This is a genomic window from Roseicyclus amphidinii (assembly GCF_030163755.1).
Lineage (GTDB): Bacteria > Pseudomonadota > Alphaproteobacteria > Rhodobacterales > Rhodobacteraceae > Roseicyclus > Roseicyclus amphidinii.
Genome location: NZ_JASJOE010000023.1, coordinates 1 through 54,012, shown reverse-complemented (window position 1 = coordinate 54,012; position 54,012 = coordinate 1). Strand labels below are relative to the sequence as shown.

General features: G+C 68.5%; 57 protein-coding genes, 1 tRNA gene and 1 pseudogene. 22 read left to right on the top strand and 37 right to left on the bottom strand.

Annotated elements, in window-relative coordinates; translation table 11 throughout:
- The 5 genes from QQK83_RS09790 to QQK83_RS09770 all read left to right on the top strand — a co-directional run.
- A partial coding sequence (locus QQK83_RS09790; protein ID WP_284263744.1) for an XdhC family protein occupies positions 1-516 on the top strand: 516 nt, incomplete at its 5' end.
- Positions 513-1,523, top strand: coding sequence for a molybdopterin-binding protein (locus tag QQK83_RS09785; RefSeq protein WP_284263742.1), 1,011 nt, complete (start codon positions 513-515; stop codon positions 1,521-1,523). The genes QQK83_RS09790 and QQK83_RS09785, both read left to right, overlap by 4 nt.
- A 92-nt stretch (positions 1,524-1,615) precedes the next feature.
- Entirely contained in the window at positions 1,616-2,101 is a 486-nt protein-coding gene (locus tag QQK83_RS09780) for a (2Fe-2S)-binding protein (protein ID WP_284263741.1), read from the top strand.
- A 134-nt stretch (positions 2,102-2,235) separates the two neighbouring features.
- Positions 2,236-4,599 (top strand): xanthine dehydrogenase family protein molybdopterin-binding subunit, encoded by a 2,364-nt coding sequence (locus QQK83_RS09775; RefSeq protein WP_284263740.1) that lies wholly within the window; start codon positions 2,236-2,238, stop codon positions 4,597-4,599.
- A 15-nt stretch (positions 4,600-4,614) separates the two neighbouring features.
- Positions 4,615-5,406 (top strand): FAD binding domain-containing protein, encoded by a 792-nt coding sequence (locus QQK83_RS09770; RefSeq protein WP_284263739.1) that lies wholly within the window; start codon positions 4,615-4,617, stop codon positions 5,404-5,406.
- 66 nt (positions 5,407-5,472) lie between these two features.
- Here the strand turns inward: QQK83_RS09770 and QQK83_RS09765 are convergent, their stop codons facing one another.
- The 3 genes from QQK83_RS09765 to infC form a co-directional block, all read right to left on the bottom strand.
- Positions 5,473-6,420, bottom strand: coding sequence for a GlxA family transcriptional regulator (locus QQK83_RS09765; RefSeq protein ID WP_284263738.1), 948 nt, complete (start codon positions 6,418-6,420; stop codon positions 5,473-5,475).
- 103 nt (positions 6,421-6,523) lie between these two features.
- Positions 6,524-6,832, bottom strand: a complete 309-nt coding sequence (locus QQK83_RS09760; RefSeq protein ID WP_284263737.1) for a porin family protein — start codon at positions 6,830-6,832, stop codon at positions 6,524-6,526.
- Positions 6,833-6,930: 98 nt separating this feature from the next.
- Positions 6,931-7,536 (bottom strand): translation initiation factor IF-3, encoded by a 606-nt coding sequence (infC, locus tag QQK83_RS09755; RefSeq protein WP_284263736.1) that lies wholly within the window; start codon positions 7,534-7,536, stop codon positions 6,931-6,933.
- 112 nt (positions 7,537-7,648) lie between these two features.
- Here infC and QQK83_RS09750 point away from each other — a divergent pair, with 112 nt between their 5' ends.
- Positions 7,649-8,455 carry a translation initiation factor 3 gene (locus QQK83_RS09750; protein ID WP_284263735.1) on the top strand — a complete coding sequence of 269 codons (807 nt, stop codon included), beginning with the start codon at positions 7,649-7,651 and terminating at the stop codon, positions 8,453-8,455.
- Between the two features lie 80 nt (positions 8,456-8,535).
- Here the strand turns inward: QQK83_RS09750 and QQK83_RS09745 are convergent, their stop codons facing one another.
- From QQK83_RS09745 to cysG, 6 genes are all read right to left on the bottom strand, one after another.
- Positions 8,536-9,393: a ferredoxin--NADP reductase gene (locus QQK83_RS09745; RefSeq protein ID WP_284263734.1), complete on the bottom strand. Its 858-nt coding sequence runs from the start codon at positions 9,391-9,393 to the stop codon at positions 8,536-8,538.
- 70 nt (positions 9,394-9,463) lie between these two features.
- Positions 9,464-9,886 carry a DUF934 domain-containing protein gene (locus QQK83_RS09740; RefSeq protein WP_284263733.1) on the bottom strand — a complete coding sequence of 141 codons (423 nt, stop codon included), beginning with the start codon at positions 9,884-9,886 and terminating at the stop codon, positions 9,464-9,466.
- An 84-nt stretch (positions 9,887-9,970) separates the two neighbouring features.
- Positions 9,971-10,723 carry a phosphoadenylyl-sulfate reductase gene (locus QQK83_RS09735; protein WP_284263732.1) on the bottom strand — a complete coding sequence of 251 codons (753 nt, stop codon included), beginning with the start codon at positions 10,721-10,723 and terminating at the stop codon, positions 9,971-9,973.
- Positions 10,713-12,383 (bottom strand): nitrite/sulfite reductase, encoded by a 1,671-nt coding sequence (locus QQK83_RS09730; protein ID WP_284263731.1) that lies wholly within the window; start codon positions 12,381-12,383, stop codon positions 10,713-10,715. The genes QQK83_RS09735 and QQK83_RS09730 overlap by 11 nt, the downstream gene beginning before the upstream one ends.
- Positions 12,383-12,682: a DUF2849 domain-containing protein gene (locus QQK83_RS09725; protein ID WP_284263730.1), complete on the bottom strand. Its 300-nt coding sequence runs from the start codon at positions 12,680-12,682 to the stop codon at positions 12,383-12,385. The genes QQK83_RS09730 and QQK83_RS09725 overlap by 1 nt, the downstream gene beginning before the upstream one ends.
- Before the next feature lies 1 nt (position 12,683).
- Positions 12,684-14,078, bottom strand: coding sequence for a siroheme synthase CysG (gene cysG / locus QQK83_RS09720; RefSeq protein WP_284263729.1), 1,395 nt, complete (start codon positions 14,076-14,078; stop codon positions 12,684-12,686).
- A 145-nt stretch (positions 14,079-14,223) separates the two neighbouring features.
- On the opposite strand from cysG, the gene QQK83_RS09715 reads away from it, so the two are divergent.
- Positions 14,224-14,697 (top strand): Lrp/AsnC family transcriptional regulator, encoded by a 474-nt coding sequence (locus QQK83_RS09715; RefSeq protein WP_284263727.1) that lies wholly within the window; start codon positions 14,224-14,226, stop codon positions 14,695-14,697.
- Positions 14,698-14,710: 13 nt separating this feature from the next.
- Here the strand turns inward: QQK83_RS09715 and dddP are convergent, their stop codons facing one another.
- Entirely contained in the window at positions 14,711-16,039 is a 1,329-nt protein-coding gene (dddP, locus tag QQK83_RS09710; RefSeq protein ID WP_284263726.1) for a dimethylsulfonioproprionate lyase DddP, read from the bottom strand.
- A 91-nt stretch (positions 16,040-16,130) separates the two neighbouring features.
- Between dddP and QQK83_RS09705 the strand changes: the two genes are divergently transcribed.
- Entirely contained in the window at positions 16,131-16,916 is a 786-nt protein-coding gene (locus QQK83_RS09705) for a heme-dependent oxidative N-demethylase family protein (protein WP_284263725.1), read from the top strand.
- Positions 16,913-18,109, top strand: coding sequence for a class I SAM-dependent methyltransferase (locus QQK83_RS09700; protein ID WP_284263724.1), 1,197 nt, complete (start codon positions 16,913-16,915; stop codon positions 18,107-18,109). The genes QQK83_RS09705 and QQK83_RS09700 overlap by 4 nt, the downstream gene beginning before the upstream one ends.
- A 9-nt stretch (positions 18,110-18,118) precedes the next feature.
- On the opposite strand, the gene QQK83_RS09695 is transcribed toward QQK83_RS09700, so the two are convergent.
- The 8 genes from QQK83_RS09695 to QQK83_RS09660 form a co-directional block, all read right to left on the bottom strand.
- Entirely contained in the window at positions 18,119-19,189 is a 1,071-nt protein-coding gene (locus tag QQK83_RS09695) for a 2'-deoxycytidine 5'-triphosphate deaminase (protein ID WP_284263722.1), read from the bottom strand.
- 90 nt (positions 19,190-19,279) lie between these two features.
- Positions 19,280-19,356: transfer RNA gene (locus QQK83_RS09690), tRNA-Pro, on the bottom strand.
- A 42-nt stretch (positions 19,357-19,398) separates the two neighbouring features.
- Positions 19,399-20,256 carry a MerR family transcriptional regulator gene (locus QQK83_RS09685; protein WP_284263720.1) on the bottom strand — a complete coding sequence of 286 codons (858 nt, stop codon included), beginning with the start codon at positions 20,254-20,256 and terminating at the stop codon, positions 19,399-19,401.
- A gap of 74 nt (positions 20,257-20,330) precedes the next feature.
- Positions 20,331-20,633 carry an integration host factor subunit alpha gene (gene ihfA / locus QQK83_RS09680; protein WP_284263719.1) on the bottom strand — a complete coding sequence of 101 codons (303 nt, stop codon included), beginning with the start codon at positions 20,631-20,633 and terminating at the stop codon, positions 20,331-20,333.
- Between the two features lie 107 nt (positions 20,634-20,740).
- On the bottom strand, positions 20,741-21,712 hold the full coding sequence (locus QQK83_RS09675) for a beta-ketoacyl-ACP synthase III (protein WP_284263717.1): 972 nt from the start codon (positions 21,710-21,712) through the stop codon (positions 20,741-20,743).
- Positions 21,709-22,806: a phosphate acyltransferase PlsX gene (gene plsX, locus QQK83_RS09670; protein WP_284263715.1), complete on the bottom strand. Its 1,098-nt coding sequence runs from the start codon at positions 22,804-22,806 to the stop codon at positions 21,709-21,711. Before plsX ends, QQK83_RS09675 begins: the two co-directional genes overlap by 4 nt.
- Before the next feature lie 38 nt (positions 22,807-22,844).
- Positions 22,845-23,051, bottom strand: a complete 207-nt coding sequence (rpmF, locus tag QQK83_RS09665; RefSeq protein WP_284263713.1) for a 50S ribosomal protein L32 — start codon at positions 23,049-23,051, stop codon at positions 22,845-22,847.
- A gap of 247 nt (positions 23,052-23,298) precedes the next feature.
- Positions 23,299-23,868, bottom strand: a complete 570-nt coding sequence (locus QQK83_RS09660; protein ID WP_284263711.1) for a YceD family protein — start codon at positions 23,866-23,868, stop codon at positions 23,299-23,301.
- A gap of 159 nt (positions 23,869-24,027) precedes the next feature.
- Here QQK83_RS09660 and QQK83_RS09655 point away from each other — a divergent pair, with 159 nt between their 5' ends.
- Both QQK83_RS09655 and QQK83_RS09650 read left to right on the top strand, forming a co-directional pair.
- Positions 24,028-24,450, top strand: a complete 423-nt coding sequence (locus tag QQK83_RS09655) for an outer membrane protein assembly factor BamE (RefSeq protein ID WP_284263709.1) — start codon at positions 24,028-24,030, stop codon at positions 24,448-24,450.
- A 130-nt stretch (positions 24,451-24,580) separates the two neighbouring features.
- A complete protein-coding gene (locus tag QQK83_RS09650) occupies positions 24,581-25,318 on the top strand; it encodes a GNAT family N-acetyltransferase (RefSeq protein ID WP_284263707.1) in 738 nt (245 codons plus the stop codon).
- A 29-nt stretch (positions 25,319-25,347) separates the two neighbouring features.
- On the opposite strand, the gene QQK83_RS09645 is transcribed toward QQK83_RS09650, so the two are convergent.
- Positions 25,348-26,316, bottom strand: a complete 969-nt coding sequence (locus QQK83_RS09645) for a GNAT family N-acetyltransferase (protein WP_284263704.1) — start codon at positions 26,314-26,316, stop codon at positions 25,348-25,350.
- A gap of 25 nt (positions 26,317-26,341) precedes the next feature.
- The gene (tyrS, locus tag QQK83_RS09640; protein ID WP_284263749.1) at positions 26,342-27,595 is read right to left on the bottom strand and encodes a tyrosine--tRNA ligase; all 1,254 of its coding nucleotides are present in this window, start codon (positions 27,593-27,595) and stop codon (positions 26,342-26,344) included.
- Between the two features lie 49 nt (positions 27,596-27,644).
- Here tyrS and QQK83_RS09635 point away from each other — a divergent pair, with 49 nt between their 5' ends.
- Positions 27,645-28,766 carry an anhydro-N-acetylmuramic acid kinase gene (locus QQK83_RS09635; protein ID WP_284263702.1) on the top strand — a complete coding sequence of 374 codons (1,122 nt, stop codon included), beginning with the start codon at positions 27,645-27,647 and terminating at the stop codon, positions 28,764-28,766.
- A gap of 135 nt (positions 28,767-28,901) precedes the next feature.
- Here the strand turns inward: QQK83_RS09635 and rarD are convergent, their stop codons facing one another.
- From rarD to QQK83_RS09590, 9 genes are all read right to left on the bottom strand, one after another.
- Complete coding sequence (gene rarD, locus QQK83_RS09630) at positions 28,902-29,828, bottom strand: EamA family transporter RarD (RefSeq protein WP_284263700.1); 927 nt, start codon at positions 29,826-29,828, stop codon at positions 28,902-28,904.
- A 75-nt stretch (positions 29,829-29,903) separates the two neighbouring features.
- On the bottom strand, positions 29,904-30,323 hold the full coding sequence (locus tag QQK83_RS09625; RefSeq protein ID WP_284263748.1) for a cupin domain-containing protein: 420 nt from the start codon (positions 30,321-30,323) through the stop codon (positions 29,904-29,906).
- Positions 30,324-30,366: 43 nt separating this feature from the next.
- Positions 30,367-31,056, bottom strand: a complete 690-nt coding sequence (locus tag QQK83_RS09620) for a haloacid dehalogenase type II (protein WP_284263697.1) — start codon at positions 31,054-31,056, stop codon at positions 30,367-30,369.
- Position 31,057: 1 nt separating this feature from the next.
- Complete coding sequence (locus QQK83_RS09615; protein WP_284263695.1) at positions 31,058-31,621, bottom strand: hypothetical protein; 564 nt, start codon at positions 31,619-31,621, stop codon at positions 31,058-31,060.
- Between the two features lie 2 nt (positions 31,622-31,623).
- On the bottom strand, positions 31,624-32,901 hold the full coding sequence (gene eno, locus QQK83_RS09610) for a phosphopyruvate hydratase (protein ID WP_284263693.1): 1,278 nt from the start codon (positions 32,899-32,901) through the stop codon (positions 31,624-31,626).
- 161 nt (positions 32,902-33,062) lie between these two features.
- On the bottom strand, positions 33,063-33,923 hold the full coding sequence (locus QQK83_RS09605; protein ID WP_284263691.1) for a DMT family transporter: 861 nt from the start codon (positions 33,921-33,923) through the stop codon (positions 33,063-33,065).
- 258 nt (positions 33,924-34,181) lie between these two features.
- On the bottom strand, positions 34,182-34,952 hold the full coding sequence (locus QQK83_RS09600; protein ID WP_284263690.1) for a FadR/GntR family transcriptional regulator: 771 nt from the start codon (positions 34,950-34,952) through the stop codon (positions 34,182-34,184).
- Between the two features lie 74 nt (positions 34,953-35,026).
- Positions 35,027-35,680 (bottom strand): YiaD family glycine zipper/OmpA-like lipoprotein, encoded by a 654-nt coding sequence (locus tag QQK83_RS09595; protein WP_284263688.1) that lies wholly within the window; start codon positions 35,678-35,680, stop codon positions 35,027-35,029.
- Between the two features lie 141 nt (positions 35,681-35,821).
- Positions 35,822-36,673 carry a bifunctional helix-turn-helix domain-containing protein/methylated-DNA--[protein]-cysteine S-methyltransferase gene (locus tag QQK83_RS09590; protein ID WP_284263686.1) on the bottom strand — a complete coding sequence of 284 codons (852 nt, stop codon included), beginning with the start codon at positions 36,671-36,673 and terminating at the stop codon, positions 35,822-35,824.
- Between the two features lie 95 nt (positions 36,674-36,768).
- On the opposite strand from QQK83_RS09590, the gene nth reads away from it, so the two are divergent.
- From nth to QQK83_RS09570, 4 genes are all read left to right on the top strand, one after another.
- Positions 36,769-37,413 carry an endonuclease III gene (gene nth, locus QQK83_RS09585; protein WP_284263684.1) on the top strand — a complete coding sequence of 215 codons (645 nt, stop codon included), beginning with the start codon at positions 36,769-36,771 and terminating at the stop codon, positions 37,411-37,413.
- Positions 37,410-38,402, top strand: a complete 993-nt coding sequence (locus QQK83_RS09580; protein WP_284263681.1) for an adenosine kinase — start codon at positions 37,410-37,412, stop codon at positions 38,400-38,402. The genes nth and QQK83_RS09580 overlap by 4 nt, the downstream gene beginning before the upstream one ends.
- A gap of 196 nt (positions 38,403-38,598) precedes the next feature.
- Positions 38,599-39,360 (top strand): Crp/Fnr family transcriptional regulator, encoded by a 762-nt coding sequence (locus tag QQK83_RS09575; RefSeq protein WP_284263679.1) that lies wholly within the window; start codon positions 38,599-38,601, stop codon positions 39,358-39,360.
- Between the two features lie 48 nt (positions 39,361-39,408).
- Positions 39,409-40,803 carry a PP2C family protein-serine/threonine phosphatase gene (locus QQK83_RS09570; protein WP_284263678.1) on the top strand — a complete coding sequence of 465 codons (1,395 nt, stop codon included), beginning with the start codon at positions 39,409-39,411 and terminating at the stop codon, positions 40,801-40,803.
- Here QQK83_RS09570 and QQK83_RS09565 read toward each other — a convergent pair.
- From QQK83_RS09565 to QQK83_RS09550, 4 genes are all read right to left on the bottom strand, one after another.
- A complete protein-coding gene (locus tag QQK83_RS09565; RefSeq protein ID WP_284263677.1) occupies positions 40,757-41,218 on the bottom strand; it encodes an ATP-binding protein in 462 nt (153 codons plus the stop codon). The two genes, QQK83_RS09570 and QQK83_RS09565, sit on opposite strands and share 47 nt — an antisense overlap.
- Positions 41,218-41,553 (bottom strand): STAS domain-containing protein, encoded by a 336-nt coding sequence (locus QQK83_RS09560; RefSeq protein ID WP_284263676.1) that lies wholly within the window; start codon positions 41,551-41,553, stop codon positions 41,218-41,220. Before QQK83_RS09560 ends, QQK83_RS09565 begins: the two co-directional genes overlap by 1 nt.
- Positions 41,554-41,651: 98 nt before the next feature.
- Positions 41,652-42,428, bottom strand: coding sequence for a Crp/Fnr family transcriptional regulator (locus tag QQK83_RS09555; RefSeq protein ID WP_284263675.1), 777 nt, complete (start codon positions 42,426-42,428; stop codon positions 41,652-41,654).
- A gap of 108 nt (positions 42,429-42,536) precedes the next feature.
- A complete protein-coding gene (locus tag QQK83_RS09550; RefSeq protein WP_284263673.1) occupies positions 42,537-43,355 on the bottom strand; it encodes a sulfotransferase family protein in 819 nt (272 codons plus the stop codon).
- A gap of 140 nt (positions 43,356-43,495) precedes the next feature.
- Between QQK83_RS09550 and QQK83_RS09545 the strand changes: the two genes are divergently transcribed.
- From QQK83_RS09545 to QQK83_RS09525, 5 genes are all read left to right on the top strand, one after another.
- Complete coding sequence (locus QQK83_RS09545; RefSeq protein ID WP_284263671.1) at positions 43,496-45,073, top strand: DUF5928 domain-containing protein; 1,578 nt, start codon at positions 43,496-43,498, stop codon at positions 45,071-45,073.
- Positions 45,074-45,085: 12 nt separating this feature from the next.
- Positions 45,086-45,472, top strand: a complete 387-nt coding sequence (locus tag QQK83_RS09540; RefSeq protein ID WP_284263669.1) for an HIT domain-containing protein — start codon at positions 45,086-45,088, stop codon at positions 45,470-45,472.
- Positions 45,473-45,561: 89 nt separating this feature from the next.
- A complete protein-coding gene (locus QQK83_RS09535) occupies positions 45,562-45,753 on the top strand; it encodes a zinc-finger domain-containing protein (protein WP_284263746.1) in 192 nt (63 codons plus the stop codon).
- An 85-nt stretch (positions 45,754-45,838) separates the two neighbouring features.
- A complete protein-coding gene (polA, locus tag QQK83_RS09530; protein WP_284263667.1) occupies positions 45,839-48,643 on the top strand; it encodes a DNA polymerase I in 2,805 nt (934 codons plus the stop codon).
- A gap of 67 nt (positions 48,644-48,710) precedes the next feature.
- Positions 48,711-49,292, top strand: a complete 582-nt coding sequence (locus tag QQK83_RS09525) for a pseudouridine synthase (RefSeq protein ID WP_284263666.1) — start codon at positions 48,711-48,713, stop codon at positions 49,290-49,292.
- Positions 49,293-49,375: 83 nt separating this feature from the next.
- On the opposite strand, the gene QQK83_RS09520 is transcribed toward QQK83_RS09525, so the two are convergent.
- The 4 genes from QQK83_RS09520 to pdhA all read right to left on the bottom strand — a co-directional run bounded on the left by QQK83_RS09520 (position 49,376) and on the right by pdhA (position 53,636).
- A complete protein-coding gene (locus tag QQK83_RS09520; protein WP_284263664.1) occupies positions 49,376-49,663 on the bottom strand; it encodes a CBU_0592 family membrane protein in 288 nt (95 codons plus the stop codon).
- 214 nt (positions 49,664-49,877) lie between these two features.
- A complete protein-coding gene (locus QQK83_RS09515) occupies positions 49,878-51,194 on the bottom strand; it encodes a pyruvate dehydrogenase complex dihydrolipoamide acetyltransferase (protein ID WP_284263661.1) in 1,317 nt (438 codons plus the stop codon).
- A gap of 12 nt (positions 51,195-51,206) precedes the next feature.
- Entirely contained in the window at positions 51,207-52,595 is a 1,389-nt protein-coding gene (locus QQK83_RS09510) for a pyruvate dehydrogenase complex E1 component subunit beta (protein WP_284263659.1), read from the bottom strand.
- A gap of 15 nt (positions 52,596-52,610) precedes the next feature.
- The gene (gene pdhA / locus QQK83_RS09505; RefSeq protein WP_284263657.1) at positions 52,611-53,636 is read right to left on the bottom strand and encodes a pyruvate dehydrogenase (acetyl-transferring) E1 component subunit alpha; all 1,026 of its coding nucleotides are present in this window, start codon (positions 53,634-53,636) and stop codon (positions 52,611-52,613) included.
- A 193-nt stretch (positions 53,637-53,829) separates the two neighbouring features.
- Here pdhA and QQK83_RS09500 point away from each other — a divergent pair.
- Positions 53,830-54,012: pseudogene (locus QQK83_RS09500) on the top strand (DNA-3-methyladenine glycosylase 2 family protein); the annotation flags it as partial.

The window sequence follows — 54,012 nt, the reverse complement described above, 5'->3', positions numbered from 1 at the left end:
ATGGACCGCTCGGGCGTTGAGGAGGACGGGCGCAGCTTCGTGCATGTCCACAACCCGCCGCTCAGGATGGTGATCGTGGGGGCCGTCCATATCGCGCAGGCGCTGGTGCCGATGGCGCGGATCGCGGGCCATGACGTGACGGTGATCGACCCGCGCCCCGCCTTCGGGGCGGCGGCGCGGTTTCCCGGCGTCGAGATCCTCGACGATTGGCCGGACGAGGCGCTGGCCCGGCTCGGGCCGGATGCGCGCACCGCGGTCGTGACGCTGACCCATGATCCCAAGCTCGACGATCCAGCGATCCGGGCGGCGCTGGGCTCGGATGTGTTCTACCTCGGGTGCCTGGGCTCCGGTCGGACCCATGCCAAGCGCGTGGCGCGCCTCGAGGAGGCGGGCTTCCCGCCCGGGCAGATCGCGCGCATCCATGCGCCCGTGGGCCTCGACATCGGGGCGCGGGGGCCTGCGGAGATCGCCGTGTCGGTGCTGGCCGAGGTCACGCAGAGGCTGCGCAAGGGATGAGGTTCGGACCGGTTCCGCTGGACGCGGCCGCGGGCGCCGTCCTTGCCCATGCCGTGCCCGTGCCGGGGGGCAGGCTGAAGAAGGGCCATGTGCTGCGCGACGGGGATCTCGCCGCGCTCGCGGCGGCGGGCCTGTCGGAGGTGATCGTGGCGCGGCTGGAGCCGGGCGATGTCGCCGAGGATGCCGCCGCCCTGCAGCTGGCGCGCGCGCTGGTGCCCGAGCCGGAGGCCGCGGGGCTGCGGCTGGAGGCGCCGTTCACGGGGCGGGTGAACATCCGCGCCACCGGGCCGGGGGTGGTGGCGCTGGATGCGGCGGCCATCGGACGGCTGAACGCGGTCGATCCGATGATCACGCTGGCCACCGTGCCCGCCTGGCAGCGGGTGACCGAGGGCACGATGGTGGGGACGGTCAAGATCATCTCCTACGCGGTCCGCGCGGCTGCGCTGGCCGCGGCCTGCGCGGCGGGGGCCGCGGCGATGCGGCGGTTGCCGCCGGTGGTGGAGATGGCCGACCTGATCGTGACCGAAACCGCGCCCGGCGCGGCCGCGGCCGAGGAGCGGGCGCTGCGCGCCGTCCGGGATCGGGTGACGCGGCTGGGCATCGCGCTGGGCGCGACGCGGGTGGTCGCGCACCGGGCCGAGGCGGTCGCGTCGGCGATCCGCGACAGCCGCGCGGGGATGGTGCTGATCCTGACCGGTTCGGCCACCTCGGACATCGACGACGTGGTGCCCGCGGGGCTGCGGGCGGCGGGCGGCGAGGTGATCCGCTTCGGGATGCCGGTCGATCCGGGCAACCTGCTGGTTCTGGGGCAACAGGGCGGGCGGCCTGTCATCGGCCTTCCGGGCTGCGCGCGCTCGCCGGCGCTGAACGGGGCGGATTGGGTGCTGGAGCGCCTGGCCTGCGGCGTCACGGTGAGCGCGGAGGATATCGCCGCGATGGGCGTGGGCGGTTTGCTCAAGGAGATCCCCACGCGGCCCCAGCCGCGGGACCGGGCGCGCCCGGCCTGAGCCTGCCCGGCCTGAGCCTGCCTTGCGCAAATTTTCCGTTTGCCTTTCCCCGAATTGGTGATTGGATAAGCCCATAACCAAGGGAGGACTGAATGACCCAGGTGACGATGACCGTGAACGGCAAACCCGTTTCCGGCGACGTGGAAGGTCGCACGCTGCTTGCCGAATTCCTGCGCGAGGGGCTGCGGTTGACCGGCACCCACGTAGGCTGCGACACCAGCCAGTGCGGGGCCTGCGTGGTGCATGTGAACGGCACCGCCATCAAGAGCTGCACGGCGCTGGCGGCCGATCTGGACGGGGCCGAGGTGGTCACGATCGAGGGGATGGCGAATCCCGACGGCTCGCTGTCGACCATCCAGCAGGCGTTCCAGGACCATCACGGCCTGCAATGCGGCTTCTGCACGCCGGGCATGGTGATGTCGGCGGCAGCCCTTCTCAAGGAAAACCCCAAGCCCTCCGAGCACGAGATCCGCGAGTATCTCGAGGGCAACATCTGCCGCTGCACCGGCTATCACAACATCGTCAAGGCGATCATGGCCGCAAGCGGTCAGGACGTGTCGGCCATCGCGGCGGAATGATCCCTGGCCGGGCCGCGGAGGAGGCGGGCCGGCCAGGCGTATTTCGGGAAAGATGAAGGGGCTACGAGACAGGCCCCGACCCCGAGGCCCCCTATGGTGGCGGGCCGGGGGGCGACATCCAAGGGAGGACGACCATGCCGACGGATCATGGTATCGGCGCCAGCAGCAAGCGGCGCGAGGATCTGCGGTTCCTGACGGGACGCGGGCGCTACACGGACGACATCAATCTTCAGGGACAGGCCTTTGTCCATTTCCTGCGCTCGGACGTGGCGCATGGGAGGATCAACGGCATCGACACCTCCGAGGCCGAGAAGATGCCGGGCGTCATCCGGATCTTCACCGGCGCGGATTTCGAAGGCGTGGGCGGCATCCCCTGCGGCTGGCAGGTGACCGACCGCGAGGGCAACCCGATGCGCGAGCCGCCGCACCCGGTGCTGGCGCAGGGCAAGGTGCGCCATGTGGGCGACCCGATCGTGGGCGTCGTCGCCGAAACCGCGGCGCAGGCGCGCTCGGCGGCCGAGGCCGTCGTGCTCGACATCGAGGAGCTTCCGGCGGTGGTCGACATGCGCAAGGCGCTGGCCGACGGCTCGGCCAAGGTGCATGACGAGCTGGACGGCAACCTGTGCTACGACTGGGTCTTCGGCTCGGATGACGCCGCCATCGACGAGGCGTTTTCCAAGGCCGCGCATGTGACCACGCTGGAGCTGACTAACAACCGCCTCAGCCCCAACGCGATGGAGCCGCGCGTCGCGGTGGGCGATTACAGCTGGGCGAGCGACGAAAGCACGCTCTACACCACCAGCCAGAACCCGCATGTGATCCGCCTTCTGATGGGGGCCTTCGTGCTGGGAATCCCCGAGCACAAGCTGCGCGTGATCGCGCCCGACGTGGGCGGCGGCTTCGGCTCGAAGATCTACCACTACGCCGAAGAGGCGTTCTGCACCTTTGCCGCCAAGCAGCTGCGGCGGCCGGTGAAATGGACCTCGACCCGGTCCGAGGCCTTCATCTCGGACGCCCATGGACGTGACCACATCACCACGATCCAGCTGGCGATGGATGCCGAGAACAACTTCCTCGGGGTCAGGACCGACACGCTGGCCAACATGGGGGCGTATCTGTCGACCTTTGCGCCCTCGATCCCGACCTACCTGCACGGCACGCTGATGGCGGGCAACTACAAGACGCCCGCGGTCCAGGTGAACGTGAAGGCGGTCTTCACCAACACCGTGCCGGTCGACGCCTATCGCGGGGCAGGGCGGCCCGAGGCGACCTATCAGCTCGAGCGGCTGATCGACAAGGCCGCGCGCGAGGTGGGCGCGGACCCCGTCGCGCTGCGGCGGCAGAACTTCATCACGCAGTTCCCCTATGCCACGCCGGTGGCGGTCGAATACGACACCGGGGATTACAACGCGACGATGGACAAGCTGCTCGAGATGATCGACCGCGACGGCTTCGAGGCGCGGGCCGAGGCCTCGCGCAAGGCCGGCAAGCTGCGCGGGCTCGGCATCAACTGCTACATCGAGGCCTGCGGCATCGCGCCTTCGGCCCTGGTGGGGCAGCTGGGCGCGCGGGCGGGTCTCTACGAGTCCGCCACCGTCCGGGTGAACGCCACCGGCGGGCTTGTCGTGATGACCGGCAGCCACAGCCACGGGCAGGGGCACGAGACCTCTTTCGCGCAGGTCGTGGCCGACATGATCGGCATTCCCGAGAACATGGTCGAGATCGTCCATGGCGACACCGCCAACACGCCGATGGGCATGGGCACCTATGGCTCGCGCTCGCTGGCGGTCGGCGGCTCGGCCATGGTGCGGGCGACCGAGAAGATCATCGCCAAGGCCAAGAAGATCGCGGCGCACCTGATGGAAGCCTCCGAGGGCGACATCGAGCTGAAGGACGGCCAGTTCAGCGTCGCGGGCACCGACAAGTCGGTCGCCTGGGGCGATGTCACGCTGGCGGCCTACGTGCCCCACAACTACCCGCTCGACGAGATCGAGCCGGGGCTCGAGGAAACCGCCTTCTACGATCCCAACAACTTCACCTACCCGTCGGGCGCCTATGCCTGCGAGGTCGAGGTCGACCCCGAGACGGGCAAGGTGCAGGTCATGGGCTTTGCCGCGGCCGATGATTTCGGCAACATCGTCAACCCGATGATCGTCTCGGGCCAGGTCCATGGCGGACTGGCGCAAGGCATCGGGCAGGCGCTTCTGGAAAACGTCGCCTATGACGAGAACGGGCAGCTTCTGTCGGCGAGCTACATGGATTACGCCATGCCGCGCGCCGATGACCTGCCGTTCTACAAGGTGGATCACTCCAGCGTCACGCCCTGCACGCACAACCCGCTTGGGGTGAAGGGCTGCGGCGAGGCCGGGGCCATCGGCTCGCCGCCCGCGGTGGTGAATGCCGTGGTCGACGCGCTGCAGCGGGGCGGTTACGCTCACGTGACCCATATCGACATGCCGCTGACGCCCGCGCGCGTCTGGTCGGCGATGAACGGCTGAGGGAAGGGAAAGCCCATGTACAACTTCGAATTCGCCAAACCCTCCAGCATTGCCGAGGCCGTCGAGGCGCTCGGCCATGACGAGGCGCAGGCGCTTGGCGGGGGGCAGACGCTGTTGCCCACCATGAAACAGCGGCTGGCGGCGCCGGCCACGCTGGTCAGCCTCAACGGCATCTCCGAGATGATCGGCGTCTGCGTCAACGACGCGGGCGAGGTCTGCATCGGGGGGGCCACGCCGCACGCCACCGTCGCGCGTGAAGCGCAAGCGCAGTATCCTGCGCTGGCCGCGCTGGCGAACCGGATCGGCGATCCGGCGGTGCGCAGCCGCGGCACCATCGGGGGCTCGCTGGCCAACAACGACCCCTCGGCCTGCTACCCGGCCGCGGCGCTCGGCTCGGGGGCCACGATCAAGACCAACACGCGCGACATCGCGGCCGACGACTATTTCCAGGGCATGTTCGAAACCGCACTGGAGGAAGGCGAGATCATCACCGAGGTGCGCTTCCCCGTGCCGGAAAAGGCGAATTACCAGAAATTCGTCCAACCGGCCTCGCGCTTCGCGCTGGTGGGCGTTTTCGTTGCGAAATTCGCCGATGGCGTGCGGGTCGCGGTGACCGGGGCCTCGTCGAACGGCGTGTTCCGCTGGGCCGAGGCCGAGGCGGCACTGTCGGCCGATTTCTCCAAGGCCGCGGTCGAGGGGCTGTCGGCCCCTGCGGGCGACATGATCAGCGACCTGCACGGATCGGGCGATTACCGCGCCCACCTGGTCAAGGTGATGACCGGCCGCGCGGTGGCCGCTGCGGGCTGAACCGGGCCGCAAGAACGATGAAAGCGCCGGGGCGACCCGGCGCTTTTTCATGTCCGGGCCATCGGATCAGGCGTATTTCGCAACCTTGCGCGCGGCGCGCGCCATCTTGCGCACCGCCGAGGGGCTGACGCCGAGGTTGTTGCGCACCGAGCGCGAGAACCCCGCCAGCGTCTCGAAGCCCGACGCGGTGGCGATCTCGGAAATCGGCATCGCCGTGTTGCGCAGCAACTCCGCCCCGTGGCGCAGGCGCAGGCTCAGGTAGAAATCCGACGGTTTCATGCCGGTCGCCCGGATGCAGCGCCCGCGCAGCGCCTTGCGGCTGAGGCCCATGCTTTCGGCCAGCTCCGCCAGCGGCAGCGGATCGGCCAGATGCGCGCGCATCTTCGCCTCCATCTCGGCGATGACGGGGTCCGCCGGGCTGTCGGGGTCCGCGACGGGGCCGGTCGGATCGGGCAGGCGGCCACTGCCGAGGGCGCGCGCCACCTCGTCGGCGAGGGCCGAGCCCGCAATTTCGGTGATCCAGGCGCAGATCGCATCGCCCACCGCAACGCCACCGGCCACCGTCAGCCTGCGATCATCGAGGATATGGGGCCGGTCGCTCAACAGGATGTCGGGAAAGGGGCCGTCGTCGTTTTCCTGGACCACGGCCCGCCGGTTGTCGAGATGACCGATCCGGGCAAGGATCACGGTGCCGCCGTCGATGCCGCCCAGCCGTCCGCCGCCCTGGTCGACGCGCGACAGGAAGCCCTGGAATCCGTTGGGAATGCGCCGCGGCACATCCTCGCCGCAGATCACGAGGGCAAGATCCACCTCCTCGGCCCCGTCCCAATCGCGGCGGTCGGGCGACATCACCGCACCATTGGACGCCCGCGCATCCGCATGGCCCGGCACGCGGGTCTCGACGGTGAAGAGGGTCTCGTTCGCCATGTGATTGGCGATGTCCAGCGCCTCGCGCGCAAGCGCATAGGCGAGCATCGGGAAACCGGGGAACAGGATGAAACTGATACGCGACATGTCAGGATGATGCCGCATGCTTCGGGGCGGTTCAAGACAAGTCACGGGCGTGCCACGCCACACACGCCGACCGCGGCGCGCGGGCCACAGGAGCGGGCGGGGCTTACTCGGCCAGGGGGCGCTCGCGTTGCGGCGGCCAGGTGTCCGAGCCGTCGAGCAGGTGGTCGAGGTCGAATTCCAGCGCCACCGTGAGCCCGAAATCGGTGGTGCGGCTGACCCGAAGGCTCAGGTCGAGATCATGGATCAGCTCGGTCCGGCGCTCCCCCGACGGCGTCACGGCCGAGGAAAGGCCCATCCGGGCCACGCCGCCGATATCCATGCCGAACCCGTCCTCCGGCCCACCTGCCGCGGCGGGGCTGTGCAGCAGGACAAGCGCCATGGCACAGAGCGTAAGGGAAAGGAGGCGCACCATGCGGCAAGCATAGCGCGCGGGCCGCTTGCCCGGCAATCCTGCATGAAAAAAGGCGCGCCCTGCGGACGCGCCCGACTTCTCGTGATGCAGGCAGGCGCTTACTTGCTCGGGCCGATCATCATGACCATCTGGCGGCCTTCCATCTTGGGCATGTTCTCGACCTTGCCGAGCCCCTCGACATCGGTGGCCACCCGCTCCAGCAGCTCGCGGCCAAGGTTCTGGTGTGCCATCTCGCGCCCGCGGAAACGCAGGGTGACCTTCACCTTGTCCCCGTTCTCGAGGAACTTGGTCACGTTGCGCATCTTGACCTCGTAGTCATGGGTGTCCGTGTTCGGACGGAACTTGACCTCCTTGACCTCGATGATCTTCTGCTTCTTGCGGGCCTCGCTTTCGCGCTTCTGCTGTTCGTATTTGAACTTGCCGAAGTCCATGATCTTGCACACCGGCGGTTCGGCGTTCGGCGAAATCTCGACAAGATCAAGCCCGGCCTCCTCGGCCATGGCGAGCGCGCGGGCCGGGGTCACGACCCCGACGTTTTCGCCCTCGGCGCCGATCAGGCGGATCTCGGGGGCACGGATGCGGTCATTGATGCGCGGGCCGGTATCGCGTGTCGGCGGCGCATTATGGGGTCTGCGGGCTATGGGGGCCTCCTGAAGTAGCCGGTTCCGAAGCGGCACATTACCCGCGCCGGGCCCGTCTTTCAAGGCGATTTGGGCGGCGGACCGCCGCTTTCGCGCGCCATGCTGCCGTGCAGCATTGCGTTGGTCGAGTGGTGGGCATATGTGCCGCGCACAACACCAACCCAACGGGGGACCCATGAACCGGGTATTGATTATCATTGCACTTCTCGCGGCCATCGGCGGCGGCGGGTATTTCTTGCTTCAGGGCGCGCCCGACACCACCGAGCTGGAGGAAGAGGCGGGCACGGTCGCCGAAGACACGACCGAGGCCGCCGAGGAGGCGGTAGAGACCGCTGAAGAGGCCACCGAAGCAGCGACCGAAGAGGCTGCGGCCATCGTCGAGGACGCGACCGCCACGGTTGAAGACACCGTCGAGCAGGCCCTCTCCGAGGCCGAAGCCGCCGTCGAAGGCGCGGTCGAGGAGGTCATGGAGGCCGCCCAGACCACGGCGCAGGAGGCGGCCGAGACGGTTCAGGGCGCGGTCGACGAGGCGCTCGGCACCGCCGAGGAAGCGGGCGATGCAGCCTCCGCCGTGGCTGAAGAGGCTGCCGAAACGGCCGCAGAGGCCACCGGCACCGCCATCGAAAGCGCGACCGAGACCGCTGACACTGTGACAGAGACCGTGACCGAAGCGGCGACCGAGGCCGCCGGGACCGCGACCGAGGCCACCGAGACCGCAACGGAAGCCGCCGAGGCCGCCACCGACGCGGCCGTCGCTGAAACCGTGGTCGCCGCCGAGGAAGCAGGGGACGCGGCCCTGGCCGAGATCTTCACCGCCGAAGGGTTCGACTACGACCGCGCCATCGCGGCGCTCGAGGCCTCCGACCTGTCGCCGCTCGCCCGCGGCGCGCTGACCACGGCGCTGGCCAATGCGCGCGACAACCCCGAGTTGCTCGCAGCCGCCCTGCAGCAGGCGCGCACGGCGCTCGGCATCGCCGAGTGATCCGGCCCTCCTGACACGGAAAAGCCCCCCGCAGCCACATGCCGCGGGGGGCTTTTTCTTGCCCCGAAGTCTTGGGGGGATCAGTCGAGAAAGGCCTTTTCGACCACGTATTCCGCGGGTTTCGAATTCGCCCCCTCGCGCAGGCCATACCCTTCGAGCATCTCCTTGATCTCGAGGTTGAAGGCCAGGTTCCCGCAGACCATCGCGCGGTCCGTCTCGGGCGCCAGCGGGGCCACGCCGAGGTCCGCAAACACCTCGCCCGAGCGCATCAGGTCGGTGATGCGGCCCATCTTGGGGCTCTCTTCGCGGGTCGTGGTGGGGTAGTAGCGCAGCTTGTCGGCGAACCCCTCGCCGATCAACTCGGCCAGCAATTCATCCTCGCGGATGCTCTCGATCAGCCGCGCGCCATAGGTCAGCTCTCCGACCTCGCGGCAGGTGTGGGTGATGATGACCTCGTCGTAATCGCTGTAGGTCTGCGGATCGCGCAGCAGCGAGGCGAAGGGCGCGAACCCCGTCCCCGTGGCGAAAAACCAGATCCGCTTGCCCGGCAGCAGCGCATCATGCACCAGCGTGCCGACCGGCTTGGGGCGCAGGATGATCTCGTCGCCCGGCTGGATGTGCTGCAGCTTCGAGGTCAGAGGCCCGTCCGGCACCTTGATCGAGTAGAACTCCAGCTCGTCATCCCAGGCGGGCGAGGCGATGGAATAGGCGCGCAACAGCGGCTTCTGCTTGCCGGTCGCCGGGTCCGGGTCGCCCATCAGGCCGATCATCACGAACTCGCCGGACCGGAACCGCAGCGACGGCGGCCGCGTGCAGCGGAACCGGAACAGCCGGTCGGTGTAATGCTCCACCTCGGTCACTTTCTGCGCGTCGGGCAGGGTGGGGGTGGCCTTGGCGGGGGCGGCGTCGGTGTCTTTCACGGGTCTCAACTCGGTCATGTCCATGTCGGGGCCGGTCTAGCCGACCCCACCTCCTTAAGCCTTGATCCAGGTCAGGGGAAGCCGCGCGTCAGCCGCGCAGCCGCGATTGATGGTCGCCCGCGCGCCAATCGGCGCGGGCCAGCCACTGCGCCTCGGGTTGGCGGGCGGCGATCCGGGGGGCGACCTCCACCTCGTCGAAGCCCGCGCGGCGGGCCATGGCATACTGGTCGGCCAGCACAGGCCCCGCGGCGCGCAGCCGCCCGGCATAGCCCATCGCGCGCAGCCGCCGCGCCACGGTGAAGCCCCGCCCGTCCGCGAAGGACCCGAAGCGCACCCGGATCATCTGCAGCCGGTCGAGCTGCGGTCCGAGCGCCGCAAGATCATCGCCGGGATCCAGCTCGATGCCCGACGCGGCCGCGGCCTCGGCCATGGGGGCCAAGGGCGCGGTCCAGTCCTCGGGAACGAACCCGTCGTCACGCATGATCACCACGCGGTCTTCTGCCTGTTGCATCCTTCACACTCCATTAAGGTTAACGCGCGCCACCGCACCCCTTCATCTTCCCGAAAATACGGAAATCCCGACCTCTGCCGCCCCTCAGGACGCCTGCCGGACCGGGCCCCGCACCATGCGCCCATCCACGAAATGGATGCCGCATTCCTCCTTTTCCGACCCGCGCCAGCGGCCCGCCCGCGGGTCCTCGCCCGCGGCCACCGGCGTGGTGCAGGGCGCGCAACCGATCGAGGGATACCCTTTCGCCACCAGCGGGTGCCGCGGCAGGCGGTTGTTGACCATGTAGTCCGCCACATCCTCGCGCGCCCAATGGGCGAGCGGGTTGATCTTGATCCGGTCGGCACCCTCGGCCTCGAAGAATTCCAGCGCCGCGCGGCTGCCCGACTGGAAGCGTTTGCGCCCCGTGATCCAGGCATCGAATGGCGCCAGCGCATGCTCCAGCGGCTCGGTCTTGCGCAGCGCGCAGCAGGCGTCGGGGTCGCTCTGGTGCAACAGCCCCTCGGGGTCGCGCGCCGCCATCCGCGTCCGGCTCGCCCGGATCACCCGCAGGTCGCGCAGGCCCAACCAGTCCGCCACCTCGCGCTGGTAGGCCAGCGTTTCGGGAAACAGCATCTCGGTGTCGATGAACAGAACCGGCGTCGCCCGGTCCACCAGCGCCACCATGTGCAACAGCGCCACCGATTCCGCCCCGAAGCTCGACACCATCGCCACGCGACCCGTGTCGCTGTCGGTCAGCGCATGTTCCAGCACCGAGATCGCCGAGTGGTGCCGGTAGCGCGCGTTCAGCGCCGCCACCCGCGCTGCGACCGAGGGAAAGGGGCGAGGGTCAGGCCGCATCGGCCCGCGCCTCCCCATCCTCGTAAAGCGCCGATTTGAACGGGCCGAGACCGACGCGCCGATAGGCGTCGAGGAAGGTTTCCCCCGGCCCCTCGCGCAGGTCGAGATAGGCCAGAAGGATACGCTCGATCGCGGGCACGATCTGGTCATAGGCGAATCCGGGGCCGGTCCGCTCGCCGATCACGGCATCGGGGCCACCGTCGCCGCCCAGCGTGATCTGGTAGCTTTCAACCCCCGCCCGGTCGAGGCCGAGGATGCCGATATGCCCCACGTGGTGATGCCCGCAGGCATTGATGCAGCCCGAGATCTTGATCTTCAAGGGCCCGATCTCGTGCTCGATCCGCATCGCCTCGAAGCGCGTCGCCAGCTCCTGCGCCACGGGGATCGAGCGCGCGGTCGCCAGCGCGCAGTAATCCATGCCGGGGCAGGCGATGATGTCGGAGGCAAGGCCGACATTCGCCACGGCCAGCCCGGCCGCCGACAGCGCCTCGTGAACCGCTTTCAGGTGCCGCTTGGGCAGATGCGGCAGGATCACGTTCTGCTCATGGGAAATACGCAGCTCGTCATGGGCGTAGCGTTCGGCAAGCTCCGCCAGAACCCGCATCTGGTCCGAAGTCGCATCGCCCGGCGTCGCCCCATGCGCCTTGAGGCTGACCGTCAGGATCGCGTAATCGGGGTGCCGGTGGCGCGCGACATTGGTGTCGGTGAAGGCACGGAAGACCGCATCGGCCTGCCGCCATGTCTCGTAATCGCCAGAGCCCTCCGCGTTGAAGGCGGGCGCTGCGAATTGCGCCGTGATCTCGGCCAGCATCCGTTGATCGGCCCCTTTGAACAGGGGCTTGCGGGCCGCGAATTCCTCCTCCACCAGCCGCCTGATTTCCTCGATCCCGGTCTCATGGACGGTGATCTTGATGCGCGCCTTGTACTTGTTGTCGCGCCGCCCCAGCAGGTTGTAGACCGCCACGACCGCCTCGAGATAGGGCAACAGGTCAGGCAGGGGCACGAAGGATTTCAACACCTTGCCGATCATCGGCGTCCGGCCGAGGCCGCCGCCCACCAGCACCTTGACGCCTACGCCTGTCTCCTTCGCCACCAGCCGCAGCCCGATGTCATGGGCCGCCGTCACCGCGCGGTCCATCGGGCTGCCCGTCACCGCCACCTTGAACTTGCGCGGCAGGAACTGGAACTCGGGGTGGTCGGTCGACCATTGCCGGATCAGCTCGGCCACCGGGCGGGGGTCCATCACCTCGTCCTCGGCGGCGCCCGCGAAATGGTCCGCCGTCACGTTGCGGATCGTGTTGCCGGAGGTCTGGATCGCATGCATCCCCACATCGGCCAGCGCATCCAGCATGTCGGGCACATCACGCAGGGCGGGCCAGTTGAACTGGATGTTCTGTCGCGTGGTGAAATGGCCGTAGCCCTTGTCCCAGCGGTCGGCGATCATGGCGAGCTGGCGCATCTGCGCCCCGTTCAGCGTGCCATAGGGGATCGCCACGCGCAGCATGTAGGCATGCAGCTGCAGATACAGCCCGTTCATCAGGCGCAGCGGCTTGAATTCATCCTCGGTCAGCGAGCCGTCGATCCGGCGCGCGACCTGCGCGCGGAACTGGGCCACGCGATTGCGGACGAAGGCCTCGTCGAACTCGGAATAGCGGTACATCAGGCGCGCTCCTGCTTGCCGTGGTGGTAGTTGGACGGGCCGCGGGTGCGAAACGCCTCGCGGAAATGCACGGGCTCGGGGCCGTGGGGGCCGGGCGTTGCATCGGCGAGATAGGCACCCACCACCTCGTGCCCGCGGGCCTCGGCATCCAGAAGGCGCAGCTCGGCGGTGGCTTCGTCCTCGATCAGCTCGGCCTCGGCATGGTGGCGCGTCCATGCGCCATCGGCGGTCATGTAGACGACATCGCCCTCCAGAAGGGCGTTCGCGGTCAGAACCTTGGGGGAAAACGGGCGGGGCATGTCAGGCAAGCTCCTCGGTCAGGCGGGGAAGGGCGTGGGCGGCGGCGCGGGGCGCAAGCCCGTAGAGCAGCACGGCCGGGCCGGTGAGCGCCGCGGCCTCGAGGTCGGCGGCAAGCCGGCCCAGCGTGGTGGCGATGGTCCGCGCATCAGAGCGGCTGGCGTTCTCGACGGCGGTCACGGGCGTGTCGGCGCGCGCGCCGTGCATCATCAACCGGCCCTGGATGAAGCGCGCGCCCTTCAGGCCCATGTAGATCGCGGCGACCTGTCCGGGGCGGGCCAGCCCGCGCCAATCCTGTTCGGCGAAGCCCTGCATGTCATGCCCCGTCAGCAGCCGCGCGGCGCTGTTGCGGTCGCGCTTGGTCAGGCTCTGGCCGATCTGGGCGGTGGCCGCACTTGCCGCGGTGATGCCGGGGGTCACGGCCCAGTCGAGGTCCGCGGCCTCCAGCGCCTCGACCTCTTCGTCGAGCCGGCCGAAGACGCCCGGATCACCGCCCTTCAGGCGGACGACATGCGCGCCCGCGGCGGCGTGCTCGACCATCAGCGCGCAGATGTCGTCCTGCGCCATGGCGGGGCCGAAGCCCTTTTTGCCCGCGTCGATCATCACCGCCTCGCGGCGCGCCAGCTCGAGGATCGCGGGCGAGACGAGCCGGTCGTGGATCACGACATCGGCCTCGTCCAAGAGCTTGCGGGCGCGCAGCGTCAGAAGCTCCGGGTCGCCGGGGCCTGCGCCGACGAGGTCTACGCGGCCCTTGCGCGGGGCCTCGGACAGGTGGCGGGCAAGTAGCGCGTCAAGCGCTGGCCCGATCCCGTCGAGTCCATCTTTTTCAAGTGCTTGCGGGCCAGTCTTGAAGTAATACTCGAACCAGAACTCCCGCCGCTTGCGGCCCATCGGCAGCGCCTCGGCGGCGCGGCGGAAGCCCTTGCCGATCCGCGCCAGCAGGCCGAGCGAGGCGGGTAGCCGTGCCTCCAGATCCGCCTTGATCGCGCGGGCCAGCACCGGGGCTGCGCCCTCGGTGCCGATGGCGACCGTGACCGGGTCGCGGTCCACGATGGCGGGCGTGATGAACTGGCTGGCTTCCAGATTGTCGACCCAGTTGGTCAGCGCCCCGTCCGCGCGGGCCAGCCGCGTGACGCGGGCATCCTCCGCGGCGTCATCATTGGCCGCGTAGAACAGCGCCGCGCAGAGCGCGTCACCGGGGGCTAGGGCGCGGGTGACCAGCGTGATCCGCCCCTCCGCGGCCAGCGCGCGCAGGGCGGCCTCCGGCGCGGCGGCGAAGACGGTGATCCGCGCCGTGGTCTTCAGCAAAAGGCGCAGCTTGGCCAGCGCCGCCTCGCCCCCGCCCGAGACGACGATGCGGCGGCCTTCGACGGCGAGGAAGATCGGGAAATGGTCCATGACGGGCGACATCCTGTTCGGCGGGTTCGCCCTTTACATAGAATAATTTCCCTTCAATCGGCAGTATCTGCTTGCAGATAGGAACATGCGTTCGTTAGATCGCGGTAATGCCCAACTGCCGTTCCCCATCGCCGGAGGCCCCCGAATGTCCGTCCAGATCGACGCCCTCGACCGGAAGATCCTCGCCGCCCTGCAGGAAGACGCCTCGCGCTCGCTCGACGAGATCGCAAGGGTCGTGGGCTCCTCCAAGACCCCGGTCTGGACCCGGATTCGCAAGCTGAAGGAGGCGGGCGTGATCGGGCGGCAGACCGTTCTGCTCGACGCCGAGAAACTGGGGTTCGAGGCCTGTTTCTTCGTCCTGATCCGAACTGCGGAACACGAAGCCGACTGGCAGCGGAAATTCCTCGCCGCCCTCAAGGCGCGCCCCGAGGTGCTGGAGGCGCACAGGCTGGCGGGCGAGATCGACTATATCCTCAAGGTCCGCGTCCCCAACGCGCGCGCCTATGACGCCTTTTACCAGGCGCTGATTTCCGAGGTGAAGATCTACAACGTCACTGCCCTTCTGAGCATGGAGGAGATTAAATCCTCGCCGCTTCTGCCGCTGGACGCCGCCCGGTAGGGGCGGCCCCGCGTCACCAACCCATCAGCGCCGCGTCGAACGGGTAGCGCGTCAGGTTCTCGTAGCCGTCCTCGGTGATCAGCACCTGGTCTTCCAGCTTGATGCAGAAATCGCCGTCCTCGGCCCCCACCAGCGCCTCGACACAGAGCATCATGCCGGGTTCCAGCACGGCCTCGAAGGCCCCTTCGACATAGCCGTCGGAGTAGGCGATCAGCGGCCACTCGTCACACAGGCCGACACCGTGGAAGCGGCAGGAATACTTGCGCTTGTCGTAGATCGCGTCGAGCTGGTGGCCCTTGAAGACAAGGTCGCGGAAGGGCACGCCGGGGGCGAGCAGATCCATGTTCGTCGTGATATGCTCATGTGCATGGCGCATCGCGGCCACCATGTCGGGGCGCGGCGCATCGGGGCCGGTCCACCAGGTGCGGCTGATATCGACGCAAAGGCCGTAGCAGCCGACAAGATCGGTATCCAGCGCGCAGATCTCGTTCTCCTGCACCACGCGGGGGCCGCATTCCTGGAACCACGGGTTCGTGCGGGGGCCGCTGGCGAACAGCCGCGTCTCGATCCATTCGCCGCCGCGCTTGATGTTCTCGGCATGCAGCACGGCCCAGATCTCGTCCTCGGACTTGCCCGGCGCGATGGCGTCCTCCATCGCCTTCAGCGCGGTCTCGCAGGCATGGACGGCGCAGCGCATGGCGAGGATCTCGTCGGCGCATTTCACCGAGCGCGCCCGCTCGGTCAGCTCTTCGCCCTCTTCCAGCGTGAACCCCGCGGCCTCCAGCGCGCGCGCGCCCGTGAGCATGATCTTGTCGACGCCCAGCCGCCGGTTCGTGCCCGCATGGGCGGCCATCACCTCGGCCACTTGCCCTGCGAAATCGCGCGCGGCCTCGGCCCCGCGGTCGCCGGTCGAGAAATAGAACATCGACGCGCCCGAGCGGACCTCGGCCACCAGCGGGTTGTGATCGGCGAGGAAGGGGGAATTCTTGTAATCCCACAAGACCATGTGCCCATCCGCACAAACGAGGCAGGCCCGGAACGGGTTATGCGTGTTCCACAGCTGCATGTTCGTCGAATCGGTCGCGTAGCGGATGTTGAGCGGGTCGAACATCAGCACGCCGCCCCAGTCGCGCGCGGCCAGCGCATCGACAAGGCGCTGCAGCCGGTAGCGGCGAACCGTCGGCAGATCCGGCAGGGTCAGCCCCGCCGCCGCCCATTCGGCATAGGCCAGTTGCGTCGGCCCGATCTCGATCCGGTCCATGTCGTTCAGCGTGCCGTCGGGCAGCAGGACATCGCGGGTCGGGTCGATCTTGCGCTCTGCGCGGCGATAGGCTTTGTTCACGGGCGCTGTCCTCCCAGCACTGTCTCGGGGTCAGCGTGACCCGCAGGGCAGGGGCCGCGCGCGCCCGATACCGGCATGGGGACGGTCGCAAATGGATCATGTTCTTCAGACACATCTGCCCGTCGCGCCCTGGCGCGAACCCGCGATGGCGCGCCTGCCGGGGGTGCAGCCGCTGGAGATGGCCGACTGGCTCGTTGTGGACGAGGCCTTCGCCGGGCAGATGGCGCTGCGCGACGCGCTGCTCTCCGAGCGGCGTGGGGCCGTTTACGCGATGACGCCGGGGGCCGAGCAGGCCGCCTCGGAATTGCTGGCGCTGGTGCTGGAGCATCTCGGGCCGGGCTACGTCCGCGAGGGCGGCGTGGTGCAGCGCCCCGATGGCGTCCGCGTGGCGCTGGAGGCCGAGCCGCCGCTGGTCACCGCCGCGCGGCTGGTGCAGGAGGATCTGTGCCTTCTGAAGCCGGGGCCGGGGGGCGAACACGTGCTGACCGGCGCGGTCCTGTGCTTTCCGGCAAGCTGGACGCTGGCCGAAAAGATCGGCCGTCCTCTGACTGGCATTCACGGCCCCGTCGATGTCTACGACACAGGCATGGCCCGGCGGGTGCAGCGCCTCTTCGACGCGATCCGGCCCGGCCGGCCGCTTTGGCGGCAGAACGCGCTGGTCTATGCCGATCCCGCGCTGCACCAACCCCGCCCCGAGGCCGCGCCGCGCCGCGAGGCAGCCGATGCGGGGCGCTATCTCAGGTCGGAAAAACAATGCCTTGTCCGGCTTGCCTCAACCGATGCCGTGGCATTTACCATTCATACATATGTCGTTCCGCTCGCCGCGCTCCCCGAGGCGTGGCGCGCAAGCTTGCCCGAGCGGGAGACCGTCACATGAGCCGCGTGACCGAGCAATACGAGGCCTTTCCCTACCCCGAACGCGACCCGGCGGAGGAGGGCAAGCGCCTGATCACCGGCTCCCCCTCGCATCCGCTCGAGATCGACCATTACCTCTTCGGCGGAAAGCGCGACTGGTCGCAGCCGCTGCGCGCGCTGGTGGCGGGCGGCGGCACGGGCGATGCGCTGATCCAGCTGGCGCAGGTTCTGACCAGCGCGGGCAAGCCTTACGAGATCACCTATCTCGACCTCTCCACCGCCGCCCGGCAGGTGGCCGAGGCACGGGCGGCGGCGCGGGGGCTGACGGGGATCACCTTCCACACGCGATCCCTGCTCGAGGCACCCGGCCTCGGCCCCTTCGACTACATCGACTGCTGCGGCGTGCTGCATCACCTGCCCGACCCGCAGGCGGGTTTCGACGCGCTCTCCGCCGCGCTGGCGCCCGGCGGGGGCATCGGGCTGATGGTCTACGCGCCCTTCGGGCGGTCGGGCGTCTACCCCCTGCAGGAGGCCTTCGGCACCGCGCTGACCGGCAGCCCACGCGACCGGCTGCGCCGGGCCAAGGCGATCTTCGAGCGCATACCCGACGGCCACCCGTTCAAGCGCAACCTGCAACTCTCCGACCACAAGGCGAGCGACGCGGGCTTCTACGACCTGCTGTTGCACAGCCAGGACCGCCCCTACCGCATCGGCGAGCTGCTCGAGACGCTCGACCGCGCGGGGCTGGCCATGACGGGCAGCCCGCAGGTGCATCTCTACGACCCGCTGCCGATCCTCGGCGACAAGCGGCTGCTGCAGGGGCTGGATGCGCGCGCGCAGATGAACCTGGCCGAGGCGCTGCGCGGCACCATCCGCACGCATGTCCTTTATGCCGCGAAGGACGTGGAGGGCAGGGTGGCCACGCCCACCCCCGAGGCGGTGCCGCATCTCAAGGGCGTGACCGGGCCGCAGCTGGCGCAGCATCTGGCGAAACACGGCGTCATCCCCCTGACCCACGAGGGCGAGCGCTTCGAGATCCCGGTGCCCGCGCTGGCCGTGCGCGCCTTCGCGGGCATCGACGGGCGGCGCAGCCTGCGCCAGATCGCCGAAGGCGCGCGGACCGACTGGCTGGCCTTCGCGCCGATCTGGGCCGGGGTCTCCAAGGCCATGACCGGGCACGGGATGATGTATTACTCGCGCCTGTCGGCGGGCTGAGGCCGCGCGCTACGCCTTGAAATGCTTGGAGAGCTTCAGGCCCTGCCCCTGGTAGTTCGAGGCGATCCCGGCACCATAGAGCGTCTCGGGCGGGCCTGCCATGCGCTCGTAGACCAGCCGCCCCACGACCTGCCCGTGTTCCAGCACGAAGGGCGCTTCGTGGCAGCGCACCTCGAGCACGCCGCGCGCGGGCACGCCATGGCCGAAACCGGGGTCGAAGAAGCCTGCGTAATGCACCCGGAACTCGCCCACCATCGCAAGGTAGGGCGACATCTCGGCGGCGCAGTCGGGCGGGATCGTCACCGCCTCGCGGCTGACGAGGATGTAGAAGGCGCCGGGGTCGAGGATGATCCGGCCCTTCTCGCTGCGGACCTCCTCCCAGAAGTCCGAAACCTCATGCGCCGCGATCCTGGTCAGGTCGATGACGCCGGTATGCGGCTTGGCGCGATAGCCGACGATGCCGGTGTCCGTCGGCGTGAGATCCACCGAGAAGCCCAGCCCCTCGTCGATCACGGGCAGCCCGTCGACCAGCGGGGTTTCGGCATGGCGGGCGGCAAGCTCGGCATCCGACAGCACGGCCTGCCCGCGGCGAAAACGGATCTGGTTCAGCCGCAGCCCCGGCGCGACCTTGACCGAGAAGGAGCGCGGGCAGATCTCGGCATAAAGCGGGCCGGTGTAACCGGCTGGTATCCGGTCGAATTCCGTGCCGCCATCGGCGATGACGCGGGTCAGGCAATCGACCCTGCCGGTCGAGCTTTTGGCGTTGCACACCGCGGTGACATCGGCGGGCAGGTCCAGCGCCTCCAACAGCGGCACGACATAGACGCAGCCCTTTTCCAGCACCGCCCCATGGGTCAGGTCCATCCGGTGCATCTCGAACTCGGCGATGCGGTCTTCGACCTTGCGGCCCTTGCCCGACAGGAACGAGGCGCGCACGCGGTAGGCCACGGTGCCAAGCCGCAGATCGAGGCTGGCGGGCTGCACCTGCCCCGCATCGGGCGCGTCGCAGGTGATGCGGCCTGCGGCGATCATCGCGGCGATGGCGTGATCGGGCAGCACCCCTTGGCTTTGATCGGTCATCGCAGGCCCCCCTTTGTCCCGGCCAAGAAAAAACCGCCCGCGCCGGGGGCGCAAGGCGGTTTTCGCGGCCCGCTGGCAAGCGGGATATTTTGGTCGGGCTAGCAGGACTTGAACCTGCGACCTTCCGTCCCCCAGACGGACGCGCTACCAGGCTGCGCCATAGCCCGACGTTCGGCCCTTCTACTCATTTTGCCGGGGGGCGCAAGGGGTCAGGAGGACGGATTTTTCGCAAGCCCGTCGCGCAGCGCGCCAAGCTCCGCCCTCAGCTGCGCCAAGACGGGGTGGGGCAGGGGCGAGGCCTGCGTGATCCGCGCGTGAAGCCGCACGAGCATGTCTGAAAACCTTGGCGGCTCGCCATCTTCGGCGAGGGGGTCGCCCGCCGGCGTCGCGGCCTCGCCCGTGGCAGGGGCGGCGTCCGGCACCGGGGCAGGGGCGGCGTCCGGCACCGGGGCAGGGGGCGACACGATGGCTGCGATATCAACGGCTGCGGGTGCGTGTCCGTCCGACGGCTCTTCGGCGGGGGGCGGGGCGATCTCGTCGCTCGCGTCATCGACTGCGGCGTCAACCGGGGCATCCTCGGGCGGCTGCGCCGGTGCATCCTGTGCCTCTTCCGCGACGATCTGTCCCGCGGCCGCCTCCTCCGCCGCATCTGCGTCTTCCGGGTCTTCCGGCCATTCGGCAGCGTCCGTTTCGATGTCCGTCTCGAGATCCGCGTCGAGGTCCATCTCCTGATCGGCATCGAGGTCCGGGTCCAGCTCGAGGTCCAGATCCATCACCGCCTGGTCGCCGATTTCCACGGGCGGCGACAGGGCGGCGACGGCGGCCACACCCTCTTCCCGGATCATCTTCTGAACCCCGCGGATGGTCAGGCCGCGGTCATGCAACAGCACCTTGATTCCGCCCACCAGTTCCATGTCGGCGGGCCTGTAGTAGCGGCGTCCCCCGGCGCGTTTCACCGGCTTGATCTGCGGAAACTTCGATTCCCAGAAGCGGAGCACATGAGCCGCCACGTCGAGCCAATCCGCGACCTCGCGGATCGTTCGGAACGCTTGCGTCGATTTCGACATGGCCGGTTTGCCCCGCCTTTGCTCGATACCCCACTCAACACACCGCGCGACAGTCGCCGCCGCGCGGCGCAGCTTCAGCCGCGGTTGCCCGCCGCGACTCGGTCCTTCATCAGGTGCGAAGGCCGGAAGGTCAGCACGCGCCGCGGGCTGATCGGCACCTCTTCGCCGGTCTTCGGGTTGCGCCCCACCCGCGCGGTCTTGGACCGCACCGAGAAGGTGCCGAAGGACGACACCTTGACCTGTTCGCCCTCGACCAATGCGTCGGACATCAGTTCCAGCACTCGTTCCACCAGTTGCGCGCTTTCGTTGCGCGACAGGCCGACCTCGCGGAATACCGCTTCGGACAGGTCCATCCGTGTCAGCGTCTTGTTCGACATCTGTTCCGTCCCCCTAGAGTGCGCACAAGATGGTCGAAGGAATTTCTCAAGTCAATCGAGAGACTTGGACCCCGGCGCTTCCGCGCCGAAAGGGGGCAGGGCCGCGCCTACCAGCGCATCACCACCGACCCCCAGGCAAGCCCGCCGCCGATCGCCTCGGCCACCAGCAGGTCACCTGGTTTGATCTGGCCCCGCGCCACCCCCACCGACAGCGCCAGCGGGATCGACGCGGCCGAGGTATTGCCGTGATCCTGCACGGTCACGACGACGCGATCCATGTCCACGCCCATCTTCTGAGCGGTACGGGTGATGATCCTGAGGTTGGCCTGATGCGGCACGACCCAGTCGACATCCGCCGCGCCAAGCCCCGCCTTCTCAAGCGCGGCATGGGCGGTTTCTGCAAGCTTTTCAACGGCATGGCGAAAGACCTCGCGGCCCTCCATGCGCAAGACGCCGGTGGTCTGCGAGGACGAGACGCCGCCGTCGACGTAGAGCAGGTCGCGGTATCGCCCGTCGGAATGCAGGTCGGTCGCAAGGATGCCGCGATCCGCGGGCGTGCCCGCCTCTTCGCGGCCCTCGAGGATCAGCGCGCCCGCGCCGTCGCCGAACAGAACGCAGGTGCCGCGGTCGGTCCAGTCCATGATCCGGCTGAAGGTTTCCGCCCCGATCACCAGCACGCGCCGCGCCTGGCCCGAGACGACCAGCGCATTGGCATTGGCCAGCGCATAGACGAAGCCGGCGCAGACCGCCTGCACGTCGAAAGCGAATCCCCCCTCCATCCCGAGCCCCGCCTGCACCATCGTGGCCGCCGAGGGAAAGGTGAGGTCGGGCGTCGAGGTGGCCACGACGATCGCGTCGATATCGGCCGCGGTCAGCCCCGCCATCTTCAGCGCGGCCTGCGCGGCGGCGACGGCCATCTGGCTTGTCGTCTCGCCTTCTGCGGCGAAATGGCGGCGCTCGATGCCCGAGCGGGCGCGAATCCATTCGTCGGAGGTGTCGAGCGTCGCTTCGAACTCGGCGTTCTCGACGACGCGCTCGGGCAGGTAGTGACCGATACCGATTGGAACTGCCCGGATCATGTGCGCCCTGCCTCTGCCTGCATCGCCGCTGCCGCGGCTTGTTCGGCCTCGGCGATCCGCGCGGCAAGCCTGACGCTCAGGCCCGCCGCCGCCAATCGCGCGGCCAGCTTGATCGCCGCGGACACACCGGTTTCATCCGCCGATCCGTGCGATTTCACGATGGTTCCGTTCAAACCCAGGAACACGCCCCCGTTCACGCGGCGCGGGTCGATCCCCTTGGTCAACCGCCGCAACGAGGTGTAGGCCAGCAGCGCCGCAATGCGCGAGAACGGCGTCTTGCGGAACGCCTCGCGCATCCGCTCGCCGATCAGCTTGGCGGTGCCCTCGCCGGTTTTCAGCGCGACATTGCCGGTGAACCCGTCGGTGACGATCACGTCGACCTTCGTTGAGGGCAGGTCGCCGCCCTCCACGAAGCCCACGAAGTCGAAATCCGCGGCCTGGCTGACACGCTCGATCAGCTCCGAGGCGAGCTTCAGCTCGGCGCGGCCCTTGTGCTCTTCGGTGCCGACATTCAGCAGCCCGACACGCGGCCGCTTCAGGTCCAGCCCGTTGCGCGCATAGCTTGCGCCCATCAGCGCGTATTGCAGCAGATCCTCGGCGTCGGCGCGGATATCCGCGCCCACGTCGAGCATTACGTTGAACCCCTGCGGGTTGCGCGACGGCCAGAGACAGGCGATGGCCGGGCGGTTCACGCCCTCGACCTTGCGCAGCCGCACCATCGACAGCGCCATGAGCGCGCCGGTGTTGCCGCAGCTGACGGCGGCCTGCGCCTCGCCCGAGCGGACGGCCTCGATGCAGGACCACATGGAGGTGTCCTTGCCGTGGCGCATCACGTGGGAGGGTTTGGCGTCCATCGTCACGACACCCGCGGCATGGCGGATCTCGCACCGCTCGCCCAGTCCGCGCCGCCGCTCGATCAAGCGCTCGAGCTGCGGACGGTCGCCATGCACGATGAAGCGCAGGGCGGGATTTTTCGCGGCCGATCTGGCCATGCCGGCGATGACGACGGACGGGCCGTGGTCCCCGCCCATCGCGTCGATGGACAGGACCGTGCCGGGGATGTCCTTGGTCGTGAGTGCAGTGCCCTCGCTCATGCCCCCGGCCGCCTCGCTGCTTCGGGCGTCACGCAGGCTCAGGCCGCGTCTTCGTCCAGGTCGATCTCGTCAGCCTGCGCCATGACCTCACGATCATTGTAGGTGCCGCAGGAGGGGCAGACGTGATGCGGGCGCTTCAGCTCGCCGCAGGACGGGCACTCGTTGGGATTGGCGCCGACCAGGGCGTCATGTGCGCGGCGCATACCGCGCTTGGAGCGCGTCACTCGATTCTGGGGGACAGCCATGTCACAACCTCAAGTCTTGGGGGGCGGTCGCATCGCGCACCGCCCGGGTGCAGTCAAAAAATCTCGTCTCTCAGGTCGCCTTCGGCGTCCCCGTCGCAGACCGGTCTGGACTGCGCCGAGTGGCTGGAACGGGGCGGCTGACCCGCGCCCGGAGCCTTGGGGCGAATGAGGCCGGGAACATACCCGGATTCCGGGGTCATGCAAGCCCTTTTCCCGACCTCTTTTCCGGCCCTGATCCGGGGTCCGATCACGCCCCCTCGCCGCTGTCGTCATCTGACTGTCCCGTGCCACCCAGCCGGTCGCGCAGCGCGGCGAGCCCGGCCAGTGGCTTGGCGTCCTCATCGGTCATCGGTGCCACGCCGGGCGGCGCGAAGACCGCGGCACGCAATTCCGCGCCCTCGGCGCGCGGATAGGGCGGCAGCGCGAGCGCGAGCGCCTCGGTCAGCACCGCAAGCAGGTCGAGCGTGTCGGGCAGCGGTTCGGCACTGTCATCCTCGGGCATCTCGACCTCGTCGCCCTCGGGCTCGGGCATCTCGGCCAGGTAGCGGCGCGTCAGCGGCTCGTCGATCCGCGTGGTGACGGGCGCGGCGGTCACGACGCAGGGTTGCACCACGGTCGCGCCCAGCACCGCCTCGAGCCGCCAGTCGCGCTTGCCGGTGGGGATCAGCCGCCCCTCGAGTCGCAGCTTGCGCAGCCCGTCGATACCCAGCTCATCCGCCAGCCGCGCGCGTGCCTGCGCGTCGGGCGTGACGCTGACGGGCCGGTCGGCGGCCCGCGACAGGCGCGCCAGCGCCAGTGTTGCGTCTTCGCTTGGCATGTCTCCGCCTCCTCGCGTCCTTGCCCTGTGGGCCGGGGTAAGTTAAGCGGATAGAAAGCTTTCGACGCGGCTGCAAGGGTGACCGGCAACCGGCGTCGGCGGGATCGAGGCAAGAGGGCACGCATGAACATCTCTGGCGGCGCAATCCGGAAAGGTCTTGTGGCGGTTGTCCTGGCCGTGACGCTCGCGGGCTGCGCGGCGACCTTCGACAATCATGGCTACGTGCCTCCGGCCGAGGATCTTGCGGCGGTCGACATCGGCGACAGCCGCGAGGCCGTGGCCGAGGCCATCGGCACGCCGGGTGCCGCTGGCGTGATGCGCGACGAGGCGTGGTTCTACAACGCCTACCGGATGCGCAACTACGCCTACCGCGCCCCCGAAGTGGTCGAGCGCCAGGTCATCGCGGTGTCCTTCGACGGGCGCGGGCGGGTCTCGAACATCGAGGAATTCGGGCTCGAGGACGGCAACATCGTCCAGTTCTCGCGCCGCGTGACGACCAGTTCGGTGCGCGAGATCAGTTTCCTTGCGCAGATCCTGTCGAATTTCGGCCGGATCAACGTGGCCGACGCGCTGGCCGACTGAGCGGCAGCCGGCCTCCGTTGCGGTAGCTCGTCGCACCCAGGCCCGCCTCCCCCTTGTCGCGGTGGCGTCACAGGCGCATCCTATGCAGGTCCGTGACCGATACGAGACGCGGCAGCGCAGGAGCAGGCCGATGTTGACCCTTGCGAAAGGTCGTTACCAGGCGCGGCTGGCCGAGAGCGACGCCGACCTCGAAGCGGCGCAGCGGCTCAGGACGCTGGCCTTTCGCGGCCCTGATGCGCAGCGGCTGGATGCCGACGATTTCGACCGCGCCTGCACTCACATGCTGGTCGAAGAGGTCGCGGGCGGGCGGCTGGTCTGCTGTTTCAGGCTCTTGCGGCTGCGCTCGGGGGCCGAGATCGGGCGCAGCTACTCGGCCCAGTTCTACGAGCTGTCGGCGCTGGCGGGTTTCGACGGCCCGATGGTCGAGATGGGGCGGTTCTGCATCCACCCCGACCTGCACGATCCCGACATCCTGCGCGTCGCGTGGGGGGCGATGACGGCCTGGGTCGACCGCGAGGGGGTCGAGATGCTGTTTGGCTGCTCCTCCTTCCACGGGACCGAGGCGCGGGAGTATTACGACGCCTTCGCGCTGCTGCGCGACCGGCATATCGCGCCGAAGCGGTGGCTTCCGCGGGTCAAGGCCCCCTCGGTCTTCCGCTTCGCCAGCCGGTTGCGCCGCAAGCCCGATCTGAAGCGCGCTCAGGCCAAGATGCCGCCGCTTTTGCGCACCTACCTGCTGATGGGGGGGTGGGTCAGCGACCACGCGGTGATCGACCGCGACCTCGGCACGCTGCATGTGTTCACGGGGCTGGAGATCAGCGCCGTGCCGCCGTCCCGCGCGCGGCTCCTGCGGGCGGTGGCGGGCTGAGGCGGCGTGCGGGCCGCGGTGGTGGAGGGTCAGGGCATCGCGTGTTCTCCATGTCCAAGCGCGCCGTCACGCACCAAGGCCCGCGCCATCGGGCGCCTGCGACGGGGCAGGGCGCAGCTCGAGACCCAGCTGCCGCCAAGCACGCGCAGCCGTGCGCCCGTGCCCAGCTTGAACCGGGCAAGGCCCGGCGCGGTCCGGGGCTCGGCAAGGCCGAGGTCGATCACCTCGGCCCCGTTCGCCTGCAGCGCCTGCATCGCGTGCCACATCAGCACCGGCCCGGCCGAGGCCGCGCGCCCCGCGGCGTCGGACCAGCCGACCTGGTAGGTGGCCGTTCGGCCATGCCGGAAGAAGAGCATCGCGGCGATGGGGCCGTCGGGACCGCGCGCTGTGAACAGTCGACCGGCACCGGGGTCCGCGCCCGCAAGTGCGGCGATCATGACGGGCGGCAGGGGGTGGTAACCCAGCCGCCGCGCCGCCCGCGCCTCGGCGGCCAGCAGCCAGTGGCGCGGGTCGGGCGGCATCGCCGCCTGCGTCACGGTCAGCCCTTGCGCCAGCCCGTGCCGCAGCCGGTTGCGCCATTTGCCGCGCATCGCCGCCAGCATCGCTGCGTGGGACGGTGCGAGCGGCACTTCGGCGATCTGCCGGGGCCGGGCGATGCGGCGGAACCCGGCATCGGCCAGCGCCCCGGCGCAGCCTGCGTCCTCGGCATGGACGATCAGGTGCCGCGCCCCGGTCCGCGCGCGCAAATCCGGTGCCGTGGTCAGGTCCAGCCCCGGCGGCCCGCGCGAGATCAGCGCGACCTCGCCCAGCAGGGGGAAGCGCCGCGAGATCACCCGCACGGGACCGGAGGGAAGGTCGAGCACGCGACACCGTCCGCCCAGCCGTGTCACGGCGCGGGCGTAGAGCGCCGATTGCTGCAGCGGCTCGGGCAGCGGCACAAGCGTGGAGGGATCGTGGATCGGGCCAAGGTCGAACATGGGCGGCAGCCTGCCACCCATGTCCTTAGAAAGGGTTAAGCGCCGCTCACTCCGCCAGCATCACCAGCGCGTGCCGCTTCTTGCCCGCCGACAGCTTGATCGGCTGCGCCAGATCGGCGGCCCCGATCATCAGCCCCGCATCGGTCAGCGCCGCGTCATTCATCCGCGCGCCGCCCTCGGCGATCAGGCGCTTGGCGTCCTTGCCCGATTTCGCCAGCCCCGAGCGCGTGATGAGCTGCGCGACCGAGATGCCCTCGGCCAGCTCCGCCGCACTCAGTGTCAGCGTCGGCAGGTCCTCGCCCATGCCTCCCTTCTCGAAGACCTCGCGCGCGGTGGCTTCGGCCGCCGCCGCCGCCTCGGCCCCGTGCAGAAGGGTCGTGACCGCATTGGCCAGCACGATCTTGGCCTCGTTGATCTCGGCCCCTTGCAAGCTGCCCAGCCGCTCGCATTCCGCGACCGGGATCTCGGTATAGAGCTTCAGGAACCGGCCCACGTCGGCGTCGGTCGTGTTGCGCCAGAACTGCCAGAACTCGTAGGGGCTGAGCATCTCGCCGTCGAGCCAGATCGCGCCGCCCTGGCTCTTGCCCATCTTCTTGCCGTCCGACGTGGTCAGAAGCGGCGTGGTCAGCCCGAAGATCTCGGCCTCCAGCACCCGGCGGGACAGGTCGATCCCGTTCACGATGTTGCCCCATTGATCCGAGCCGCCCATCTGCAGCACGCAGCCCTCGCGCCGGTAGAGCTCGAGGAAATCATAGGCCTGCAGGATCATGTAGTTGAACTCGAGGAAGCTCAGGCTCTGCTCGCGGTCCAGCCGCGACTTCACGCTCTCGAACGACAGCATCCGGTTCACCGAGAAATGCCGCCCGATGTCGCGCAGGAAATCGAGGTAGTTCAGACCGTCCAGCCAGTCGGCGTTGTTGAGCATGACAGCGTCGGTCTCACCCGCGCCATACCCGAGGTAGCGGTCGAAGACGCGCTGCATCCCCGCGATATTCGCGTCGATCTGCTCGGCCGTCAGCAGGGGCCGCTCGTCGGCACGGAAACTGGGGTCGCCCACCTTGGTCGTGCCGCCGCCCATCAGCGTGATCGGGCGGTTGCCGGTCTTCTGCCACCAGCGCAGGAGCATGATGTTCAGAAGATGCCCCACGTGGAGCGATTTCGCCGTGGCGTCATAGCCGATGTAGCAGGTCACAGGGCCCTTCAGCAGCGTCTCGTCAAGGCCCTGCAGGTCGGTGCAATCGGCGAGGAATCCGCGCGCGATGATCTCGCGCAGGAACTCCGATTTGGGCTGGTAGGTCATCGGGCTCCGGTCCATGTTCTGACGTCGGTGGGGCGAGGCTATAGCGGGCATGGCCGTGAAGGGAAAGAGCGACAAATCGGGGCCGGTGCGGGCGCTTGGCGCCATGTCGGGCACATCGATGGACGGGGTCGACCTTGCCGTGATCGAGACCGACGGTGTGGCGGTGACGGGTTTCGGGCCCACGGGATACCGTGCCTTTGACCCGGCCGAGCGCGCGGCGATCCGCGCGGCCCTGGGGCGCTGGCCGGGCGAGGCGGGCGTGGCCGAGGCCGCCCGCGCGGTCGAGGAGGCGCATCTCGCGGCCTTGGCCGGGTTTGACGGGTGCGATGGCGTCGAGGTCTTCGGCTTCCACGGCCAGACGCTGGCCCATGACCCCGATGGGGGGCGCACGCACCAGGCGGGCGATGGTGCGCGGCTCGCCGCCGAGGCGGGGCTGGTGACGGTCTGGGATTTCCGCTCGAACGATGTCGAGCTGGGCGGGCAGGGCGCGCCGCTGGCGCCCTTCTACCACTGGGCGCTGGCGCGCTTCGTGGGTGAGACGCGGCCCATGGCCTTCCTCAACCTCGGCGGGGTGGGCAACATCACCTATGTCGATCCGCGCGTGGCGCGGCCCGAGCTGCCGGGGGCCTGCCTCGCCTTTGACACGGGGCCCGCGAATGCGCCGATCGACGATCTTGTGCAGGCGCGGCTGGGGATGCCCTACGACCGCGACGGGGCCTTGACGCGGGCGGGGCGTGTCGATGCCGAGACGGTGGCGGTGTTTCTCGACGATGTCTATTTCCGGCGCGTGCCGCCGAAATCGCTGGACCGCGGCGGGTTTCCGCAGCTGGCGGACTGGATCGCGGGGATGGAGATAGCGGATGCGGTGGCGACGCTCGCGGCCTGTGCCGCGGGGGCGGTCTCGCAGGCGATGGAGCATCTGCCCGCGCGCCCCGCGCGGCTGCTGGTCACGGGCGGCGGGCGGCTGAACCCCGGGCTGATGGAGATGCTCGAGGCGGCGCTCGGCCGCCCGGTGGAGCCGGTGGAGGCCGCGGGGCTGGACGGTGACGCGCTCGAGGCGCAGGCCTTCGCCTATCTCGCGGTCAGGGTCTTGCGCGGCCTGCCGACCTCGGCCCCCGGCACCACGGGCGTGGCCACGGCGGTGGGCGGGGGCCGGGTGTCGCGCCCCTGACCAAAAGGAGCGGCATTGCCGCGTTCCCTTGAGGTCGCTTCGCTCCGTGAGTCCTTTGTTGGCGCCTTCGGCGCGTGGGGGGCTCCGCCCCCGTCGCTCCGCGACTCCCCCGCCATATTTGGGGGATGAAGATGCTCAGGCGCGCGGGGGGCGGTTGCGCAGCATCGAGGCGGTGTAGATCACGAGGGCCGCCCAGATCAGCGGGAAGGCCACGGCGCGGGCGGGGCCGAAGGGCTCGTCGAAGACGAAGACCGCGATCAGGAAGATCATCGTGGGCGCGATATATTGCAGGATGCCGATGGTCGAAAGGCGTAGCCCCTTGGCGCCGTTGGCATAGAGCATCAAGGGGATCGCCGTGACTGCGCCCGCGCCGATCAGAAGGGCGCTGTCGGTCCAGGAGGTCGTCAGGAAATGGCCGGAGGGTCCGATCCAGAGGATATAGGCCAGCGCCGGCGGCGAGAGCAGCAGCACCTCGAGCAGGAAGCCCTGGTTGGGGCCGATGGGGAGCGTCTTGCGCAGGAAGCCGTAGATGCCGAAGGTCGTCATCAGCACCAGCGCCACCCAGGGCACCGCGCCCGCCGAGACGGTGAGGATCGCAACCGCGACCGCGGCCAGCCCCACCGCCGTCCATTGCGCGGGCGAGAGGCGTTCGCGCAGGATCACCGCGCCGAGCGCGACCGAGAAGAGCGGGTTGATATAGTAGCCGAGCGCCGCATCCAGCGCGCGGTCATTTGCGATGGCCCAGACATAGACGCCCCAGTTGATCGAGATCAGGCTTGCCGTGACCGCGGCCATGGCCACCATGCGCGGGCTGCGCAGCGCGGTCACCAGGTCACCGGTGCGGCGCAGCACCAGGAGAACCGCGCCCGCCACGGGCACCGACCAGAGCACCCGGTGGGCGATGATCTCGACCGCGGGGATGTGGGCTATGGCCTTCATGTAGAGCGGCAGGAAGCCCCAGATCAGGTAGGCGGACGCGGCATAGGCAAAGCCCGCCGGCGTGTCGCCGGTCTTGGGGGTGGGTGCGGGGGTGGGGGTGGTCAGGGTCGTCGCGCGCGTCATGGGCCCCGGTTAGCCCATCGCGCAGGGCCGGGCGAGCGCGATTTCGAGATGCCGCGCATCACGGTTGGTCATGGGCTATCCGCGCGGGATGTCGAACCCCGGCGCGGCCAGCGTGAACCCCTCGAAGGTGAAGCCCGGCGAGACGGTGCAGGAGACCAGCGTGAAATCGCCGGTGGTGCGCGCGGCCTGCCAATGGCCTTCGGGAACGATGATCTGCGGCGCGCCCGTGTCGAGGTCGGGGGTCAGCAGGTGGTCGGTGGCGGGGCCTTCGTCGGTCTTGGCCATGGACAGCACCAGCGGCGCGCCCGCGTGCCAGAGCCAGATCTCGGTCGCATCGACCTTGTGCCAATGGCTCGCCTCGCCTGCCTTCAGCAGGAAGTAGATGCAGGTGCCCGTGGGGCGGCCCTCGTTCGTGGCGACCCAGGTCTGGCGGTAATGCCCGCCCTCTGGATGGGGGGCGAGGCCCAGCCGGGCGATGATCTGGTCGGCGGTCATGGTCATTGGGCGGAGTCCTTTCGCGCTGTGTTGCCTGCGCGCATCACGGCGCAAGCTGGCGGGCGAGGTCGTGGAAGTCGTCGGCCGTGATGTCCCACGCGGCCTCGGGCGCAAGGTCGCGGGTCTGGCCCGGCCCGTGTTCGGTGGGGCGGGGCACGAAGGCGGTGGCCAGCCCGCAGGCCCGCGCGGCGTGCAGGTCGTCATTATGGGCGGCGACCATCATCACCTCCGCCGGGGCGAGGCGCAGCGTCGCGCAGGCGGCGAGATAGACCGCCGGTTTCGGCTTGTAGTCCCGCGCGATCTCGGCCCCGAGGATGCAATCCCAGGGCAGGGCGGCGTAGCGTGCCAGCCGCGTCATCAGCGCGATTGAGCCGTTCGAGCAGGGCGCGATGATGTGATGGCGCTTCAGCGCGGTGAGGCCCGCGACGACATCGGGCCAGGGGTCGAGCCGCTCCCACGCCGCGTTGAGGCTGTCGGGGGCGGTCACGCCGAGATCGGCGGCGACCCTGTGCAGGTTCTCGAGATGCAGGTCGTCGAGGGGCACGTAGCCGCGCCCGCCTTGCCTGATGCGCGCCATGGCGGGGTCGTATTCCGCCCGCCAGGCGGTGGCGAAGGCCGCGGCGTCCACGCCGGGCAGGGCGGCCGCCACCTCGCGCGCGACGGAGGCACGCCAGTCCACGCAGGTGCCGAAGACGTCGAAGATGAGGGCTTTGGGAAACGCTTTCAGGGTCATGTCAGTCCGACACATGAACTTTCAATTCGGCCTGGATGGCTTCAGCCAAGCCTCGTAGTTCGAGTGGATAAAAGGCGAAATCAGCCGTTTCGTTCGATTTTTTCGACCGTTCATTGTCCCACGCTTCACTGTCCCACCGCTGATTTTTCAGTTCCTCACTGAACCACTGCTGACTGACCCGTTTGATCTCATCAATGGAGCGCGTTTCGTTTACTTCGTAGTCATACCGATACTTCGTGAAGGCTTCATTCCACGCCGTCATGAGCTTCTCGGGATCGCTGAAATCCGAGTGTCCGGCAAATCGCACGCTGGCATACTTGATAAGTCGGGCGCGCGTTTCAGTATCGAGCTTGAGCCAGCCTTCGTAGTAGTCATGGCTAAACTTCGGTTCCTTGCCTTCCGCAAGGACCAAGGCTTTCAGCAGTATCTCGAAGGCGAGGATGTCCAGAACGGTGCCTGAAGGTCCGAAATCCTCAAGTTTCGTCCTCAGGCACTGTCCGGCGCGAAGGTAGGCGGACGCGGATTCCACCCGTCGCCTGATCGCTTCGCGCCGATCCAGCCTCATGCTTACCCCCGCAGGATCGACCGCCCCGCGTAGGCCGCCGTATCCCCCAGCATCTCCTCGATGCGGATCAGCTGGTTGTATTTCGCCAGCCGGTCCGAGCGCGCCAGCGAGCCGGTCTTGATCTGCCCGCAGTTCGTGGCGACCGCGAGATCGGCGATGGTCGCGTCCTCGGTCTCGCCCGAGCGGTGCGACATCACGCAGGTCATCCGGTTGCGATGCGCAAGGTTCACCGCGGCCAGCGTTTCCGACAGCGTGCCGATCTGGTTCACCTTCACCAACAGCGAGTTGCCGCAGCCCCGCTCGATCCCCTGTTGCAGGCGAGCGGGGTTGGTGACGAAGAGGTCGTCGCCCACCAGCTGCACCCGGTGGCCCAGGACCTCGGTCAGGGTCGCCCAGCCGTCCCAGTCATCCTCGGCGCAGCCATCCTCGATCGACAGGATCGGGTAGTCGTTCACCAGCGCCTCGAGATAGGAGACATTCTCGTCCGGGGTCAGGGTTTTCCCTTCGCCCGCAAGCACGTAGGCGCCGTCCTTGAAGTATTCCGTCGAGGCGCAGTCGAGCGCCAGCATCATGTCGTCGCCGGGCACATAGCCCGCCTTCTCGATGGAGCGCAGCACGAAATCCAGCGCGTCGCGGGTCGAGCTGAGGTTGGGGGCGAAACCGCCCTCGTCGCCGATGCCCGTGGACAGGCCCGCCGCCGACAGCTCCTTCTTCAGGGTGTGGAACACCTCCGACCCCATCCGCACGGCCTCGGCGATGGAGGTGGCCGAGACCGGCATGATCATGAATTCCTGGATGTCGATCGGGTTGTCGGCATGCTCGCCGCCGTTGATGATGTTCATCATCGGCACCGGCAGGACATGGGCCGCGGTGCCGCCCACGTAGCGGAAAAGCGGCTGCGAGACGTGATCGGCCGCGGCCTTGGCCACGGCGAGCGAGACGCCGAGGATCGCGTTGGCGCCCAGACGGCCCTTGTTCTCGGTCCCGTCCATCTCGCACAGCAGCGCGTCGATCGCCTCCTGCTCGGTGGCGTCGGTGCCGACCAGCGCCTCGGCGATCTCGCCGTTGACGGCGGCCACGGCCTCCAGCACGCCCTTGCCCATGTAGCGGCTCTTGTCGCCGTCGCGGCGCTCGACGGCCTCGTGCACGCCCGTGGATGCGCCCGACGGCACCGCGGCGCGGCCCATGGTGCCATCCTCCAGCGTCACGTCGACCTCGACGGTGGGGTTGCCCCGGCTGTCGAGGATCTCGCGGGCGTGGATGTCGATGATGAAGCTCATGGGGTGTCCCTCTCCGGTCTGGCTGTCGCGCGCTCTATAGCAAGCCCCGCCGCGCAAGCGAAGAGGGCGCGCGCGGTCCTGCCGCCACCACGCCGCGGCCGTTTGGCATGGGGCGCGGGGGTGGGGGCCTTGAACGTGCCCTTGAACGGCGCGGCAGCGGCTCAGCGCGCGGCCTGCCGTTCCCGCCACAGGGTATAAAGCCCCGTCGCCACCACGATGGCCACGCCCAGGATGGTCATCGGGTCGATGGTCTCGTCGAAGACGACGACGGCGATCACGAAGGCAAAGACCAGCCGCGTGTAGCGCATCGGCGTGACCACCGCGATCTCGCCCACCCGCATCGCGGCGGTGATGGCGAAATAGGCGAGCATCCCGGTCAGAACCGCCGCGGGCAGCGTGACCGCCATGGCGGGCGAGGGCGTGACCCAGCCGCCGAAGATCACCAGGACCAGCGCCCCTGTCATTCCCACGGCGGCGAAACTGTAGCTCGCCAGCAGTGTCGTGGGCACATGTTTCGGCACCGGCCGCGTGGCCAGGTCGCGCAGCGACAGCCCGACCGCCGCGGCCACCGCGAACAGGATGTTCGGGTCGAAGGCCTCCGCGCCGGGGCGCAGGATCACCAGCACCCCGCACAACCCCACCCCGATCGCCAGCCAGCGCCGCCAGCCGACCTTTTCACCGAGGAACACCGCCGCCCCCAGCGTGACCAGCAGCGGGTTGGCCTGGATCACCGCCGACAGCGTCGAGAGCGGGATCAGCGACAGCGCCACGAGGAAGGCCCCGGTCGCCAGCACCTCGGCCGCGTTGCGCAGCATCACGGGCCGCATCAGCAGGACCGGCGACAGCCAGCGATGCCCCTGCAGCCGCGCCCAGATCCCGAACAGCACCGCGCCCCCGATCCCGAACAGGAACAGGATCTGCCCCAGCGGCAGCTCCCGCGTGGCGAAGACCAGCACCATGTCGGTGAGCGCAAAGCCCAGCATGGCCAGCGTCATCCACGCCATGCCCTTGAGATTGTCCATCCTGCCCCCGGTTCTCCGCGTCCCCCGTCCCGCAGCGGCATATCCCGCCCCGCGACCAAGGCAAAGCACCAACCGCCCTCTTCACCTTTCCCCAAATACGGACGGCCCGCCGCCAGCCACGGCACAGGACACCGGGTCAGGGGCCAGCCGCCCGCCCCGAAGCGCCCGCCGCGTGACCGGGCCGCAGGCCCGCCACGCGGCCGGGCCCAACCGGCGCAGGCCGCAAGGCCGAGCCGGGCGGGAGCGCCCTCGTCCGCCTCAGCCGCGCTCCTGTTCATGGGCGTAGCGCATCCGGGCCACGGCCTCGTTCTTCTCGGCCTTCTTCAGATCGCCCAGCTGGCTTTCCACGTAGGTCAGATGTTCCTCCACCGCCGCCCGCGCCGCGACCGGATCGCGCGCCTGCAGCGCGTCGTTGATCTTGCGGTGATGGTCCAGCAGCAGGTCGCGGGTGGTGCGCTGGCGGAACATCATCTGCCGGTTGAAGAACACCCCCTGCTTCAGCAGGTCGAAGATCGAGCGCATCATGTGCAGCAGGATCACGTTGTGAGACGCCTCGAGAATGGCGATGTGGAACTCGGCATCGAGCTCGGCCTCGTCGGCCGGGTTGCGCTTGCGATGCGCCGCTTCCATCTTGCGAAAGATCGTGTCGACCACCTTCAGGTCGGTGTCCGACCCGTGCAGCGCCGCGCGTTCTGCCGCGATGCTCTCGAGGTCGCGGCGAAAGGCGATGTAGTCGAACACCGCTTCCTCGTGGCTGGCGATCAGCTGGATCAGCGCCGGCGAAAAGGCCGAGCCGAGGACATCGGCCACGTAGATGCCCGCACCCGCCCGCGTGGCGAGCAACCCGCGCTCCTGCAACTCGGCAACGGCCTCGCGCAGCGAGGGGCGCGAGACGCCGAACCGCTCGCTCAGCTCTCGCTCGGACGGCAGCCGTTCACCGGGGCGCAGAATGCCCCTGAGGATCAGTTGCTCGATCTGCCGCACCACGGAATGCGACAGGCGCTCGGCCTCGATGCGCTGGAATGGCATGGCCCCCTCCCGAATTGGTCAGATGATATGACCACGGGCAGGGGGCTGTCCAGCGACTTGCCGGTTGCGTGCGCTCAGCGGATCGGGCGGATCACGACCTCGACCCGGCGGTTCTGCTGACGGCCTTCGGGCGTCAGGTTGGTCGCCACCGGCTCGGTCTCGCCGCGGCCGAAGGCGCGCACGCGCGAGGGCGCGACCCCGGCCTCGAGCAGCACACCCGCCACCGCCTGCGCGCGGCGCGAGGACAGGTCCTGGTTGTATTCGGCCGAGCCGTCGGAATCGGTATGGCCGATCACGTCCACGGTAGTGTTGGGGTATTGCTGCAGGTTGCGCGCCAGCGCGCGCAGGTCGGATTGCAGGCTGGCGCGGATCGCGGCGCTGTCCACGTCGAAGAGAATGCCGTCCGGCATGGTGACGATCAGCTCTTCGCCGGTGTTCCGGATGCGGATGTCGTCATTCGACAGGTTCCCGCGCAGGTCCTGCGCCTGCCGGTCGAGCGCGGCCCCGATGGCGCCGCCCGCCAGCGCGCCCGCGGTGGCCCCGATCACCGCGCCGCCCGCGCGGTTGCCGTCATTGGTCGCGCTGCCGAGGAACCCCCCGAGAATGCCGCCGATGATCGCCCCGTCGCGCGTGCGCTCGCCCATCGGCTGGGCGCTGTTGCTCACGCAGCCCGTCAGGGCCAGCGCCGAGACGGTGGCGAGGATGGTCAGTTTCGTGCGGTTGATCATGCTGTTGCCCTTCCAGACTGCCCTGGTCCCGGTTCGTCCGGAACGTCTTCCTGCGAGCTTATACCAGGATGGGGCCCCTCGGCAGGGGGAAAACGCCAAATGGCGAAAACCCGCGCATCCGGCGCGAGCCCAAGGCAGCCCTCAGGCGGCGCTTTCCGGCTCCGCCGCCTCCAGCGCCGCGGCCTCCTGGGCCAGCATGGCGCGTTTCACGGGCAAGCCCCAGTGGTAGCCGCCCAGTCCGCCCGATTTCCTGAGCGCGCGGTGGCAGGGGATCAGCCAGCTGATCGGGTTGCGGCCCACCGCCGTGCCGACCGCCCGCACCGCGCGGGGCGCGCCGATGGCGCCCGCGATCTCGGAATAGGTGGTCACATGCCCCGAGGGGACCGACAGAAGCGCCTCCCACACCTTGATCTGGAAGGGCGCGCCGATCAGCGACAGGCGCAACTCGCCGCCCCCGCCGAAAGCCGCCCGCGCCAGCGGCGCGACGCTATCGGCATCTTCGACGAACTCCGCCGCGGGCCAGCGGCCCGTGAGGTCGGCCATGGTCGCGGCCTCGCCCGTCTCGGCGGCGAAGCCCAGCCCGCAGATGCCGCGCCCCGTCGCCATGACCAGCGCCTTGCCGAAGGGGCTGTCGACCCAGCCCCAGCGGATGCACAGCCCCGCGCCCCCGCTTGCATAAGCGCCGGGTGGCATCGCCTCCCAGCTCAGGAACAGGTCATGCAGCCGGCCCCCGCCGGACAGGCCCACGGCCTGCGCCGTCTCGAGCGTCGTGAATCGCTCGCGCAGAAGCCGCCGGGCGTGGTCCAGCGCGAGATACTGCTGGTAGCGTTTCGGGCTGACCCCCACCCAGGCCGAGAAGACGCGCTGGAAATGCGCCGCGCTCATGCCCATCCGGGCGGCCAGCGCCTCGAGGCTCAGGGGCGTTTCGGCCGCGTCGATCTCGGCGATGGCGCGGCGGATCACCTGGTAATGGTAGGCTTGGTCCTGTGTCATGCCCCGAGGATAGCCCGCGCCCGCGGCCCCGCGCGACCCGGAACTTGCGCCAAAACGCCCTTGCCGCCCCGGCCCTCGCGCGCCAAAAGGGCGGCATGGCCAAGCAGTTGCCCTATCCCGTAATGCGCGAGATCTTCGCGCGGTTCCAGGCCGCCGAGCCGGAACCCAAGGGCGAATTGCACCACACCAACGCCTTCACCCTCGTCGTGGCCGTGGCGCTCAGCGCGCAGGCCACCGACGCGGGCGTCAACAAGGCCACCGCGAAACTCTTCCAGATCGCCGACACGCCCGAGAAGATGCTGGCCCTCGGCGAAGAGGGCGTGATCGAGCATATCAAGACCATCGGCCTGTTTCGCAACAAGGCCAAGAACGTCATCAAGCTCAGCCGCATCCTCGTCGAGGAGTATGGCGGCGAGGTGCCGTCGAGCCGCGCCGCCCTGCAATCGCTGCCCGGTGTGGGGCGCAAGACCGCCAATGTCGTTCTCAACATGTGGTGGCGCTTCCCCGCGCAGGCGGTCGACACTCATATCTTCCGCCTCGGCAACCGCGCCGGCATCGCGCCGGGCAAGGACGTCGATGCCGTCGAGCGCGCTATCGAGGACAATGTTCCGGCGGAATACCAGCTTCACGCCCATCACTGGATGATCCTGCATGGCCGCTACATCTGCGTGGCGCGCAAGCCGAAATGCGGTGCCTGCCTGATCGCCGACCTGTGCCAATACGAGGACAAGACCCAATGACCAAGACCTATGACCTTGTCGGGATCGGCAATGCCATCGTCGACGTGATCTCCCACGGCGACGACAGTTTCCTCGACAACATGGGTATCGAGAAGGGCATCATGCAGCTGATCGACCGCGAGCGGGCCGAGCTGCTCTATGCCGCGATGCGCGAGCGGGTGCAGACGCCTGGCGGATCGGTCGCCAACACCATCGCGGGCGCGGGCACGCTGGGGCTGACCACCGCCTTCCTCGGCAAGGTGCGCGACGACGCGCTGGGGCGCTTCTATGCCGCGGGCATGACCGAACAGGGCATCGACTTTCCCAACCCGCCCGTGGCCGAGGCGCAGGCGCCGACCTCGCGCTCGATGATCTTCGTCTCGCCCGACGGCGAGCGGTCGATGAACACCTATCTCGGCGCAGGCGCGGATTTCGACGCCGATGACGTGGACGCAACCGTTGCGGGCAATGCGCGCTGGCTGTTCCTCGAGGGGTATCTCTACGACAAACCCGAGGGGAAATCCGCCTTCACTGCCGCCGCAGACCACTGCCGCACGGGCGGCGGCAAGGTGGGCATCACGCTGTCCGACCCGTTCTGCGTCGACCGGCACCGCGCCGATTTCCTGACGCTGATCGAAGGGCAGATGGACTACGTGATCGGCAATCACGAGGAATGGCTGGCGCTTTACCAGACCGACGACCTCGACGCCGCGCTCGCGCAGGCCGCAGCGATCTGCGACATCGTCGTCTGCACCCATTCGGGCGAGCCGGTGAAGATCATCCAGGGCGCGACCCGCGTCGAGGTTCCGGTCACGCGGATCACGCCGGTCGATGCCACCGGGGCGGGCGACCAGTTCGCCGCCGGGTTCCTCTCGGGGCTGGCCATGGGCCGCGATCTCGAGACGGCGGGGCGGATGGGCGTTGCCGCCGCCGCCGAGGTCATCCGCCACGTCGGCCCGCGCCCCGCGCGACCGCTCTCCGAGGTGATGGCCGAGGCGGGGCTCGCCTGATCCCGCGCACTCGGCCCGCCGGGGCCTGTCGGCTCATGGTGGGCCCCGACGGTGGCCGCCGTGCCCGCGGTCGCTGTCACGGACCTGTCACGCTCTTCTGGTGTAACGCGCGGCAGGCCGCAGTCCCGCGGCCGGTTCACGTGCATGGGAGAGCGGCCGCCGCGCGCGGCCCGGCCCGAGGTTCGGTAGCACCAACATGGACGATCCCCTTCATATCTCGGCACTTCTGGTGCTCGGGCTGACCCTCAAGCTGGCCGGCTTTGCCGTGCGCGACGAGTTGCTGCTGCGCGGCCTCGTGAGTGCGGGCATCTTCTGCGACCTGCTGTTCTACCTTCTGCGCAGCGACCAGGTGCTTCTGTCGGTGGGGGCCAATGCCGCGCTGGTGACCGTCAACCTGACGCTGATCGCCCTGATCCTGCTGGAGCGGACGACCTGGCGCATGAGCGCGGAGGACCGCGCCGTTTTCCGGCATTTCCCGACCCTGACACCGGGGCAGTTCCGCAAGCTCATGCGCATCCATCGCCGCGACAGCGTGGCGGCGGGCGTGCCGCTGACGCGCGAGGGGGCGCCGGTCGATGACCTGATGCTCGTTCTCGCCGAGCGCATCACGATCACCAAGGACGGCGACAGTTTCGCAATCGCGGGGCCGACCTTCGTGGGCGAGCTTGCGCTGCTGACCCGGCAGCCGTCGAGCGCGGATGTTCATCTGCCCGAGGGGGGCACGGTCCTGCGGTTCCCGGCCCCCGCGATGCGCGAGCTGATGCGGGCCTCGCCCAGCCTTGGCAACGCGGTGGTCGCGCTCTTTGGCGACGAGATGGCGCGCAAGCTGGCCGACAGCGTTCCGATGGCCCGCGCCGCGCTGCGGCGGGGCGAGCGCGAGGCGCGGACCGACGACCCGAACGCGACCCGCGCCCTTGCGGGGGCGGCGGATGTGGTCGGGCAAGTGCGCCACCGCTGAGGCGGCAACGCCTTGACCGGTGGCGGGAAACCGCGTTCCCTCGATCCCATGACGACATCCGCGTCTCCTCCCTCGGACGGCCAGCCCCGTCTCGACCGCTCGGCGATCCGTATCGCGCGGCTCCTGTCGCGGCATGGCGCGTTTGCCGCGGTGCCGCATGGCGCGCTGGTGCGGCTGGTCGCCGCCTGCTCCACCGCGCGCTTCGCGCCGGGCGAGGCGCTGATGCGGCAGGGCGAGGCGGGCGAGGCGGCCTTTCTGCTGCTGTCGGGGGCCGTTGTGGTCGAGGTTCAGGGCCACCTCGGGCGCAGCGTCGTCGCCCGGCTGCAGGCGGGCGAGCTGGTGGGCGAGCTGGCGGTCTTCGCCAAGACGCCGCGCACCGCCACCGTCCGGGCCGAGGTGCCGACCGAGGCGCTGGTCATCGCCAATGACACGATCCGGGCCGCGGCCCTGCAGGAGCCGGACATCGTGATGTCGGTGATCGCGGCGCTCGGCACCCGGATCGGGCAGGTCAACGCCGCGCTGGTGACGCTGACACAGGCCAGCCGTGCGCTGTCGGAGGGGCGGTTCTCGCCCGAGATGCTGGACACGCTCAACCGGCAGGCCGACGAACTGGCGCATTTCGCCAGGGTCTTCCGCGACATGGCCGCCGAGATCGAGGAAAAGCGCACGCTGCGTCACGAGATGGAGACCGCCGCCGCGATCCAGCGGGCCTTTCTGCCCTCCGAGGTGCCGCACGGCGGGGCCGCCGACCGGGTCGAGATCGCGGCCCGCATGGTGCCCGCGCGCAATGTCGGCGGGGATTTCTACGATTTCTTCCGCATCGGCGAGCGGACGCTTGCCTTCGCCGTCGGCGACGTGTCGGGCAAGGGCACGCCCGCGGCGATGTTCATGGGCGTGGCGCGCACGGTGCTCAAGACCGTGACCCGCGATCTCTGCGCCGCAGGGCCCCCGGCCGAGGGGCAGGCAGGGGCCATCCTGTCGCGGGTCAATGATGCGCTGGCCGAGGACAACGCCTCTTCCATGTTCGTCACGCTGGCGCTGGGGCTGCTCGATCTGGACACCGGCGCGCTCGACCTTGCCACCGCGGGCCATGAAGAGGCGGTGATGCTGCGCGCCGGGGTGGCGGCGCACGAGCCTCTGGCCGTCAGCGGCCCGGCGCTGGGGTTGTTCGAAGGGGTGAGCGTCACCAGCCGCAGCCTGAGGCTGGTGCCGGGCGACCGGATCGTCCTTGCCACCGATGGCGTGACCGAGGCTTTCGACAGCGACCGCCATGTCTTTGGCTGGGACCGGTTCTTCGCGGCCCTGCCGGGCGAGGGGGCCGGGGCGGAGGCGTCGGTCGCGGCGCTTTTCGCGGCGGTGGCGGGTTTCGTGGGCGATGCTCCGCCCTCGGACGACATCACGGCGCTGGTGTTGCGCTACCTCGGTCCGCCGGGCGGCAGGTGATCTGCAGGACATTCTCCTGCCCCTCGCGCGTATAGGCAAGCGTGCTGGCCGTCTCGCGGATCAGCTTGATGCCGAAGCCGCCGATCTGCGCGGTCTCCAGATCCTGCATCGCGGCGGCCTCGGGCCGGTCCAGCGGGTCGAAGAGGGGGCCGTTGTCGCGGATCTCGGCGGTGACGGCCTCGGCCGCCATGCGGATCGTGACCCTGAGCCGGGGCGCGGCGATGCCCTCGAAGGCGTAGGAGACGACGTTGGCCACCGCCTCGTTGAGGCAAAGCTTCATGTCCCCGAGCACCCGCGCATCAAGCGCCGCCCCCTCGGTCTGCTCGGCATACCAGTCGTTCAGCCGGGCCACCGCGGACAGGTTGGACGGCAGGTCGATGGTGGCGTCGGAGGTGTCGTGCGCGGCGGACGGCATCAGCCGAAGGCAGCGCGCGCCGCGGCCTCGTCCTCGACCACGGGCACCAGCGTGTCGACGCCGGTCGAGCTCAGCACGCGCCGGGCTGCCTCGTTCGGGCCGAGGATCACCAGCGTGCCGCCGCGCCGCGCGATGGGCTTGGCGGTCGACACGATCAGGCGCACACCGATCGAGGCCATGAACCCGACGCCCCGCATGTCGAGGATCACCCGGTCCTGCGATCCCGCGATGACGCTCAGCGGCATCTCGATGTCGCTGCTGCCCGCGATGTCGAGGTCACCCTCGAGCGACACCATGAGGATATCGCCGTCGACCTGCCCCTGTTCGATCTTCATGACGCTCTTTCCGCTCCGTGTTGTGCCGTGCCATGCCGGTATGATGCGCCGTCATCTTTCGATAATCGCCCGGACTGCGCGACGCTAGGCCCAAGTTGTTACAGTTCGGTGACACCCGGCCCGGCCGCTCGTGGCGCGTGGGGTGGGGCCGGTTCCGGCGGGGCCGCGCCGCGCATCCGGTCCGCCTCGTGCAGGGCGGCATTGGCGGCGTTCGCCTTTTCGATCTTGCGCTGCGCCTCGATCTGCAGGGCCTGGCCGACCAGCAGGGCGAAATCGTGGTTGCTTTCCATCTCCTTCAGCAGCTTGCCGCGCGGCAGGACGAAGATGCGCCCGTCCTCGGCCATCTCGACCCCGGCGGTCGCCGGCGCGTTGTGGATCACGGTGATCTCGCCGATCAGGTCTCCTGCGTTCAGCGTGGCGAGTTCGTGGCCATGGGCGGTGACGGTCGCGCGGCCCGTGGCAAGGTAGACCACCGCGCCGGCCGGTGCGCCCTGCCGGGTGATGACATGCCCCTTGGGCACGTCGCGCCACTCCCCGATCCGCAGCATCTGCCGGGCCGCCAGCGGCGGCAGCGAGGGGAAATGCGCGGCCAGCAACTCGGTTTCCTCGTCGCGGAAGCGGCTGCGCATCCGCAACAGCGCGTGCCGCGTCAGGCCGATCAGCGACAGCACCACCCAGAAGGACTGGATCACCGCCGAGGAGAGGTTGAACGCCTCGCCCAGGCTGACCAGCACCAGCGAGGCGGCGAGCAGGTTCAGCACCGTGTAGACCACCGAACCGCCGCGCAGAAAGCCCAGTTGCAGCGCGCCGTAGGCCAGCACGTAGACCGCGGCCCCCACGAGACCGAGCCCGGCGAAAAGCGACACCCCGATCATGAAATGCGCAGGTCAACGAATGTCATGCGTTCTGGGTCGCATGTCGGGGTGCGGCGGGTCAAACGATAATGCCGCGGGAAAAAAGAGCGGGGCCGCGCGCCCCGCGGCTCAATCGCCGAGCTTGGCATGCACCTCGTCGAGGTCGATCTCGCCCACGGGCATCTTGTTGCCGGGGTTCTCGAAGTCGTATTTGAACACCTCGAAATCGCGGTGGTAGATCTCGTAGACCAGATGCATCGACAGGTCGTCGAAGTAATCCTCGACCGGATGCGCGCGCTTGGGGCCGTGCCCCTCGCTTTCATTGAAGCGCGGCACCTGTTGCAGGTCGACGGGCTGCGGTGTCTCGACCGCGTCGAGCACGCTCTGCATACCCTCGTTGAACTTTTCGGTCCAGAAGATGTTGTCGTAGCGCCCGCCGTTCACGATCAGCGTCGAGACATGGCCCGACATCGCCGACCAGTGGATGTCCGGCTCCATCGGGCGGCGCCAGCGAATCGTGTCGCGCGCGAACAGCAGGAAGCGGCGGAAACTGGCGATCTGGTCGAACTCGCCCTTGCCGTCGTCGCCGCCCACCTCGATCCCGTATTTCTGGATCAGGAGCGGCACCAGGTTGCCCCGGTAGCGTCGCCCGTTGCGCTGGATGCCGCAGATCTTGTCGAAAAAGCTGGACAGGATGCGCGTGTAGGGGTTGCGCACGCAGGTGAAGGTGTAGGTCTGCCGCCCCTTCACGCGGTCCGCGATGGCCTGCTGGCTGGCCTCCATCGACCATTTGTGCATCCCGCCGGTCGCATCGTGGATGTCGCCGTCGAAATAGGTGCCGTTGTCGGAATAATAGAGGATCTGACCGATGGTCGAGCAGGCGCATTTCGGCACCACGCGGTAGACCATGCTTTCGCTTTGCGTCATCCAGGTTCCGGGAAACCCCATACTATCGGCCTCTTTACTATATGTGCCCGAGCCTGTGCCGGAAAGCGGCGGGCATGGGCCAATCAACGCGTGTGTCTTCCATCTTCGTTAGCTATTAGTATGCGAACAATAAGGAAAGACCGAGGCGCGTTGTTTCTGCGATGGCGAAGATTGCCTTCATTCTGCTGTGTCACAAGGACCCCGACGCGATCGTCCTTCAGGCCCGCCGCCTGACGGCGACCGGGGATTTCGTCTCGATCCACTTCGACGCCCGTGCCGATGCGGCGCAGTATGCCCGCATCACCTCGGAACTGGCCGACAATCCCGGCGTCGTCTTCGCCACCAAGCGCGTGAAATGCGGCTGGGGCGCCTGGAGCCTCGTGCGGGCCACGCTCAACGCCGTCGAGGCGGCCGAGGCGGCCTTTCCCGAGGCGACGCATTTCTACATGCTGTCGGGCGATTGCATCTCGGTGAAATCGGCCGCCTATGCCCACCGCTTCCTCGATGCCCATGACCGCGACTACATCGAAAGCTTCGATTTCTTCAAATCGGACTGGATCAAGACCGGCTTCAAGGAAGAGCGGCTGATCTACCGGCACTGGTTCAACGAGCGCACGCAGAAATGGCTGTTCTACCGCAGTTTCGATTTGCAGAAGGCGCTGGGGCTGACGCGTCAGATCCCCGCCGACATCGAGGTGCAGATCGGCAGCCAATGGTGGTGCCTGCGCCGCCGCACGATCGAGGCGATCCTGCAGTTCTGCCGCGACCGGCGCGACGTGGTGCGCTTTTTCTCGACCACCTGGATTCCCGACGAGACATTTTTCCAGACGCTTGTGCGCCACCTTGTCCCCGCGCGCGAGATCGAAAGCCGCACGCTGACCTTCAAGATGTTCAGCGATTACGGCATGCCCGTCACCTTCTACAACGACCATTACGACCTTCTGGTCGCGCAGGATTTCCTCTTCGCCCGCAAGATCAGCCCCGAGGCCTCCCTCCTCAAGGAGCGGCTCGGCGCGCTGTGGGAATCGGACCGGGTCGAGTTCGCCACCAGCCAGGAGGGTGAAAAGCTGCACGCCTTCCTTACCGGGCGCGGGCGGATCGGGCGGCGCTACGGCACGCGGTTCTGGGAACGCGAAAGCACGCTGGGGCCTGAACGAAACCTTTACATGCTGGTCTGCAAGAAATGGCATGTCGCCAAGCGGATGCTGCACGCGGCCTCGGACCGGCTCGACATCAAGGGGGTGGAATACCTCTTTGACGAGGCCTCCTGCCCCTTGCCGCACCTCGGCGGGATCGAGCGGACGCTGGAAAAGCGCAACCGTCATCGCCGGGCGCTGATGCGGATGCTGTTCGACTACCACGACACCGACCGCCTGCTGGTCTGCATCGACCCGGCGAACATCGAGCTGATGCGCGATTTCATGTCGGACCGGTCCAACGCGCGCATCCTCGAGTTGCAATGCATCTTCGACGACCAGTATCTCATCGGGCACGCGCATCGCGTGGGTCTTGCCACCAGCGACACGCCGGACGAGGTGATCGGGCGGATGCTGCCCACGTTGCGCCACGAGTTCGCCGACGAGTCGGTGCGCATCCGCGACGCCGAGTTCCCGCGCCACTGGCGCATCCGCCAGGACCGCAGCACGGCGGACAACGCGCAGGTGCTTGCCGATTTCTTCGGCACCGGGCAGGACGCGGCCCACGAGCTTGCCCAGACCCCGTTTCTCTTCGACGACTGACAGGAAAACCCGATGCCCTACGCCTATGACGACCAGAACATCTTTGCCAGGATCCTGCGCGGCGAGATCCCGAACCAGACCGTTGTCGAGACCGAGCATACGCTGGCCTTCAACGACATCTATCCGCAGGCGCCTGTGCATGTTCTCGTGATCCCCAAGGGCCCTTACGTCTGCGCCGACCATTTCGCGCTGGAAGCCTCCGACGCCGAGATCGTGGATTTCTGGCGCACCGTCGGCCGCATCTGCGCCGAGAAGGGCCTCCAGCCCGGCGAGGGCGGGCAGGGCTACCGGACCATCTCGAACGCAGGCGAGGTCGCCGTGCAGGAGGTGCCACATTACCACGTCCACATCCTCTCGGGCCGTCCGCTGGGGCGGATGCTGCAACCCGCGAAGGACTGAGCGCGACATCGCGGGGCAGGGCGCGCCCTTGCCCGGCCCCGTGCGACCTGCCATATCCGCACCGACCACCCATGACGGAGCCCATCGCCATGCCCATCGCCCCGCCCGAGACCGAGATCGTTTCCGCCTGGCGCGTCGCCTGCGACGGCGGCGAGGGGGCGCTGGGTCATCCGCGCGTCTGGCTGTCGCTCTCGCCCGCCACCGGCGAGGTCGAGTGCGGCTATTGCGACAAGAAATTCATCCACGAAGACTTCGCGCAGAAAGCCGGCTCCGCGGACTGATCTGCCTGCCCCCAAAAAGCCGGGTGCAGCCCGCCCGAGGTCGCGCTAGAACAGGGCCGATCAACGGGAACGGAGCGCGGCAGCCATGGCATTTGGCAAGGGACATCACCTGCATCTGGTCGACGGCTCGGCCTTCATCTTCCGCGCCTACCATGCGTTGCCGCCGCTGACGCGCAAGTCCGATGGCCTGCCGATCGGGGCGGTGTCCGGCTTTTGCAACATGATCCACCGCATGATCGAGGCCAACACCGGACCCGATGCGCCGACGCATGCCGCCGTCGTCTTCGACAAGGGCAGCCACACGTTCCGCAACGACCTCTACGATCTCTACAAGGCCAACCGCGAGGCGATGCCCGAGGACCTGCGCCCGCAGATCCCGCTGACGCGCGAGGCGACGCGCGCCTTCAACATCGCCTGCCTGGAACTGGAGAATTACGAGGCCGACGACATCATCGCCACGCTGGCGCGGCAGGCCCGCGAGGCGGGGGGGCGCGTGACGATCATTTCCTCGGACAAGGACCTGATGCAGCTGGTCGGCGGCGGGGTCGAGATGTTCGACGCGATGAAGAACACCCGCATCGACAGCGAGGGGGTCGAGGCCAAGTTCGGGGTCCAGCCCGACAAGGTCGTCGATGTGCAGGCGCTGGCGGGAGATTCGGTCGACAACGTCCCCGGCGCGCCGGGGATCGGGATCAAGACGGCGGCGCTGCTGATCAATGAATACGGGGATCTGGAGACGCTTCTCGCGCGGGCGGGCGAGATCAAGCAGCCCAAGCGCCGCCAGACGCTGATCGAGAACGCCGAGCAGATCCGGCTGTCGAAGCGGCTGGTCACGCTGGACGACAAGGTGCCGCTGGAGGAGACGCTCGACGACCTCGAGGTGAAGGAGCCCGACCCGGATATCCTGCTGGAGTTCCTCGGGAAAATGGAGTTCCGCACCCTCACCAAGCGCATCGCCGACGGCTTTGGCGTAGCGGCGCCGGCCATCCCCGACACCGACCCCGCCGGCGCGGAACCCGTGGGCGAGGATGCGCCGACGATGCCGCCGATGGACACATCGGGCTACGAGGTGGTGCGCGACGCGGGGGCCTTGCAGGTATGGCTCGACCGCGCCCATGCGCGGGGCGAGATCGCCATCGACACGGAAACCACCGGGCTGAACGAGATGACCGCCGACCTGGTCGGCATCTCTCTGGCGACCGCGCCGGGCGTGGCCTGTTACATCCCGCTCGCCCACAGGGCCGAAGGGGGTGAGGGGCTGTTCGGGTCGGACGCGCTGGCCGAGGGGCAGATGGGGCTGGAGGAGGCGCTGGCGCTTCTCAAGCCGATGCTGGAGGACGCAAGCGTCCTGAAAATCCTGCAAAACGCCAAGTATGACGTGAAGATCCTCGCCCGTTACGGGATCGAGGTCGCCCCGATCGACGACACGATGCTGATGTCCTACGCGATGAACGCAGGCCTCCACGGGCATGGGATGGACGCGCTGTCGGAGCGGTATCTTTCGCATACGCCGATTCCGATCAAGTCCTTGCTGGGAAGCGGAAAATCGCAGATCACATTCGACCGGGTCGGCATTGCCGATGCCGCGCCCTATGCCGCCGAGGATGCCGATGTCACCTGGCGGCTGTGGCAGACCTTCCGCCCGCAGCTGCACCGGGCGCAGGTGGCGACCGTCTACGAGACGCTGGAGCGCCCGCTGGTGCCGGTGCTGGCGCGGATGGAGATGGCGGGCATTCGCGTGGACCGCGATGTGCTGAGCCGCATGTCCAACGCCTTTGCGCAGAAGATGGCGGGGCTGGAGGCCGAGATACACGAGTTGGCGGGAGAGGCCTTCAACGTCGGATCGCCCGCGCAGCTGGGCGAAATCCTGTTTGAAAAGATGGGCTTGGAGGGCGGCAAGAAGGGCAAGACCGGCAAGTATTCCACGCCCGCCGACGTGCTTGAGGATTTGGCGACCGAGCATGACCTGCCGGGGCGGGTGCTGGATTGGCGGCAGCTGTCCAAGCTGAAATCGACCTACACCGACGCGCTTCAGGACCATATCAACCCCGAGACGGGGCGCGTTCATACCTCCTATGTCATCGCGGGTGCGAACACCGGGCGGCTGGCGTCGACCGATCCGAACCTGCAGAACATTCCCGTGCGCAGCGAGGAAGGCCGCCGCATCCGGGAGGCCTTTGTCGCAGATAAAGGTAAAGTTCTGGTTTCGCTCGACTACTCCCAGATCGAGCTGCGCATCCTGGCCCATATCGCCGGGATCGACGCGCTGAAACAGGCTTTCCGCGAGGGGCAGGACATCCATGCCGCGACCGCGTCGGAGATGTTCGGCGTGCCCTTGGACCAGATGACGCCGGACGTGCGGCGGCAGGCCAAGGCGATCAATTTCGGGGTGATCTACGGGATTTCCGGCTTCGGCCTGGCGCGCAACCTGCGTGTCCCGCGGGCCGAGGCGCAGGGCTTCATCGACCGCTATTTCGAGCGCTTCCCCGGTATCAAGGATTACATGAGCGAGACGAAAGACTTCGCCAAATCAAAGGGCTACGTGCAGACGCTTTTCGGGCGCAAGATCCACACGCCGGAGATCAACGCCAAGGGCCCGACCGCCGGTTTCGCGCAGCGCGCGGCGATCAACGCACCGATTCAGGGCACGGCGGCCGACGTGATCCGGAGGGCGATGATCCGCATGGAAGACGCCATCGCGGGGCTGCCCGCGCGGATGCTGTTGCAGGTCCATGACGAGTTGCTCTTCGAGGTCGAAGAGGGGTCCGTCGATGCCCTGATCGACCGCGCGCGGGAGGTGATGGAGGGGGCTTCGCACCCGGCCGTTCACCTCGACGTCGCGCTTGCGGTGGAAGCGGGGCAGGGGGCGAACTGGGCCGAGGCGCATTGAGCGGCGGCATGTCACACCCCGTACACACCCCGTGCACACCGCGTGCATACGCGGGGCAGGCTGCGCGATGAGCCGCCCGCGCCCACGACCCCGTGTGCCGAAGGGCGAGACGCGGCTGATCGCCTTCAACAAGCCGATGGATGTTCTCAGCCAGTTCACCGATGACGGGCATTGGCCGGGGCTGTCGCGGTGGCTCGACATGCCGGGGATGTATCCCGCCGGGCGGTTGGACCGGGATTCGGAGGGGCTGCTGCTGCTGACGAATGACGGCATCCTGCAGGCGCGGCTGACCGATCCGAAATCGGCGACGCCCAAGACCTATTTCGCGCTGGTCGAGGGGGTGCCGACGCCGGAGGCGCTGGCGGCGTTGCGCAAGGGTGTCACGCTGAAGGACGGGCCGACCCGGCCCGCGCAGGTCGAGGCGGTGGCCGAGCCCGGATGGCTCTGGCCGCGCGATCCGCCGGTGCGCTTCCGCAAGTCGGTGCCCGAGGCCTGGCTGCGCCTGACCATCACCGAGGGGCGCAACCGGCAGGTGCGGCGCATGTGCGCCCATGTGGGTCTGCCGGTGCTGCGGCTGGTGCGCTGGTCGGTGGGGCCGCATACGGTCGAAGGACTCGGGCCGGGGCAGTGGAAGGCGCTGCAGCCGTAGGGGGCGCTGGCGCAAAACTGCAGTTTTGCGGGTCGGAAAACTGCAGTTTTCCGCCCCGCTCGTGGGCGCGCGCGGGTGAGGGTTCAGAGCGTCTGCCGCGTGGGGCGCGGGCGGCGGATCAGGAGCGCGCCGAGGGACATGACGATGTAGAAGCCCTGGATCAGGGCCGAGGACATGTTGAAATCGGCGATGAGGCTGATCATCACGCAGCTCGAGGCGAAGAGCACGAGGACGAAATAGAGCGGGCGGTGGCTGTCGAGCCGTCCGGTCGAGAGGCAGAAGAAGCCCGTCACGTAGGTCGCGAAGCCGATGAGGCCGATGGCGCGGCAGGTGGTCTGGACATCGAGACCGGCAAGATCGAAATAGGTCATCTGAATGTTCCCGTATCGCCGGGATGGCGCTGCGCGGACATCTAGCAGGGGGCGCCGCCCCCATGACCTGCGGGAACCCCTACCATGGCCCTCGGGGCGGGCATTTCGGGGGTTTTCCTTACCCTGGCGCCGGAAACGTGACGAGGCCGCGCATATCGTCGCGGCCTCGTCTTGTCGCGGCGCCGCTCCTCCCCCGGACGCCGCAATTCCTTGCTTATGCAAGCATGAGCATGGGAGCTTCCAGATTGTCAACAATCGCTTGCAGAAGCTGCGCGCCAAGCGCCCCGTCGATGACCCGGTGATCGACGCTGAGGGTGACCGACATGACGGTCGCCACGCTCAATTCACCGTCCTTGCCGACGACGGGTTTCTTGACGCCCGCGCCGACGGCGAGGATCGCGCCATGGGGCGGGTTGATGACGGCGTCGAAATTCTCGATCCCGAACATGCCGAGGTTGGAGATGGCGAAACTGCCGCCGACATATTCATGCGGCTTCAGCTTGCCGTCGCGGGCGCGGGTGGCGAGGTCTTTCATCTCGGCGGACAGCGACGAGAGGGATTTGCGGTCGGCGTCCTGCAGGACGGGGGTGAAGAGCCCGCCATCGACGGCCACGGCGACGGCCACGTCCGAGGGTTTCAGCCTGATGATCCGGTCACCGGCCCAGACGGCATTGGCATCCGGCACGGCCTGCAGCGCGTTGGCGCAGGCCTTGATGATGAAATCATTGACGGAAAGCTTCACGCCGCGCGGTTCCAGCTGCGTGTTGAGCTGGGAGCGGAAGGCCATGAGCGCGTCGAGCCGGATCTCGCGGCGGAGGTAGAAATGCGGGATGGTCTGCTTGGCCTCGGTGAGGCGGGCGGCGACCGTCTTGCGCATGCCGTTGAGGGCGACCTCCTCGATCTCGCGGCCTTCGTACATCTTGAGCACCTGCGCGGCGGAGGGGCCGGTGGGCATCGCGGCGGCGGCTGTGGGGGCCGCGGGGGCCGGGGTGGCCGCCTTGGCTTCGGCGGGTGCCGTGGCCGCGGGGGCTGCGGTCGCGCCCTCGACATCGGCCTTGACGATGCGGCCATGCGGGCCGGAGCCCTTGACCTGCGACAGGTCGATCCCCTTGTCGGCGGCGATGCGCCGGGCCAGCGGCGAGGCGAAGATGCGGCTTTCGTCGGCGGCCTGCGGGGCCGCGGGGGCGGGGGTTGCGGCTGCTGCGGCCGCGGCGGGGGGCGGTTCCGCCGCCGCGGGCTTGGGCGATTCGGCGGGGGCCGAGGCCTTGCCGATGTCGCCTGCGCTTTCGCCTTCTTCCAGAAGAACGGCGATGGGGGCGTTGACCTTCACGCCCTCGGTGCCTTCTTCTACAAGAATTTTGCCGATCACGCCTTCGTCGACGGCTTCGAATTCCATCGTGGCCTTGTCGGTCTCGATCTCGGCGATGATGTCACCGGAGGCGACGGTGTCGCCCTCCTTGACCAGCCATTTCGCAAGCGTCCCTTCCTCCATCGTGGGGGAGAGGGCGGGCATCAGGATTTCCGTGGGCATCGCTGGCTCTCCTTACCGGTAGGTGACTTGACGGACGGCCGCGACCACCTCGGGGACCGAGGTCAGCGCGTGCTTCTCGAGGTTGGCGGCATAGGGCATCGGCACGTCCTTGCCGGTGCAGTTGATGACCGGCGCGTCGAGATGATCGAAGGCGTTCTGCATGATGTAGGCCGAGAGGTGGTTGCCGATCGAGCCGACCGGGAAGCCCTCTTCGACGGTCACGCAGCGGTTCGTCTTCATCACGGAGGCGATGACCGTGTCATAGTCGATCGGGCGCAGGGTGCGCAGGTCGATGACCTCGGCCTCGATGCCGTCCTTGGCCAGTTCATCGGCAGCGGCCAGCGCGTAGGTCATGCCGATGCCGAAGCTGACGATGGTCACATCCGTGCCTTCGCGCCAGATCTTCGCCTTGCCGAAGGGGATGGTGAAATCCTCGAGGTCCGGCACCTCGAAGGAGCGGCCGTAGAGGATCTCGTTCTCGAGGAAGATCACCGGGTTGGGGTCGCGGATCGCGGTCTTCAGGAGGCCCTTGGCGTCGGCGGCCGAATAGGGCTGCACCACCTTGAGGCCGGGGATGGAGGCATACCAGGCGGCGTAATCCTGGCTGTGCTGCGCGCCCACGCGGGCGGCCGCGCCGTTGGGGCCGCGGAAGACCATGGGCGCGCCCATCTGGCCGCCGGACATGTAGAGCGTCTTGGCCGCCGAGTTGACGATATGGTCCATCGCCTGCATGGCGAAGTTGAAGGTCATGAACTCGACGATGGGGCGCAGACCGCCGAAGGCAGCCCCGACGCCGAGACCGGCGAAACCGTGTTCGGTGATCGGCGTGTCGATGACGCGCTTGGCGCCGAACTCGTCGAGCAGGCCTTGGGTCACCTTGTAGGCGCCCTGGTACTCGGCCACTTCTTCGCCCATGACGAAGACGCTGTCGTCGCGGCGCATTTCCTCGGCCATGGCGTCGCGCAAGGCTTCGCGCACGGTCTGGGTTTTCATCGCCGTGCCTTCGGGCCAGTCGGGCGTCTGGTCGGGCTTGGGCGCTGCCGCCTGCGCGGGGGTGGAGCCATTGGCAGGGGCCGGGTCGGCGCGGCCCTCGGAGGTCTCAAGCGCGGCGGGCGCGGGGGCGCTTTCGGCCTGGGCCTCGGCGGTGGACATGTCCTCGCCCTCCTCGCCGATGACGGCGATGGGGGTGTTGACCTTCACGCCCTCGGTGCCTTCTGCTACAAGAAGTTTGCCGATAACGCCTTCATCGACGGCCTCGAATTCCATCGTGGCCTTGTCGGTCTCGATCTCGGCGATGATGTCGCCGGCCGAGACGGTGTCGCCTTCCTTGACCAGCCATTTGGCCAGCGTGCCTTCCTCCATCGTGGGGGAGAGGGCGGGCATGAGAATTTCGGTTGCCATGGTCGTCTGTCCCCCTCAGGCGTTCTGCGGCGCCGCGTCGGCGTAGATGTCGGTCCAGAGCTCGTCCAGATGCGGCTCGGGGCTTTCCTTCGAGAACTCGGCGGCCTCGTTCACGATTTCCTTGATCTCCTTGTCGATCTTTTTCAGATCCTCCTCGGAGGCATGGCCGCCGGTCAGCAGCATCTGGCGGACGTGTTCGATGGCGTCGCGCTTCTCGCGCATTTCCTGCACCTCTTCGCGGGTGCGGTATTTCGCGGGGTCCGACATGGAGTGACCGCGGTAGCGGTAGGTCATGACCTCGAGGATATAGGGGCCCTTGCCCGCGCGGCAGTGCGCGACGGCCTTTTCGCCGGCGGCCTTCACGGCCAGCACGTCCATGCCGTCGACCGCTTCGCCCTTGATGCCGTAGGCGGCGCCGCGTTCCCAGAAGTCGGGCGACTTGGTGGCGCGCTGCACGCTGGTGCCCATGGCATACTGGTTGTTCTCGATCACGAAGATGCAGGGCAGGTCCCAGAGCTGGGCCATGTTGTAGGTCTCGGCCACCTGGCCCTGGTTCGCGGCCCCGTCGCCGAAATAGGCGAAGGTCACGCGGTCATTGCCGAGATACTTGTCGGCGAAGGCGAGGCCCGCGCCGATCGGCACCTGGGCCGCCACGATGCCGTGGCCGCCGTAGAAATGCTTCTCCTTGGAGAACATGTGCATCGAGCCGCCCTTGCCCTTGGAGTAGCCGCCTTCGCGGCCGGTCAGCTCGGCCATGACGCCCTTGGGGTCCATCCCGCAGGCCAGCATGTGCCCGTGATCGCGGTAGGAGGTGACGCGCTTGTCGCCCTCTTCCGCCGCGGCCTCGAGACCGACGACGACGGCCTCCTGGCCGATGTAGAGGTGGCAGAAGCCGCCGATCAGGCCCATGCCGTAAAGCTGGCCGGCCTTTTCCTCGAAGCGGCGGATGAGCAGCATTTCGCGGTAGTAATGCTTCAGCTCGTCGGCCGAGACATTGGGCGTTGCGGAGCCCTCTTTCGCCGCGGTCTTGCGTGGTGGCATCTCGGGTGTCCTCCCCCGTCACAGAGATAGTTTAACGTTGAACATTCTCATATCAGACGCAACCCCGGATTGCACCCCGCAATCCTGACGCAGGGGGTTGCAGGAAATGCAAGGCTGCTCGCCGGGGGGTGTGGCGGCGTGCTAGGCACGGGACACGGACGTATGTGGTGCATGGAGGCAGGCTTTGGGACGGGTGCCGGAGCGGATCGAGACGGAGGCGGACCTGCGCGACGGGGCCGGGGTGCTGGTGGCGCGCGATGCGCGGTTCGCCCCGATCCTGTCGGCGGTGGGGCCCTTGCCGCTGCGCCGCCGGGCGGACGGGTTCGGGGCGCTTGTCGCGGCGATCGCGGGGCAGCAGGTCTCGACCGCGTCGGCG

Excerpts from the sequence above, each read along its gene's own strand:
- QQK83_RS09685 (WP_284263720.1), bottom strand. The coding sequence starts at position 20,256 with ATGTCGAAATCGACGCAAGCGTTCCGAACGATCCGCGAGGTCGCGGAT.
- QQK83_RS09635 (WP_284263702.1), top strand. The coding sequence starts at position 27,645 with ATGGCCGTGAAGGGAAAGAGCGACAAATCGGGGCCGGTGCGGGCGCTT.
- QQK83_RS09735 (WP_284263732.1), bottom strand. The coding sequence starts at position 10,723 with ATGCGGCCTGACCCTCGCCCCTTTCCCTCGGTCGCAGCGCGGGTGGCG.
- QQK83_RS09595 (WP_284263688.1), bottom strand. The coding sequence starts at position 35,680 with ATGATCAACCGCACGAAACTGACCATCCTCGCCACCGTCTCGGCGCTG.
- QQK83_RS09540 (WP_284263669.1), top strand. The coding sequence starts at position 45,086 with ATGCCCTACGCCTATGACGACCAGAACATCTTTGCCAGGATCCTGCGC.
- QQK83_RS09560 (WP_284263676.1), bottom strand. The coding sequence starts at position 41,553 with ATGAAGATCGAACAGGGGCAGGTCGACGGCGATATCCTCATGGTGTCG.
- QQK83_RS09545 (WP_284263671.1), top strand. The coding sequence starts at position 43,496 with ATGGCGAAGATTGCCTTCATTCTGCTGTGTCACAAGGACCCCGACGCG.
- QQK83_RS09705 (WP_284263725.1), top strand. The coding sequence starts at position 16,131 with ATGGATCATGTTCTTCAGACACATCTGCCCGTCGCGCCCTGGCGCGAA.
- QQK83_RS09725 (WP_284263730.1), bottom strand. The coding sequence starts at position 12,682 with ATGCCCCGCCCGTTTTCCCCCAAGGTTCTGACCGCGAACGCCCTTCTG.
- QQK83_RS09765 (WP_284263738.1), bottom strand. The coding sequence starts at position 6,420 with ATGTCGCGTATCAGTTTCATCCTGTTCCCCGGTTTCCCGATGCTCGCC.
- ihfA (WP_284263719.1), bottom strand. The coding sequence starts at position 20,633 with ATGTCGAACAAGACGCTGACACGGATGGACCTGTCCGAAGCGGTATTC.
- QQK83_RS09615 (WP_284263695.1), bottom strand. The coding sequence starts at position 31,621 with ATGAGGCTGGATCGGCGCGAAGCGATCAGGCGACGGGTGGAATCCGCG.
- QQK83_RS09570 (WP_284263678.1), top strand. The coding sequence starts at position 39,409 with ATGACGACATCCGCGTCTCCTCCCTCGGACGGCCAGCCCCGTCTCGAC.
- QQK83_RS09730 (WP_284263731.1), bottom strand. The coding sequence starts at position 12,383 with ATGTACCGCTATTCCGAGTTCGACGAGGCCTTCGTCCGCAATCGCGTG.
- QQK83_RS09715 (WP_284263727.1), top strand. The coding sequence starts at position 14,224 with ATGTCCGTCCAGATCGACGCCCTCGACCGGAAGATCCTCGCCGCCCTG.
- QQK83_RS09675 (WP_284263717.1), bottom strand. The coding sequence starts at position 21,712 with ATGATCCGGGCAGTTCCAATCGGTATCGGTCACTACCTGCCCGAGCGC.
- QQK83_RS09650 (WP_284263707.1), top strand. The coding sequence starts at position 24,581 with ATGTTGACCCTTGCGAAAGGTCGTTACCAGGCGCGGCTGGCCGAGAGC.
- QQK83_RS09535 (WP_284263746.1), top strand. The coding sequence starts at position 45,562 with ATGCCCATCGCCCCGCCCGAGACCGAGATCGTTTCCGCCTGGCGCGTC.
- QQK83_RS09780 (WP_284263741.1), top strand. The coding sequence starts at position 1,616 with ATGACCCAGGTGACGATGACCGTGAACGGCAAACCCGTTTCCGGCGAC.
- QQK83_RS09775 (WP_284263740.1), top strand. The coding sequence starts at position 2,236 with ATGCCGACGGATCATGGTATCGGCGCCAGCAGCAAGCGGCGCGAGGAT.
- QQK83_RS09700 (WP_284263724.1), top strand. The coding sequence starts at position 16,913 with ATGAGCCGCGTGACCGAGCAATACGAGGCCTTTCCCTACCCCGAACGC.
- QQK83_RS09625 (WP_284263748.1), bottom strand. The coding sequence starts at position 30,323 with ATGACCGCCGACCAGATCATCGCCCGGCTGGGCCTCGCCCCCCATCCA.
- QQK83_RS09660 (WP_284263711.1), bottom strand. The coding sequence starts at position 23,868 with ATGCCAAGCGAAGACGCAACACTGGCGCTGGCGCGCCTGTCGCGGGCC.
- eno (WP_284263693.1), bottom strand. The coding sequence starts at position 32,901 with ATGAGCTTCATCATCGACATCCACGCCCGCGAGATCCTCGACAGCCGG.
- QQK83_RS09525 (WP_284263666.1), top strand. The coding sequence starts at position 48,711 with ATGAGCCGCCCGCGCCCACGACCCCGTGTGCCGAAGGGCGAGACGCGG.
- rpmF (WP_284263713.1), bottom strand. The coding sequence starts at position 23,051 with ATGGCTGTCCCCCAGAATCGAGTGACGCGCTCCAAGCGCGGTATGCGC.
- QQK83_RS09740 (WP_284263733.1), bottom strand. The coding sequence starts at position 9,886 with ATGCAACAGGCAGAAGACCGCGTGGTGATCATGCGTGACGACGGGTTC.
- QQK83_RS09590 (WP_284263686.1), bottom strand. The coding sequence starts at position 36,673 with ATGACACAGGACCAAGCCTACCATTACCAGGTGATCCGCCGCGCCATC.
- cysG (WP_284263729.1), bottom strand. The coding sequence starts at position 14,078 with ATGGACCATTTCCCGATCTTCCTCGCCGTCGAAGGCCGCCGCATCGTC.
- QQK83_RS09785 (WP_284263742.1), top strand. The coding sequence starts at position 513 with ATGAGGTTCGGACCGGTTCCGCTGGACGCGGCCGCGGGCGCCGTCCTT.
- QQK83_RS09770 (WP_284263739.1), top strand. The coding sequence starts at position 4,615 with ATGTACAACTTCGAATTCGCCAAACCCTCCAGCATTGCCGAGGCCGTC.
- plsX (WP_284263715.1), bottom strand. The coding sequence starts at position 22,806 with ATGAGCGAGGGCACTGCACTCACGACCAAGGACATCCCCGGCACGGTC.
- QQK83_RS09620 (WP_284263697.1), bottom strand. The coding sequence starts at position 31,056 with ATGACCCTGAAAGCGTTTCCCAAAGCCCTCATCTTCGACGTCTTCGGC.
- QQK83_RS09565 (WP_284263677.1), bottom strand. The coding sequence starts at position 41,218 with ATGCCGTCCGCCGCGCACGACACCTCCGACGCCACCATCGACCTGCCG.
- QQK83_RS09550 (WP_284263673.1), bottom strand. The coding sequence starts at position 43,355 with ATGGGGTTTCCCGGAACCTGGATGACGCAAAGCGAAAGCATGGTCTAC.
- QQK83_RS09695 (WP_284263722.1), bottom strand. The coding sequence starts at position 19,189 with ATGACCGATCAAAGCCAAGGGGTGCTGCCCGATCACGCCATCGCCGCG.
- QQK83_RS09580 (WP_284263681.1), top strand. The coding sequence starts at position 37,410 with ATGACCAAGACCTATGACCTTGTCGGGATCGGCAATGCCATCGTCGAC.
- QQK83_RS09515 (WP_284263661.1), bottom strand. The coding sequence starts at position 51,194 with ATGCCCACGGAAATCCTGATGCCCGCCCTCTCCCCCACGATGGAGGAA.
- nth (WP_284263684.1), top strand. The coding sequence starts at position 36,769 with ATGGCCAAGCAGTTGCCCTATCCCGTAATGCGCGAGATCTTCGCGCGG.
- pdhA (WP_284263657.1), bottom strand. The coding sequence starts at position 53,636 with ATGCCACCACGCAAGACCGCGGCGAAAGAGGGCTCCGCAACGCCCAAT.
- QQK83_RS09760 (WP_284263737.1), bottom strand. The coding sequence starts at position 6,832 with ATGGTGCGCCTCCTTTCCCTTACGCTCTGTGCCATGGCGCTTGTCCTG.
- QQK83_RS09645 (WP_284263704.1), bottom strand. The coding sequence starts at position 26,316 with ATGGGTGGCAGGCTGCCGCCCATGTTCGACCTTGGCCCGATCCACGAT.
- QQK83_RS09745 (WP_284263734.1), bottom strand. The coding sequence starts at position 9,393 with ATGACCGAGTTGAGACCCGTGAAAGACACCGACGCCGCCCCCGCCAAG.
- polA (WP_284263667.1), top strand. The coding sequence starts at position 45,839 with ATGGCATTTGGCAAGGGACATCACCTGCATCTGGTCGACGGCTCGGCC.
- QQK83_RS09605 (WP_284263691.1), bottom strand. The coding sequence starts at position 33,923 with ATGGACAATCTCAAGGGCATGGCGTGGATGACGCTGGCCATGCTGGGC.
- QQK83_RS09555 (WP_284263675.1), bottom strand. The coding sequence starts at position 42,428 with ATGATCGGGGTGTCGCTTTTCGCCGGGCTCGGTCTCGTGGGGGCCGCG.
- QQK83_RS09510 (WP_284263659.1), bottom strand. The coding sequence starts at position 52,595 with ATGGCAACCGAAATTCTCATGCCCGCCCTCTCCCCCACGATGGAGGAA.
- QQK83_RS09575 (WP_284263679.1), top strand. The coding sequence starts at position 38,599 with ATGGACGATCCCCTTCATATCTCGGCACTTCTGGTGCTCGGGCTGACC.
- QQK83_RS09520 (WP_284263664.1), bottom strand. The coding sequence starts at position 49,663 with ATGACCTATTTCGATCTTGCCGGTCTCGATGTCCAGACCACCTGCCGC.
- QQK83_RS09600 (WP_284263690.1), bottom strand. The coding sequence starts at position 34,952 with ATGCCATTCCAGCGCATCGAGGCCGAGCGCCTGTCGCATTCCGTGGTG.
- rarD (WP_284263700.1), bottom strand. The coding sequence starts at position 29,828 with ATGACGCGCGCGACGACCCTGACCACCCCCACCCCCGCACCCACCCCC.
- tyrS (WP_284263749.1), bottom strand. The coding sequence starts at position 27,595 with ATGACCTACCAGCCCAAATCGGAGTTCCTGCGCGAGATCATCGCGCGC.
- QQK83_RS09750 (WP_284263735.1), top strand. The coding sequence starts at position 7,649 with ATGAACCGGGTATTGATTATCATTGCACTTCTCGCGGCCATCGGCGGC.